At 43.9% G+C, this 57,671-nt stretch carries 50 protein-coding genes and 1 pseudogene (1 of these 51 running past the window's edge); 23 read left to right on the top strand and 28 right to left on the bottom strand.

What is annotated here, in order from left to right; genetic code table 11:
- The 3 genes from ushA to HGO26_RS19990 all read right to left on the bottom strand — a co-directional run.
- Positions 1-1,694 carry the 5' portion of a bifunctional UDP-sugar hydrolase/5'-nucleotidase UshA gene (ushA, locus tag HGO26_RS20000; protein WP_131525008.1) on the bottom strand. The gene continues 25 nt to the left of window position 1, outside the view, so only the first 1,694 of its 1,719 coding nucleotides appear in the window; its start codon is at positions 1,692-1,694; its stop codon lies beyond the left edge, outside the window.
- Positions 1,695-2,057: 363 nt separating this feature from the next.
- Positions 2,058-2,729: an alpha/beta hydrolase gene (locus HGO26_RS19995; RefSeq protein ID WP_168827439.1), complete on the bottom strand. Its 672-nt coding sequence runs from the start codon at positions 2,727-2,729 to the stop codon at positions 2,058-2,060.
- Positions 2,730-2,821: 92 nt separating this feature from the next.
- Positions 2,822-3,049 (bottom strand): DUF3389 family protein, encoded by a 228-nt coding sequence (locus HGO26_RS19990; protein ID WP_006082094.1) that lies wholly within the window; start codon positions 3,047-3,049, stop codon positions 2,822-2,824.
- 253 nt (positions 3,050-3,302) lie between these two features.
- Between HGO26_RS19990 and HGO26_RS19985 the strand changes: the two genes are divergently transcribed.
- Positions 3,303-5,246 carry a M1 family metallopeptidase gene (locus HGO26_RS19985; RefSeq protein WP_168827437.1) on the top strand — a complete coding sequence of 648 codons (1,944 nt, stop codon included), beginning with the start codon at positions 3,303-3,305 and terminating at the stop codon, positions 5,244-5,246.
- Positions 5,247-5,440: 194 nt separating this feature from the next.
- On the opposite strand, the gene HGO26_RS19980 is transcribed toward HGO26_RS19985, so the two are convergent.
- Both HGO26_RS19980 and HGO26_RS19975 read right to left on the bottom strand, forming a co-directional pair.
- On the bottom strand, positions 5,441-5,929 hold the full coding sequence (locus tag HGO26_RS19980) for an FKBP-type peptidyl-prolyl cis-trans isomerase (RefSeq protein WP_105252202.1): 489 nt from the start codon (positions 5,927-5,929) through the stop codon (positions 5,441-5,443).
- Between the two features lie 135 nt (positions 5,930-6,064).
- Positions 6,065-7,363, bottom strand: coding sequence for a lytic murein transglycosylase (locus HGO26_RS19975; protein WP_168827435.1), 1,299 nt, complete (start codon positions 7,361-7,363; stop codon positions 6,065-6,067).
- Positions 7,364-7,793: 430 nt separating this feature from the next.
- On the opposite strand from HGO26_RS19975, the gene HGO26_RS19970 reads away from it, so the two are divergent.
- Positions 7,794-8,153: a DUF2750 domain-containing protein gene (locus tag HGO26_RS19970; protein ID WP_028759614.1), complete on the top strand. Its 360-nt coding sequence runs from the start codon at positions 7,794-7,796 to the stop codon at positions 8,151-8,153.
- 51 nt (positions 8,154-8,204) lie between these two features.
- The gene (locus HGO26_RS19965) at positions 8,205-8,846 is read left to right on the top strand and encodes a hypothetical protein (protein ID WP_168827433.1); all 642 of its coding nucleotides are present in this window, start codon (positions 8,205-8,207) and stop codon (positions 8,844-8,846) included.
- A gap of 184 nt (positions 8,847-9,030) precedes the next feature.
- On the opposite strand, the gene HGO26_RS19960 is transcribed toward HGO26_RS19965, so the two are convergent.
- Positions 9,031-9,975, bottom strand: a complete 945-nt coding sequence (locus tag HGO26_RS19960; RefSeq protein ID WP_168827430.1) for a chemotaxis protein CheV — start codon at positions 9,973-9,975, stop codon at positions 9,031-9,033.
- Between the two features lie 289 nt (positions 9,976-10,264).
- A complete protein-coding gene (locus HGO26_RS19955; protein WP_168827428.1) occupies positions 10,265-10,879 on the bottom strand; it encodes a class I SAM-dependent methyltransferase in 615 nt (204 codons plus the stop codon).
- 101 nt (positions 10,880-10,980) lie between these two features.
- Here HGO26_RS19955 and HGO26_RS19950 point away from each other — a divergent pair, with 101 nt between their 5' ends.
- From HGO26_RS19950 to HGO26_RS19930, 5 genes are all read left to right on the top strand, one after another.
- Complete coding sequence (locus tag HGO26_RS19950) at positions 10,981-11,532, top strand: LON peptidase substrate-binding domain-containing protein (protein ID WP_028759610.1); 552 nt, start codon at positions 10,981-10,983, stop codon at positions 11,530-11,532.
- Between the two features lie 145 nt (positions 11,533-11,677).
- Positions 11,678-12,340 (top strand): sigma-70 family RNA polymerase sigma factor, encoded by a 663-nt coding sequence (locus HGO26_RS19945; protein WP_168827427.1) that lies wholly within the window; start codon positions 11,678-11,680, stop codon positions 12,338-12,340.
- Positions 12,333-13,055: a ChrR family anti-sigma-E factor gene (locus tag HGO26_RS19940; RefSeq protein WP_168827424.1), complete on the top strand. Its 723-nt coding sequence runs from the start codon at positions 12,333-12,335 to the stop codon at positions 13,053-13,055. The genes HGO26_RS19945 and HGO26_RS19940 overlap by 8 nt, the downstream gene beginning before the upstream one ends.
- A 728-nt stretch (positions 13,056-13,783) precedes the next feature.
- On the top strand, positions 13,784-13,957 hold the full coding sequence (locus tag HGO26_RS19935; protein WP_006082106.1) for a hypothetical protein: 174 nt from the start codon (positions 13,784-13,786) through the stop codon (positions 13,955-13,957).
- Positions 13,958-14,257: 300 nt separating this feature from the next.
- Positions 14,258-14,518 (top strand): hypothetical protein, encoded by a 261-nt coding sequence (locus HGO26_RS19930; RefSeq protein WP_168827422.1) that lies wholly within the window; start codon positions 14,258-14,260, stop codon positions 14,516-14,518.
- 157 nt (positions 14,519-14,675) lie between these two features.
- Here the strand turns inward: HGO26_RS19930 and HGO26_RS19925 are convergent, their stop codons facing one another.
- The 4 genes from HGO26_RS19925 to HGO26_RS19910 all read right to left on the bottom strand — a co-directional run bounded on the left by HGO26_RS19925 (position 14,676) and on the right by HGO26_RS19910 (position 19,227).
- Positions 14,676-16,148 carry a nicotinate phosphoribosyltransferase gene (locus tag HGO26_RS19925; RefSeq protein WP_168827420.1) on the bottom strand — a complete coding sequence of 491 codons (1,473 nt, stop codon included), beginning with the start codon at positions 16,146-16,148 and terminating at the stop codon, positions 14,676-14,678.
- Between the two features lie 10 nt (positions 16,149-16,158).
- The gene (gene prs / locus HGO26_RS19920; RefSeq protein WP_168827418.1) at positions 16,159-17,046 is read right to left on the bottom strand and encodes a ribose-phosphate diphosphokinase; all 888 of its coding nucleotides are present in this window, start codon (positions 17,044-17,046) and stop codon (positions 16,159-16,161) included.
- A 357-nt stretch (positions 17,047-17,403) separates the two neighbouring features.
- On the bottom strand, positions 17,404-18,117 hold the full coding sequence (locus HGO26_RS19915; RefSeq protein ID WP_168827417.1) for an NrtR DNA-binding winged helix domain-containing protein: 714 nt from the start codon (positions 18,115-18,117) through the stop codon (positions 17,404-17,406).
- Positions 18,118-18,198: 81 nt separating this feature from the next.
- Positions 18,199-19,227, bottom strand: coding sequence for a pyridoxal-phosphate dependent enzyme (locus HGO26_RS19910; protein WP_168827416.1), 1,029 nt, complete (start codon positions 19,225-19,227; stop codon positions 18,199-18,201).
- Positions 19,228-19,494: 267 nt separating this feature from the next.
- On the opposite strand from HGO26_RS19910, the gene HGO26_RS19905 reads away from it, so the two are divergent.
- A complete protein-coding gene (locus HGO26_RS19905) occupies positions 19,495-19,902 on the top strand; it encodes a YccF domain-containing protein (RefSeq protein ID WP_028759602.1) in 408 nt (135 codons plus the stop codon).
- A gap of 35 nt (positions 19,903-19,937) precedes the next feature.
- Here the strand turns inward: HGO26_RS19905 and HGO26_RS19900 are convergent, their stop codons facing one another.
- The 5 genes from HGO26_RS19900 to HGO26_RS19880 all read right to left on the bottom strand — a co-directional run bounded on the left by HGO26_RS19900 (position 19,938) and on the right by HGO26_RS19880 (position 25,363).
- Positions 19,938-20,828, bottom strand: a complete 891-nt coding sequence (locus tag HGO26_RS19900; RefSeq protein ID WP_168827415.1) for an alpha/beta fold hydrolase — start codon at positions 20,826-20,828, stop codon at positions 19,938-19,940.
- Complete coding sequence (locus HGO26_RS19895) at positions 20,825-21,865, bottom strand: M14 family metallopeptidase (RefSeq protein WP_168827414.1); 1,041 nt, start codon at positions 21,863-21,865, stop codon at positions 20,825-20,827. The genes HGO26_RS19900 and HGO26_RS19895 overlap by 4 nt, the downstream gene beginning before the upstream one ends.
- A 165-nt stretch (positions 21,866-22,030) precedes the next feature.
- Positions 22,031-22,777 (bottom strand): substrate-binding periplasmic protein, encoded by a 747-nt coding sequence (locus HGO26_RS19890; RefSeq protein WP_168827413.1) that lies wholly within the window; start codon positions 22,775-22,777, stop codon positions 22,031-22,033.
- 353 nt (positions 22,778-23,130) lie between these two features.
- Positions 23,131-24,843 carry an AMP-binding protein gene (locus tag HGO26_RS19885; RefSeq protein WP_168827412.1) on the bottom strand — a complete coding sequence of 571 codons (1,713 nt, stop codon included), beginning with the start codon at positions 24,841-24,843 and terminating at the stop codon, positions 23,131-23,133.
- A gap of 139 nt (positions 24,844-24,982) precedes the next feature.
- On the bottom strand, positions 24,983-25,363 hold the full coding sequence (locus tag HGO26_RS19880; protein WP_168827411.1) for a DUF6508 domain-containing protein: 381 nt from the start codon (positions 25,361-25,363) through the stop codon (positions 24,983-24,985).
- Between the two features lie 277 nt (positions 25,364-25,640).
- On the opposite strand from HGO26_RS19880, the gene HGO26_RS19875 reads away from it, so the two are divergent.
- From HGO26_RS19875 to HGO26_RS19860, 4 genes are all read left to right on the top strand, one after another.
- Positions 25,641-26,102, top strand: a complete 462-nt coding sequence (locus HGO26_RS19875) for an EVE domain-containing protein (protein WP_028759596.1) — start codon at positions 25,641-25,643, stop codon at positions 26,100-26,102.
- Positions 26,103-26,211: 109 nt separating this feature from the next.
- Entirely contained in the window at positions 26,212-26,550 is a 339-nt protein-coding gene (locus tag HGO26_RS19870; protein ID WP_168827409.1) for a hypothetical protein, read from the top strand.
- A gap of 369 nt (positions 26,551-26,919) precedes the next feature.
- Complete coding sequence (locus tag HGO26_RS19865) at positions 26,920-28,167, top strand: MATE family efflux transporter (protein ID WP_168827407.1); 1,248 nt, start codon at positions 26,920-26,922, stop codon at positions 28,165-28,167.
- 512 nt (positions 28,168-28,679) lie between these two features.
- The gene (locus HGO26_RS19860; RefSeq protein WP_168827405.1) at positions 28,680-31,517 is read left to right on the top strand and encodes a TonB-dependent receptor plug domain-containing protein; all 2,838 of its coding nucleotides are present in this window, start codon (positions 28,680-28,682) and stop codon (positions 31,515-31,517) included.
- 111 nt (positions 31,518-31,628) lie between these two features.
- Here the strand turns inward: HGO26_RS19860 and HGO26_RS19855 are convergent, their stop codons facing one another.
- Together HGO26_RS19855 and HGO26_RS19850 are read right to left on the bottom strand one after the other, a co-directional pair.
- Positions 31,629-32,423 (bottom strand): TIGR00266 family protein, encoded by a 795-nt coding sequence (locus tag HGO26_RS19855; protein WP_113940919.1) that lies wholly within the window; start codon positions 32,421-32,423, stop codon positions 31,629-31,631.
- Between the two features lie 256 nt (positions 32,424-32,679).
- Positions 32,680-33,594, bottom strand: coding sequence for a LysR family transcriptional regulator (locus HGO26_RS19850; RefSeq protein ID WP_115334369.1), 915 nt, complete (start codon positions 33,592-33,594; stop codon positions 32,680-32,682).
- A gap of 207 nt (positions 33,595-33,801) precedes the next feature.
- On the opposite strand from HGO26_RS19850, the gene HGO26_RS19845 reads away from it, so the two are divergent.
- On the top strand, positions 33,802-34,962 hold the full coding sequence (locus HGO26_RS19845; RefSeq protein WP_168827403.1) for a homogentisate 1,2-dioxygenase: 1,161 nt from the start codon (positions 33,802-33,804) through the stop codon (positions 34,960-34,962).
- A gap of 76 nt (positions 34,963-35,038) precedes the next feature.
- Complete coding sequence (gene hppD / locus HGO26_RS19840) at positions 35,039-36,079, top strand: 4-hydroxyphenylpyruvate dioxygenase (protein ID WP_028759590.1); 1,041 nt, start codon at positions 35,039-35,041, stop codon at positions 36,077-36,079.
- A gap of 124 nt (positions 36,080-36,203) precedes the next feature.
- Here the strand turns inward: hppD and HGO26_RS19835 are convergent, their stop codons facing one another.
- From HGO26_RS19835 to HGO26_RS19810, 6 genes are all read right to left on the bottom strand, one after another.
- Entirely contained in the window at positions 36,204-36,758 is a 555-nt protein-coding gene (locus tag HGO26_RS19835) for a sugar O-acetyltransferase (protein WP_131525027.1), read from the bottom strand.
- 169 nt (positions 36,759-36,927) lie between these two features.
- Positions 36,928-37,413 carry an Atu1372/SO_1960 family protein gene (locus HGO26_RS19830; protein ID WP_168827401.1) on the bottom strand — a complete coding sequence of 162 codons (486 nt, stop codon included), beginning with the start codon at positions 37,411-37,413 and terminating at the stop codon, positions 36,928-36,930.
- A complete protein-coding gene (locus HGO26_RS19825) occupies positions 37,410-38,399 on the bottom strand; it encodes a glycine betaine ABC transporter substrate-binding protein (RefSeq protein WP_247651597.1) in 990 nt (329 codons plus the stop codon). Before HGO26_RS19825 ends, HGO26_RS19830 begins: the two co-directional genes overlap by 4 nt.
- A complete protein-coding gene (locus HGO26_RS19820) occupies positions 38,386-38,862 on the bottom strand; it encodes a VOC family protein (protein ID WP_168827399.1) in 477 nt (158 codons plus the stop codon). Before HGO26_RS19820 ends, HGO26_RS19825 begins: the two co-directional genes overlap by 14 nt.
- A gap of 133 nt (positions 38,863-38,995) precedes the next feature.
- Positions 38,996-40,162, bottom strand: coding sequence for an L-dopachrome tautomerase-related protein (locus HGO26_RS19815; RefSeq protein WP_247651596.1), 1,167 nt, complete (start codon positions 40,160-40,162; stop codon positions 38,996-38,998).
- 11 nt (positions 40,163-40,173) lie between these two features.
- Positions 40,174-40,749, bottom strand: a complete 576-nt coding sequence (locus tag HGO26_RS19810; RefSeq protein WP_168827397.1) for a YbhB/YbcL family Raf kinase inhibitor-like protein — start codon at positions 40,747-40,749, stop codon at positions 40,174-40,176.
- A 255-nt stretch (positions 40,750-41,004) separates the two neighbouring features.
- Here HGO26_RS19810 and HGO26_RS19805 point away from each other — a divergent pair, with 255 nt between their 5' ends.
- Together HGO26_RS19805 and HGO26_RS19800 are read left to right on the top strand one after the other, a co-directional pair.
- Positions 41,005-41,487: a hypothetical protein gene (locus tag HGO26_RS19805; RefSeq protein WP_168827395.1), complete on the top strand. Its 483-nt coding sequence runs from the start codon at positions 41,005-41,007 to the stop codon at positions 41,485-41,487.
- 225 nt (positions 41,488-41,712) lie between these two features.
- Positions 41,713-42,336, top strand: coding sequence for a LysE family translocator (locus HGO26_RS19800; protein ID WP_168827393.1), 624 nt, complete (start codon positions 41,713-41,715; stop codon positions 42,334-42,336).
- 37 nt (positions 42,337-42,373) lie between these two features.
- Here the strand turns inward: HGO26_RS19800 and HGO26_RS19795 are convergent, their stop codons facing one another.
- Complete coding sequence (locus HGO26_RS19795) at positions 42,374-43,750, bottom strand: GNAT family N-acetyltransferase (RefSeq protein WP_168827391.1); 1,377 nt, start codon at positions 43,748-43,750, stop codon at positions 42,374-42,376.
- Between the two features lie 108 nt (positions 43,751-43,858).
- On the opposite strand from HGO26_RS19795, the gene ggt reads away from it, so the two are divergent.
- Positions 43,859-45,598, top strand: a complete 1,740-nt coding sequence (gene ggt, locus HGO26_RS19790; RefSeq protein WP_168827389.1) for a gamma-glutamyltransferase — start codon at positions 43,859-43,861, stop codon at positions 45,596-45,598.
- Between the two features lie 620 nt (positions 45,599-46,218).
- On the opposite strand, the gene HGO26_RS19785 is transcribed toward ggt, so the two are convergent.
- Together HGO26_RS19785 and HGO26_RS19780 are read right to left on the bottom strand one after the other, a co-directional pair.
- Positions 46,219-47,094, bottom strand: coding sequence for a DUF5677 domain-containing protein (locus tag HGO26_RS19785; RefSeq protein ID WP_168827387.1), 876 nt, complete (start codon positions 47,092-47,094; stop codon positions 46,219-46,221).
- Positions 47,095-47,491: 397 nt separating this feature from the next.
- Positions 47,492-47,704: pseudogene (locus HGO26_RS19780) on the bottom strand (dipeptidase); the annotation flags it as partial.
- 241 nt (positions 47,705-47,945) lie between these two features.
- On the opposite strand from HGO26_RS19780, the gene HGO26_RS19775 reads away from it, so the two are divergent.
- From HGO26_RS19775 to HGO26_RS19765, 3 genes are all read left to right on the top strand, one after another.
- On the top strand, positions 47,946-50,159 hold the full coding sequence (locus HGO26_RS19775) for a M3 family metallopeptidase (protein ID WP_168827385.1): 2,214 nt from the start codon (positions 47,946-47,948) through the stop codon (positions 50,157-50,159).
- Positions 50,160-50,435: 276 nt separating this feature from the next.
- On the top strand, positions 50,436-50,831 hold the full coding sequence (locus HGO26_RS19770) for a GNAT family N-acetyltransferase (RefSeq protein WP_168827474.1): 396 nt from the start codon (positions 50,436-50,438) through the stop codon (positions 50,829-50,831).
- 54 nt (positions 50,832-50,885) lie between these two features.
- On the top strand, positions 50,886-51,269 hold the full coding sequence (locus HGO26_RS19765) for a GCN5 family acetyltransferase (RefSeq protein WP_168827383.1): 384 nt from the start codon (positions 50,886-50,888) through the stop codon (positions 51,267-51,269).
- A gap of 214 nt (positions 51,270-51,483) precedes the next feature.
- Here the strand turns inward: HGO26_RS19765 and HGO26_RS19760 are convergent, their stop codons facing one another.
- Positions 51,484-53,628, bottom strand: coding sequence for a M3 family metallopeptidase (locus HGO26_RS19760; RefSeq protein WP_168827381.1), 2,145 nt, complete (start codon positions 53,626-53,628; stop codon positions 51,484-51,486).
- 707 nt (positions 53,629-54,335) lie between these two features.
- Here HGO26_RS19760 and HGO26_RS19755 point away from each other — a divergent pair.
- On the top strand, positions 54,336-56,381 hold the full coding sequence (locus tag HGO26_RS19755; protein WP_168827378.1) for a bifunctional 2',3'-cyclic-nucleotide 2'-phosphodiesterase/3'-nucleotidase: 2,046 nt from the start codon (positions 54,336-54,338) through the stop codon (positions 56,379-56,381).
- 207 nt (positions 56,382-56,588) lie between these two features.
- Positions 56,589-57,293 carry a DUF2057 domain-containing protein gene (locus HGO26_RS19750; RefSeq protein WP_168827377.1) on the top strand — a complete coding sequence of 235 codons (705 nt, stop codon included), beginning with the start codon at positions 56,589-56,591 and terminating at the stop codon, positions 57,291-57,293.
- Positions 57,294-57,671 lie beyond the last annotated feature (378 nt).

Here is a 57,671-nt window from a genome sequence, read left to right as displayed (position 1 = left end):
TTTGAGTTCTCATAAACAATATCGCCTACAGGATTGTAGTCAGCAGCTTTAATCACTTGTTTCTCTTTCAAGAAAGAATAGAGTAAATCAGCATCAACAAAACCCGTTTGAATTGGGCTGGTTAGTTTAGGATAACCGTCACCACCCGCAGCATTAAAGCTAGGTACAGTGAACTTATAAGTGGCTGTTGGGCTAAAATCCTTGCCACCGATGTCGCTGATGTTGGCTGTTTTAGCCACACAGTCAATGGTCATTTTAACACCAGTGATTTGTGCATAACCACCAGAACCAACTTGAAGACTGCCGACTGCGCCTAAATAAGCAGCAACTTCAGTACCCGTCATTTCGTTAAGGGTAACCATATTACCAAATGGCTGAACAGTCAGCACGTCACGGTAACTAATGTTGCCTGGTTGGATAGATGCACGTACACCGCCTGAGTTCATTACACCAAAATCAGCAGTCACTTTAGCACTTTGTGCCATCGCTAACATACGGCCTAAGTTAGTTTGCTTATTACGCACGTTTGCACGCTCACCATCTAACAGGGCATCCGTTGTCGCAATGACTTCGTCTAACTTAGCTTGACCTTTCTCTTGATAGTAAGAAAGCAGCTCTTTTAACTCTGAATCCGGTTCAATTTTAGTGCCAGCTAAGTCAGCAGTTTTCTTACCAGCATCATCCAGTTTGCGCATATTCACAGGGACAAGCTTGTAGCTCGCTAGATGGAGTTCACCGTTAAAGTATTCAAAATCTGCACGGCCAACATATTTACCCCATTCATGGGCTTGCATGATCCAAGTGCCATTTTGTTTATCAGGTGCACATGCATCACCAGGCTTAAAGGCTGCATAAGCTTTGTTGTCAGTTCCCGGTTCCATACACACTGGATTCTGTGAATGACCACCGATAACAACTTGTAAATCCCCTTCTTTCAATGCGCGAGCCATAGCCACATCGCCAGGGGCATTACTACCATTTTTACCATCTGCGTAATGACCCATGTGCGTGGTAGCGAAAATGATATCTGCTGCTTTGGCATCTTTAATTTCTTTAATCACTTTAGCAACTTCCACCTTGGGATCGGTGAATGTTAGATCGCTAATGTATTCTGGATTACCAATCTTAGCAGTGTCTTCTGTCGTTAAACCAATAACAGCAACTTTAAGACCATTAATGTCAAATACTTTATAGGCATCAAAATAACGTTCGCCAGGTTTGCCTTCGGCATTTTTACGGTAAATGTTCGCCGCTAACATAGGGAATTCAGCAAGGCGACGCTGCATATCAAGTACTGATAACGGATTGTCAAACTCATGGTTACCAACAGCCATGGCGTCATAACCAATTTTATTCATGCCCGTAAAGTCTGGTATGGCATCTTGAAGATCAGATTCTGGTACACCCGTATTAATATCACCACCAGATAATAATAAGGTTTGACTGCCATTCTTACTCACTTCTGCACGAATTTGATCAACCAGAGTTTTCTGAGCGGCTAAACCGTATTCACCATCACTGTTTTCCCAGAAACGGCCATGGTTGTCATTGGTATGTAAAACGGTAAACGTTTTACAAGCACTTCCCGCTTCAGCACACGTTGTTGGAACTTTATCGTCATCACTATTATTACAACCCGCAAGTGCAGCGAGAACAGCAGTTGCAACTAATCCTTTAATAAGCATATGTCTCATTACATCAACCCCTTGATTTTAATTATTTTATCATAGAAAGATTGCCGTGAACTCCATCAAGTTCAGCGTCACGGATAATAGCAAATAATAAAGATAAATTGTGTCATTTTTATTAAAAACTTGACATTTATATGAAATTTAGCGGGCATTTTAAGAAGGATTTGTTTCATATAAAAAATAAGCTGAATAACTGATTTTTATATATTTAGAGAATACAAAATAAAAATGGAATAAATGGATTTTAATCGTTTGTTATAAATAACTTAGGAAATATGAAAAAACATCGCGATTGTTCCTTTAAAAAAACAAGCATGGGTAAATTTCAACTTACCGCATGCTGTTTTTATCAGCAATTAGACTTGTCTACATTTCAAATCGCTGTAATAACCATTTAGAAATCGCTTTCAATTGTTCAGGAATGACAGAATGTGGCATAGGATAAGTCTGCCACGTAACATGATAGCCGCCCGCCGTTAAGGCTTCTTTTGCTAACATTCCAGCGGATAATGGTACAACATCATCCTGTAGACCGTGTTGCTGTAATATGGGTGTATTGCGATTCGCCGCACTTACTTCAGCGGGTAACACATCGCCCGTCGGCAAATAGCAAGACAACGCCATAATCCCTGCAAGTGGCTCAGGGAAACGCAGTCCAGAGAATAAACTCATTACTCCCCCCTGACTGAATCCCGCTAATACGATACGTTGGTTCGCAATACCCGCCGCAATTTGTTCATTAATTAATGCGGCAACCATTTTTTCCGACTCAAGCACGCCTTGCATATCGGCTCTGTCATGCAAATCCATGCTTTTAATATCGTACCAAGCGCGCATAACGTAGCCACCATTAATGGTCACGGCTTGCTCTGGTGCATGGGGAAAAATAAATCGAATAGCATGATCTACAGGTAAGCCTAATGCAGGCACTACGGGAGCAAATCCGGCCCCCGAATCCCCTAATCCATGTAACCAAATAACCACAGCCGTAGCAGGAGTCTTAGGTTCGACAACAATACGCTCAAGAAAAACTGACATACTAAAAATTCCCAATTCGATATTAAACACTCATCAACTAAAAAATGATGATAAATCTATACGTTAAACACTCATCACCACTCGGGCACAGGTTATTCAGCATCCATGCCCAGCACATCTTGAATCGCACGTAACTGAGCATTTGAGTCCAATACTAAGCTCCAACGTACACCGCCACCATCGGCGATCAGCATAGGAGGCTGACGTCTCAAGCCGATATCCTCAGCACTCGCTTGCAGTACGATACTGGCAACGTTGAGGCGCACTTGAACCTCGAACTCAGTAACGATTAACTTACCCTGCGAAAAATCTAACACCATTATGATAACCGCCCTATGTGAAAACGCCGTCATCATAGCAAACTTGTGCTCTTTTACCGATGGCATTTCCTGACCAGCATTCAAGCCATTAAAGTTTGATTACATTTGAGCTAACAGTGAGATAACAAATCCAGTGAATTATCAGGTAAACTTTTGCGCTAATAGAGTGGGTTAACAGAAAACCAAGCTGAATTGATGGTCTTATCGCCCCAAACTCGAACTAACATACTTCATCATTAGGCTACTATAAATAATGCTTTCACTTCGTCGAACCGTCCTTTACAGCACCCTAGTCTTTGCCCTGCAACTAATTCCCTGCGCTTATGCCAATAGCACTCCAAATACCTTAACCACTGAGCCTACTGCCACTGTTGTACAAGCTGATACGCAGCAGAACCAAGATGCACTGACCTACGCCAATTACACTGAAGTCAGCGTGAGTCATTTGGAACTAGCCCTTGTAGTTGATTTTAAGCAAAACCGCTTATCCGGTGAAGCCACCCTCGATTTAGCTTGGCATAAGGCGGGGAAAGAACTCATCTTAGATACTCGAGATCTGACGATTAACAGCGTAAGTGCTTTAAATACAGCGGGGAAATGGCAAAGCATGCCATTCACGTTAGCCAAAGCGGACGCTGTAAAAGGCGCGGCGCTGACCATCAAACTTGCTGATGAAAATAGTCAAAAGGTCAAAATCAATTACCACACATCGAATAATCCGTCTGGTATTCAATGGTTAACCCCTGAGCAAACCCAAGGTAAACAGTTGCCTTTTATGTTCAGTCAGAGTCAGGCGATTCACGCCCGCAGTTGGATCCCACTGCAAGATACGCCAGCCGTTCGCCAAACCTATAGCGCAACAATTACTGCCGATAAAGCCATAACTGTGGTCATGAGTGCCGATCGCAAGACCCTGTCGAGCACTCAGACCCAATTCACTATGCCGCAGGCTATTCCAGCTTATTTGATTGCTATTGCGGCCGGACATCTAAAGTTTGCTTCCTTAGATAACATCTCGGGCATTTGGGCTGAGCCAGAGATCCTCGACAAAGCGAGCAAAGAATTTGCCGACACGCCAGAAATGATCAAAATCGCGGCTAAACGTTATGGCGATTACCCTTGGGGACGTTATGACTTACTTATCTTGCCACCAAGTTTCCCCTTTGGCGGCATGGAAAACCCGCGTTTGTCTTTTATTACACCCACAGTGATCGCGGGTGATAAAAGCTTAGTGAGCCTCATCGCCCACGAACTTGCGCACTCGTGGTCGGGTAATTTAGTGACCAACGCCACTTGGCGCGATCTCTGGCTTAATGAAGGTTTTACGACCTATGTTGAGAACCGCATCATGGAAGATCTCTATGGTCGTGACCGAGCGCTGATGGAGCAAACCATCGGCTACTCTGAATTGCTTGCCGAGCTTGCAGAACTTACTCCTGCCGATTCAGTGCTACATCTCAATCTCGGTAAACGTTCGCCCGACGAAGCCTTCAGCGGTGTCCCTTATGTAAAAGGCCAGTTGTTCTTAATATTTTTAGAGCAAAAATTTGGCCGTGAACGCTTCGACACTTTTGTAAAAAGCTACTTCGATCATTTTGCATTTCAGAGTATTACTACGGCGCAATTCCGTGAATATTTATCTTTGAATCTATTAAACAAATATCCCCATCTTGTCAGTGAAGGCGAAGTGGATACTTGGATTGAAGGTCAAGGTTTACCGTCATTTCTTGTGCCGCCTAATTCCCATGCCTTCGATGATATTGATGCTCAAAGACAAACTTGGCTCGAGGGTAAACTCAGTGCAAGCGAGTTGAAAACCAGCACTTGGACAGTCCACCAGTGGTTAAGATTCATCAATGAAATGCCAAGGATCAATCTAGATCAAACCAAACTTGCCGAGCTAGATAAGGCGTTCCATTTTACGGGCACTGGCAACAGTGAAATTGCTTTCGCATGGTATTCACTCGCCCTAGACAACGGCTATTACGCAGTACTACCCGCATTAAAACAACACTTAACCCATATTGGCCGCATGCGCTTAATCGTGCCTTTATATCAAAAGCTAGCAAGCTCTGATAAATACGACTGGGCCAAGAGTGTCTATCTCAAGGCTCACAGCGGCTACCATCCCCAAACCCAAGCAAGCCTAGATATGATGTTTGCCGACAAACCACTCGAGCATGAACATAGCCATTAGCGAGATAAAGAGCCATTAGCGGTTGCGACAATCATTAAGCCATTAGCACCATAAAAACAAAAAGCCCAAACCTAGGTTTGGGCTTTTGCTATTTAATCTTTAGCCTCGATTCATTCAACTCATACTGAACTTATACTCCACTCACATTGAGTCAGATAAAAGCCAAGTTCGAAGCCGAGCCCGAAGCCTAAAGATTAGTGGTGATGACCACCTGCACCATGGGCATGACCGTGGGCGATTTCTTCATCACTCGCATCACGGGCACCTACGACTTCAATATCAAATGTCAGTTCGCGGCCGGCTAATGGATGGTTTACATCCACAGTCGCCATAAACTTACCCATTTTAACGATAGTCACTTGGCGCTGACCTTGGTCGGTATTAACCACAGCTGTCATGCCTGGTTTCCACACAGTCGCACCCAGTAAATGCTTAACTGACACACGTTGGTGTGCGTCAGCATCAGCTACACGCTCACCGTAGGTTTCAGCGGCAGGCAAGGTTACAGTGAACTTTTCACCTATGGCTTTACCGTTTATCGCGTTTTCTACACCAGGCATCATGTTGTCATGACCGTGTAAATAGGCAATAGGATCGCGACCTTCGTTCGTCTCGATCACTTCACCTTTCTCGTCGCGCAGTGTGTAGTTAAACTGCACAACCATATCGTCTTTAATGCTCATCGAATATCCTTTGATTTTCTTCGATTTCAATTGTGGGCCGAGCTTAACAAAACTGCGCTTTTCACTCCACTTTTTTATCCGGCCTCAAAGCACTCAAAACCCGTAGCGAGCGCTCTTTGGCTACAGTGACAGTAACTACAGTGATAGTCCTAAAGCGGTAAACACCTCTGGGCTTGGGAAGCCATCGGCAATCATCTGTTTGCTACGTTGAAAGGCTTGCAACCCTGCCATAGAGTTACGTCCCAACACGCCATCAGGCTTACCAACATCAAATCCAGCCTCGTTCAGTTTTGTTTGCAGTTGCTTTACTTGCTCGCGGCTTAGGCGTGGTTGCTCAGGCGGACTGACTGTCAAGGGTTGTCCACCATTAATACGATCGGCCAAGTGCCCTACCGTAATGGCATAAAATTCGGAGCGATTCCAACGCATGATCACATTAAAATTCTCATAACCTAAAAATGCTGGGCCTGTGTGTCCCGCAGGCAAATACAGCGCAGCTTGAATATCGACGGCAGGCAAAGGTTGCCCATTCGACTGCGTTACATTGAGCGCAGCCCATTCAGATAACGACAAGGGCTGTTTCGCACCTAAATGACTGTAACTAAAATCCTTTGGCAACAAGACTTCACGCCCCCAACGCTGATTACGCTGCCAACCTAAGTGCTGTAAAAAATTCGCGGCAGAAGTGAGCGCATCTGTAGTGCTATTCCATAAATCGGCCTTACCATCGCCATCGCCATCGACCGCATATTTGGCATACGCAGAAGGCATAAATTGCGTATGTCCCATAGCACCTGCCCATGATCCCACCATAGTGTCATCATCGAACTGATACTTTTCTTTCAGTTTTAAGGCTTGCATCAGCTCTATGGTGAAATAATTGCTACGGCGTGGCTCACAGGCCAAAGTCGCCAGCGAATTCAATACCGACATTTTGCCTTTATAGGAACCGTAGTTCGTTTCCAGCCCCCAAAAAGACAAGATATATTGCGGCGGAACGCCGTATTTTTGCGCTAATTGATTGAGTAGAACACTGTGCTTTTGCAATAAGCGGCGGCCTTCATTGACCCGCCATTCGGTCGCGCGCTTACTGAAATAATTATCAAATGTCTGGCTGAATTCGGGTTGCTGTTGGTCCAGCTCAATCACTCGAGGGACAAATTTCAAGTTCGCAATGGTAGAGTTTATCGTCGCCTCTGACAGGCCTTCTGCACGTGCCCGCGCTTGCAGTCCAGTCAAGCACATTGGAAACGCCTCAGCATTAGATTGTACACTAACACTGATATCGGGCATTTGATTGACTTCAGCAGCTATGCCACTTGCTTTAGAGCTGGTTGCATTAGCACTCGCCGTTGGCGCACTTGAACAGGCACTCAGACTGACACAGGCGGCAATACTCGCAAACAGATAAGTTAACCCTTTAATTTTAATCAAATCAACAACTCCAATATTTGATCTCACAACAATGACACAGTAATCACACTGCTGTGGCTAAACACGACAATATTCCGTCTTCAAGAGGGAATTGCCCTAGAGAGATATTCGCCTTGGCATAACGAGTTAAAGGTTAGAATCCAAAACACCTTTAACGGCCAAAAGCATAGAAGACACGTTTCTCCACCACGTAAAGCCCCTATCTGAGCCACATTTAGTCAGTAAAATAGCCAGTACCAAGGCGACTCATTACCAATAATCCTGACCCATAGTGACACGTAACACAATCCTTATCGCCATAAATACCTTGCGGCATAGGCTTATTGCTCAGTTATCCAACACAAAAAAAATCTTAACAAAGAATCCCTTGGTATCGCAGCACGTTACCGTATAATGGATAAGTTAACAGCACACATCAAAGAGACCTATCATGACTGAAATCAATGCGGCTTTGGCTGGCTTTATCAAAAATGTAAAACAACATCAGACGCTTTGGGGTCTAATGGATGAAACTGGCGAAGGCTGGGTCGTTTGTGATTCTTCAGAATTTGAAGACACAGATGTGATGCCATTATGGTCAAATGAAGCTACTGCAAAATCCCATTGCAGCGACGAATGGCACGACTATCAACCCGTTTCTATTTCATTAGAAGAATTTCTAGAATATTGGGTCTCAGATCTAAACGACGATGGTGTATTGATCGGTGTTGATTGGCAAACCGATGAAGATTGTCTTGAACTTGATCCAATTGTTTTAGCAAAAGATTTGGTTGATGTTGAAGAAGTTTAATCGCTTCAGTATGCCATTGATGATATCAAGGACTGAGGTGCTCATTCCTTGATGTCTGCTATTCCGCTTATCGATATTCCCTTCGACAAACGCCATACCTGCTGGTTTTGTGGCGAACCGAGCCATCAACACTTCGAATATATTGCACACACACATACACCACATTCTTCATTAGCTGTGCCCGCCTGCAGCGAATGTTTGCGATTAGCCAAACAACATACTCTTAGCTCCATTTGGGATTGTCGTATGGCCGTCAAAGATGCACTGATGCGTATTTATGCGAAACACCTCGCCATTGGGATTAATTGGACCGAAGAAGAGCTTGCTGAGTCCGAATTCTCCTGCAAAGTGTTTGAAGGTTTTAAAAAAAGTGCTTGGATGATGTACCAAATTGCCCGCGACCGTATCAATGCGCCCGGTTGGCCACTGGTATTAGAGGGCGAAGAAATTGACGACCAAGGTTATAGCGCAGGTTTTGAATTCGATGGCGTGACTTTTAATTCAGTCAATGCCGCTATCCAATACTATTCGACGCAATTCACCTTAGATCCACAGTTTTTTGCCGAACTTGTGCGCCTCGTCGGCCGAGCAAGATTCAACTATGCCTTAAGGCTCGCCCGTATCCATATCGCCGCCGCCAAAGAAATGAAGCGCCAAGTATTACACGATGTAGCAGCCGAATTAGCGTTATAATCTAGCGAGTTATAGGTAGTGGGTTGGCAGATGTTTGCAGAAAAGCAGTTGAAAAAGTAGCAGTTAAAAGAATGTGATTCAAAGACCGTATTAAAAACTGTTATTAAAGCGTTCATTCAAAGCGCCGAACCTATCGATGATCGACTCAAGGTCAATCACCGATAGTTCGAATCTCAAAATGCGATCAGTGATTGATCACTTGTCTTAATCTTTCTTGCACCACTTCCACCAGCAAATCCGGTTGGAACTTAGAAATAAACTTATCACAGCCCACTTTTTCAACCATGGCATGGTTAAAACTGCCACTCAACGAAGTATTTAAGGTGATGAATAAATCCGACATAGCTTTATCGCTACGCACTTCAGAAGTGAGCTTGTAACCGTCCATTTCGGGCATTTCGGCATCGGTAATCATCATCAATAATTCTTTGGCAACTTGTTTACCTTCATCGCGCCATTTCTGCAATAACGTCAGTGCTTGTAAGCCATCAGATGCCTCAATAATTTCGATACCCAGTTGGCCTAACGTTTCACGCACTTGACGTCTGGCGGTCGATGAATCATCCACAATCAGGATTTTTCTGCCAGGCATTTCATGGACTAAGGTTTCGTCGAGTACACCTTCAGATAAACGGATATCGTAGTGAATGATCTCCGCCAAGACTTTTTCTACGTCGATAATAGACACTAACTGCGACTGACCTTGATGCTCTATGCGAGTAATTGCCGTTAGATAATTATTACGCCCAGCCGTTTTCGGCGGCGGCATAATATCGCTCCAAGTCATGTTGATAATGTGTTCAACCTTACCAACTAAGAACCCCTGCACACTACGGTTATATTCTGTGATGATCATATTGGCATCTTCGTTAGGCGGCACGGGCTTAAACCCTATGGCCGAACGTAAATCAATCACGGGGATAGAAATCCCACGAATATTAGCAATACCAGAAATATGCGGATGACTACCCGGCATTGCATTCAAGGGAGGAAGCTTGACGACTTCTTTGACTTTAAAGACGTTAATGGCAAATAACTGCGTGGAATTAATGCTAAAGAGCAACAACTCAAGTCGGTTCTCACCAACGAGTTTGGTACGCTGATCTACGGTTGCAAGTACGTTTGCCATAATGCTGCTTCTCTACTCTTGAGGAAAATCCTTTCCCCACATGCGACGGATTAGCTCAAATTATAGCGGTAAACTCCCATGAAGAACCATGCCGAGAGTCTATTTTATCTAAAAATTACAACCACTCTCGCAAAGTTCGGCCATAAACTTCGTTTAGCGCATCTCAGATATCTGCATCCCTAAGCTGATATCTTCAGATAATACGCGGCATTGCTAATATTTGGTCTTAGTGTTAACGCTATCATTTAATCCTAACGATTCAATTTAGGTTAAGCATCAACTCTAACGCCTAACGCAATATTTTCTGGGCGAGCACCATACCCGCAAGATTAAAGGCATTTCTATCGCGGACAATCTCAAATCCCAGCTGGCGCAATACCGTTAACAAATCACTATGATCAAAGCGATTCTGCTGTGGATGCTCAAATAAGCGCCGGCTCAATGGGTTACAAATTGCGGCACGATATAAATCCTCTATCACAAAGTATCCGTTCGGTTTCAGCACCCTTACAACTTCCTTAATGGCCGCTTGCCACTCTGGAATATGGTGAAATACGGCAAAATCAAACACCATATCAAACTCGCTATCGGCAAAGGGTAAACATGTTGCATCAGCAACCGAGAAACTCAGCCCTTTTAATCCTTGCGGCCGAGATTGCCAGCGGGATTGTGCGGAGGCAACCATGTCAGGGTCGATATCCACGGCCGTGATATGTCCCGCGCCAAAATGTTCGCGGATCAACTGAATGCCGTTACCAAACCCACAACCTATTTCTAACGCGCGTTCGCACAAAGCCATAGGTTTTGGCATCATAGAGGTCAATAAGGGCGCTTCGAGATGATTTTGTAGCCAAAAACGTAATGGATGCTGAACGATCTTTTTCTCAAATGGATTTAATTTCATGCCATCCTCTCACTATGGGTAAACTACTGTTGAATAATTTTACTGATCGAACTGCCATTATGGTACGTAATGATAGGAACATAAGTTCACCAGAGGCCACGATGAAATTACCTCTTTTTCCATTACCCATTTGTTTATTGCCCGAAGGTTACACGCAACTGCGGGTATTTGAACCTAGATATAAGCGCTTGGTCGCCGAATCATTAAAGTCAGGCCAAGGCTTTGGCTTATGTATGCTTGAAGAGGATGGTAAAACCATTCAGCCCATAGGCACCTTAGTGCATATTATTGATTTTGAAACCTTACCAGACGGACTATTAGGGATCAGTATTCAAGGTTCAAAACGCTTTAAACTTGATAAAATCAGTGTCGAAGCTGATGGTTTAAAGCGCGGAGACGTCAGTTTAATCGACAATTGGCCTGCTGTACGTATTGCGACCGATGAACGTTACTTGAGTCAAATGTTACAAAACATTCTTAAGGAATATCCGCAACATCTCAAGCACTACCAAACAGAACAGTTCGATGATATCGCTTGGGTCTGCCAGCGCTGGCTAGAAATATTACCCGTACAAGCATCCGAAAAGTACACCTGCATTAATGCCTTAGATCATATTATGACCCGAGATCTATTGCGCGCCGTCATTAAATAATACTGTGAATGATCCTTTATTTAAGCCACTTCGTATTGATTGAAAGTTTGACAGCAAAAATGGGCTCAGAAGTGCAACACACTTCTCAATTTTGTCGTTACTGATATCACACTCAGCACTCACGACTGCGATAAGAGCGAAAATAATGGAAAATATTCAATCACAAAGCAGGCAAACTCGGTATCATGTCCCAATCACGTCTCTGACTAATTCGGCTATGGATAACGAAATTCCAGCTTCCCAAACCTGCGAGCCTCAAGCGGATGCTTTAATCACGTTTATGCTACAAGTAGCAGACAACCGAGACAGAGCCGCCTTTGGTCACTTATTCCAGCATTTCATGCCCAAGATCCGAGCCTTTGGTTTACAAAGACTGAATCAACAAGGGTTGGCGATGGATTTAGTACAAGAAACCATGACCAGCGTTTGGACTAAGGCTCATCTATATAATGCAGAAAAAGGGTCAGTGACAACTTGGGTGTTTACCATCATGCGTAATCAATGTTTCGATATGCTTAGACGGGTACAACACAATAGAGAAGATACTTTCGGTGATGATATTTGGCCGCTGTGTGATGCGACCATGGCTCAGGACACACTCGCTGATCACAAGTTGACGGCTAAATTACTCCAACATCTTGATGCCCTTCCCATAGCACAAAGACAAGTTGTGCAAGGCATTTACATGCAAGAACTCACTCAACAAGAGCTAGCCGATGCCCTAAAGGTACCAATTGGGACCATAAAGTCCCGTTTAAGATTAGGGCTAGAAAAGTTGAAAAGCTTCTTGGAGACACACAATGATTAAGCATCATCCCCAACAAGAATTACTCGTGAGCCATGCCAATGGGAACTTACCTTTATCAATGGCGATAGCAATATCCGCACACTGCCACCTATGTGAGACTTGTCGAGAGCAGCTTGCCCTATTCACAGAACAAGCTGCAAATTTAGCATTAAATCCTGATGGCGGTCATGCTGCAAATGATACGGGCGAAGAGTTGATGCACAGAGAGTATGTTGAGGTGCAACACTCAGGCGACAATCAAGAATCGGCATTGGACATTGACGCTATGATGGCGCAAATCATGGCTCAACCGGCAGCGACAAATGTGCCTAATAACGCCCCTATCGATGTCGACATAAAGCAACAGCATTACACTGTGCCCTCGGTGTTTCGTCAGCATTTGGCCCGTCCATGGCAAATATTAGGCAAAGTCAGTCGCATGCGTTTTGATGTCGACGAAACGAACACCCGCGCTAGCCTATTGCATATAGATGCCCAAGGTGAAATCCCCCAACATACCCATAAAGGTTATGAACTAACACTATTACTAGCCGGAGAGTTTTCCGATCTAAATGGTGACTATGTGCCAGGTGATTTTATCGTGCTTGACGGCCAACATCATCACTCACCGAAAACCATTAACGGTTGCTTATGCTACACAGTATTAGATGCACCGCTGCATTTTACCAAAGGTCTGAGTAAGCTACTCAATCCCATAGGTGAACTAATTTATTAAACCTTTTGACTGAGTTTTTTAAACAAGAGCAAACGCATAGATTCATTTATAAATTCAGTTTAATGAGTCCATTACATAACTGACTACGATTAATCCCATTAAAATGACCTGTTTTAGTGGGATTTTTTTATAACATTTGCCTATAAAACGGCAATATTAATCTTAGTCAATTACCACAAAAATAAAAAACAACGCACAAACCGACCTGACCTTTCCCCTTTAAATCAAGTGAATAGCCACGAAAAATACACTTTAATTCAACATTAGCAAATAAATAATGACATCGAATAAAAATTAAACTTGCATAAGCCATTTTTATTGATATACTGCACGTCGTTTTGAGATACACCTTGTTGTTTACCTTTTTAACCCAGCCTGATATTTAGCAATCAGAGTTCGGTCCTCATAAAGAAAGCCTACTACAAGCAAAACCCCATAAGCTCAATCATTCGATATCACTAAAATCATGTGGTTATGTCTGTGAACTTACCGTTCCCCTTGTTGTCATAGTATTGTCATTAAGCTATGGTCAACTGGTTGAATCGAGTTATTCCATTGACTTAATCGACAACATGAAATATTTATCGATTAAGCATCTCTTGATTAATGAATCAAAGATGGGGTAACCTCGATACTCAATAGAACGAATCTTTCGCACAATTGCTAAGGATATTTTATAGTTACAACTATCTCACCTATGGGTGAATTAACAAAAAGGAGTGTGGCATATGTCATACAAAATTAATGGACATGAAATTACAGTGAACTTCCCTGTAGATTCAATCTCAGTAAATAAAACCTCAATTGCTTTTACCGATCGTCAAGGTAAAAACAGACAGACTTTTTCTAAACGTACAGAAGCCATCAGCTTTATGAAATGGTTATTGTCCGCGAACAAATAAGTCAAAAAGTAAGTAAAACGATAAGTTAAAAATTAATACCGTAGTACCCGTTTACTCAAGTGTATTTAATCGGTTTCCATTATCTTCGCAGTACCGAGCACTTAAGTAGACTGATAGCCGAATGTCACGAACACGCTATCCTTTTTTACGTCATTATGACGAGCACATTTGGTTCAGGCTGTATCTCTCTCACACAGATACCTGCCGAACCAAATGAGTCAAATCCAGCGTTAGATCACCTCTTTCCATTGCAGCATCCGCTAATATTCATACACATGAATACTGTTCAGCACATCATCTATGCCAAAACCCAATACTCAAATTGCCATGCAAACCTTGATACACCAGATCAAAGAGACTATTCCACTCAATTTAGAAGAAGCACAACTGTGCCAGGGACAATGTTTAGGTTGTTCGAAGAAAATGCTGGAAATGTTAGATGCCGAAATCAGTTATTGGCAATTTAGTGAGGTGACGCCTAGCCTAAAAGATTTAAAAAACCTCGAAAACATTGGCCGTCGTACCTATAAAATTCTTAAACGGAACCAGTTACTGTCTTAATCGCTTGTATTTGCATTTGACTATTTATGGGGCGCTTTACTTACACGACGTAAAATAAATTCAAAACTTAACTGACAATATGACCCTAATAGAAATCACATTGCCAGTTTTATCTTCGCTATTGTCGATAGCCGTTAAAAATCACAAATCGATAAGCTCAACTTCTAGACTCTGCCAACCTTGCGCGAATATCTGCCAAAGAATATTCAGTTAATAGTTCACCATCGGCAAATACGGGAACAAACTCGCAATTGTTGACATCTTGCCAGCTGGCTTGATCTTTAAGATAAAATTGACCCTGCTCATCTTTAAATACCGCTACTAAACCCTTAGCGGATTTTTTAGTGCCATCATCAGTTTTAGGATCTTTAAATATTTCTCTATCTTTACCATCAACTTTCGCAAAGGTCGCTTTCACGGCATAACCGTCAGTATCTCGGGTCACGTGTTGATAGGTAAAACTGCCTATCCCAAACACAATATTGGTTGACGCAAAACCTTTGGCCTTTAAGCCGGCACAAATGGCTTCAGCACGTTCAATGGTAATTGAGTCGCCATAAATCAGTCCAACATGGCTATTCAGCGCTTTATACCCTTTGGCAGTTGTACTGCCCCCAAAGACATCCCACAGACACTCAATAGCGCCTTTATATTCGGGACTCCCGATTGGTGCTTGTGGATCGCCACAAATGATCTTCACAGGACAACCGGTATCAGGCCTAAAGACCACTTTACCATCGCGGGCAAGAATGCGGTCTTTTAACGCTAAGGTGAACTCTGTCATCACCTGCCAAAAATCCCAAGAATCTGAAACAATGCTGACAATGCCTGTAGGGTAAATATCTTCAATCAAACGGCGGAACGTCTCTAATTCATTCTCCATGCCACCCGCGCACATGACACTGTGCTCCGTTGCGGGCACACTGCCACCGACAAGTTCTTTATCACTATCGGCAAGGTAATATTGCTCAAGAAAATCAATGGCGGGTATGGTATCAGTCCCAGTAAAACTGAGTAAATGTGCGGCGCCGCTCATGATCGCGGCCTCTGCACCATACATGCCACGGAAACTAAAATCGTGACCCTGCCAATCAACAAAAGCGATGTCACCATCGGTTTCTAGCGCGTAAGTCTCAAATATTTTGCGGTATTGCAGCGCGGTAGTGGCACTGGTACACATACCCCACACATTAGCGGAAAGGATGGTTTCGAGATAATTGGTCAACCAAAAGAACCGCTCATCGGTATTGTACAAAATCAAGCAAGGCACTTTTAATGGATACACTGAGCCTTCAGGTAATGCCATAATTTTAATTGGTAAATAGCCTAAATCATGCAACTCCTCAATATGCTGAGTGCCAACATTATTCGGCCCGAGATAGTTATTGATACGGCGGGAGAATTGACGAATGACCTGATCTTTAGGTTGTTGAAAGAAATCACGGTTCCAACTGTCAATCAAGAAATGCTTGATAAAATATTGCAAGCCAAAAAACACCATTTGGTCAGTGTAACCACGACGGGATTTACGGGCGGTCAGGTTACTAAAAATCACCTGAGTATTATCGGGATATTGACGACGGTGGTCGACTTTGTAGCCATCAATAGCAGTAACGGGATTCAAGTACATAATATTTTCCTTAATGATTCATATAACTCAAAACAGCATGGCAATGACAGAACTCACTCGAAATATGTGTGGGGACACCTAAACTATCGGTACAAAATAATCTGTCTATGCCCGCCTCGCGCAGTACCAACTCGCTGGCCTTATCTTCATAATGTGACACGATCAAAATAACGCTTTGAGCCCCCTTTTGCTTTAATTTGATGGCAAGTTCAATAAAGGTTCTGCCACCCGCGCAAATGTCGTCAACGATTAAACAAGTTTTACCCGACAAGTCATCACAGAACACTTCAGTAGCGATAATATGGCCATTGACCACATCACGATGTTTATCGGCCCTGATCACCGGCATTCCCTGTAACGCTTTAGCTAAGCCGAATACTTTTTTATTCGCCCCCGCATCGGGCGAGACTAACACTAGCTCCCCCGTTAATTGGGCTGCGATCGCTGCGACAAAACTGTGGTTATCTATTACCTGAACTCGGTCTAACAATGCTGCGGTGACATCGCTGTGAGGGTCAAATACAGTGACCGAAGCATATTGCTGCTGATTAATCAGGCTAGCATAGACTTTTACCGACAAGGCCTCACCGGCATTACACACCCTATCTTGGCGAGCGCCCGGCATATAAGGCAGTAGCAAATTAATTTGCTCGGCACCACTGCGACGCAATGCATCAGTTAACAACAAGAGCTGCATGATGGAATGATCGCCCCGATAACTGAAAAAGATCGTTACTCGTTTAGCAGGAGGAACAAGTATTTGAACATGATTCTCCCCCGCACCAAATTGAAATAAACGGTAGTGAGTCTCATCGCTAGCTGCGGGTAACCGATAAAAATCGGCTTGCGAACATTGAGCGTGAGAAGCATCTTGAGACGTTTGAATATGTTGGGACATAGTAACCTCCTGTCTGTGGCAAGATTGCCGAAATTGACGACGCCCTTGTTGTCTACATGAACAATAGTGTCTTAAAGACATTATTGTGTAAAGTTGATTTTTAGACTATTTCAAACGGAGCAACCTGAAATGTTATGCTTAAATGGCATATAGTGTCTTTTAGACACTATTAGTGGGAAAGACAACTAAGAAGCTACAATATGGGTATCGAGTAATACAAGAACCGGAGACATTAAGGCAAAATCAGTAATTAAACAGCCTTTACTGATTCAAAGTCACCATGAATAAGGCATAAGCAGTCGCCGTTACTCATATTGAGCAAGGCGAATATCTTGCTAAAATCCATATTCACTGTGATCAACATTCTAAATTTCTTAAGAAGCGATACGATGCGGTATTGGGTTTCAAGCGGTATAAATTAGCAGGACGACCACGTTCGGTGCGCTTTAATCCCGTATCGATCAATAAATCAGCCTGTTCAACCCGCCGACGAAAAGATTTACCTTGGATAGGCTTGCCCAGTAAAACCTCATGTACATGCTGCAATTCTGGCAAGGTAAAAGGTTCAGACAGTGCAAATCCTGGCACTAAAGAATATAAGGCTTTTTGTGTTAAGCGTTCCCTCGCTTGCTCGATTAACTGCAAATGATCAAACGCCAAGGGCATCTGCAACACATCCGCTAATGGCCACCACTTAACATCACTCACTGAATCAATCTGGATCTGACACGCTTGATAACTCATCAAGGCGGTATAGCACACAGTCACGGACCAGCCTCTTATATCACGACTACGATTGCCCACAGTGCATAGCTGCTCAATATAAGGTGGCACTACTGCGGTTTTCTCATGCAGTTTACGTAATACAGTTTGCTCAAGGGATTGATCGCAATTTTCATCGATAAACCCTCCAGGTAATCCCCATAAACCTAAAAATGGATGATTTGAGCGTTGTACTAAGAGTACTTTAAGTTGCTGATCGTGATAGGTAAACAATACGGCATCCACTGTCAGTAGCTGAGCCTTAAAAACCTTAGGATTGTAATTGGCGAGATATTCCGCTTCAGTCATTGATATTCCCCATCGTTCCAAATCATCAGCTTAACTTAGCATTACATAGCTTCAAACATATTATGTCTTAGCGTCACTAAGTCAATGCTCAGAGGCACAGGATGAGCCACTTTGCCCAAATTTACGCTGATAACGTGGCAACATGGTCTCGTTCCCGAGTAAACCACCTTGGTGGATATACATCACAGGACGAGAGCCACCGCCTTGTAAATATTCCTCAAGCACAATAAAACCTAAGGGATCGTAAAGTAATTCAAACTGCACGCCTGAGGCGCAGACCCGCTGCCACATGGCATAAAATTCGGGATAAAGTTTACCAAAATGATATTTCTTGCCGACATTAACAATATGTGGATGCTCACTGGTATTGGTATTAAGCAACGAAAATTGCAAGCGCAAATAATCATCGCCACCGACAACGGCACAAGTCACGACACGAATATCCGTTTGCTGACGGATAAAATACTGATTTAAAAATAACGCAGTCGTTCCCGTCCCCGAAGGTAAAAACACCGTTAAATCAACCAATCCATTCGCCTTCGCAAACTGTACTATCTCTTGTGCCAATCTATTTATCCCGTATTCGGCGTAAGCACAGCGCCCCCCCTCTGGAATAAAAAGCGCCGTCGGCTCATTCACGAGTACTTGAGCCTCGATATAATCAGGGCAACTCAGTCGCACATCGCCCACTTGCGCAGTAGGGTCAGGCCTAGCCTTAAGATTTGATAAAACGTGAGGTTCAGATTGCGACTGAGTGCACGCCTGCTTTTGTGCTATTAACACACTTAAATCGATAATATTAGCGCCATGCGCTAAAGCGGCAGCGTAATTGCCCGTGGGATGTTTAACCACTTGACTGGCAATATGATCTACATAAAAATCACACTGCCAGCCTTTCATCTTCGCTAATGTTGACAATGAATACAGTGAGTTAGCTAATGGCGAGCCGTGACCTATCACCTTGCTGATGCCTGCAAACTCATGATCTAAAAAATAGCCGAATTTGCGTGCTTTATTGCCACTAAACGCCGGATGCAGTAAATCATCACGTTTTAGGAATATGTCTCTGCCAGCAAAGGCAAATGTATCGACAGGGGAATTTGCAAACATCAAGCTACTCAAACGATTAAATTCTCTGGTTTTTAAACCAGTTAAGGGAAGGCTAGTGTAACTCCGCCCTTCCTGTTACGCCCTTAAGAAATTATCAATTTGGCGAAAAACTAGTGAAAATGACACATGAATCTCGAATACATATAATTAACCCATTGATTATGAATAATTTAAATAGTTGGCATAGTTATCGCTTAGACATTGACATATATTCAATTTATCGAAGCTAACGATAAAGGCTAACAGGGTAAACATAAGGAGCTTTCAATGGCTGTATTACGCTTAATATTCAACATAGCTTGGTTTGTACTCGGCGGATTTGTAATGGGACTCGCTTGGTGGCTCGCAGGTATCCTGTGTTTTATCAGTATCATTGGTATTCCCTTCGGCCGCGCCTGTTTTGTTATCGGCGAAATGACCTTTTGGCCCTTCGGCCAAGAACAAATGAACCGTCGCCACTTAACTGGACGTGAAGACTTGGGCACAGGTGCATTAGGCATGGTAGGAAATATCATTTGGTTCTTACTGTTTGGGATCTGGTTAGCCATAGGGCATTTGGTCCACGCCTTAGCTTGTTTTGTGACGATTATCGGTATTCCCTTTGGGATACAGCATCTTAAGTTAGCTTTACTCAGCCTCACACCGATAGGCCAAACCGTAGTGGCTAAAGCTTAATAAGACAATGTGTTAACTGCGCTATTCACTCTCGATTATTTAGTTTCAAGAGTGGATAGCGCTTTGTCATCCCACACAGCAAATATCGCTTCGTTTAAGGCTATTTCTTCCTCCAATAAATCGTTGCAATCATATTGAGTATTGGCAGGCTCACTATCCACAGAAAACTGCACTTGCGGCTTAGTCGCCCCCACAATTTCCAACAGATAATGCGCCAGTTTTGCGGGTGTATCTATAGCGGCATCGTGACCACAATACGCGAGTACAATCAAATCGGTGTAAAAATGCCGTGCTAACGCCTTACTCGATGCCATACTCACCAGCGCATCACGGTCACCGCAGAGCACAGTTATCGGTACTTCCACTGTCAATGGACATTGGTATTGAAAAGCCGCCCAAAGTTGTCGCCATACATTGCGTCTACTTGGTGTGGTATCGCGGCGAAACTCACTCCACTTGACAATTAAATCTCGGTCTCGCCGATGACGAAAACTGGTTAAACGCACTATAGTCGACTCGATTGGATGTAAAGCGTTACCCCGAGCACGCATGAAAAAAGCCTTCAATGCATTCAGCGGATTAAATCTTTGATACCAATACGATAAATTCGCCGCACTGCTGTTTAATACAAAGGCATGCCTTATCTGCCAAGGTCGCTGGCATGCCATTTCCAACGCCAACATACCGCCCATAGACAAGCCGAGGAGATAAATAGTCTCCCCTTCCTGTACCTGCTCATCTAATTGCTGCCACACGGCATGGGCATAATCAGCAATCTTAAGCGGACTTAATTCGTGGGATAGCGTCCCATTGCCCGGAAGATCCGGTGTCAGCACTCGCAATCCCTTTTGTCGCAGACGCTGATCGAAACCATTCCAATGCCGCTGATCACGCATTAATCCCCTTAATAACACCCAAGTTGTCATGACTGAGACTCCCGATACCAATAATGCCGCGCACGCTCTGTCAGCTCAGTCAAACGTTCAGGTGTTAACTGCTCTAACGATTGGGCATAGGCCGCTTCCATCATAAATTGCATGAGTACTGTATGCCTGCGTAAAATCCTATGGTGACGATGTGTTTTTTGTGGATTAAAAAAGCCAGCAAAATTAAATATTTGTCTAGGATTCTTCTTTATCCATGCCCAAGATCCCATCTCTAATGTCAAAGGTAAAAATGGCACCTGAGCAGAAGGATCAGCCACTTGGTGCTGGCGATAGAGATAATCCCAAATATCACCATGAGTGCGATAAAACTGGCTCTGCGGCGCCAACCGATAATGGCCGTGATGGGGATAACTCTGTTCAAACAATTGTTTTAGATGAAAAATATAATTGGCATTTTCGAAGGCGGTACGGGTATGGGCGTAGGGGAACCAGATATGATCACTCAAGCCAAATCCCGAGTGGGCATCGAGCGAAATCAAACTTGTGCTGCGACTCAACAGTTGTTGTACATAGGCAACTAAACCCGCAGTTTCCAGCTCCATTCCCCCAATACCGCGATACCAGGGCAGCCGTGACGATATACGCTGTCCTCCCACCATAAAGGACACTTTTTCACGGGATTCTATCGGAGCGTTACGCATCAAATCCACTTGATTACCATTGCCCCGCGTTCCCATGAATAACCCAACAGGATTCACTACAGGTACAAAAGCTAACCGCAGGCCCGTTAACATCTGTTGTAGGTGTTTATCCCAAACAAGCCGCTGCAATAAACTGTTTAACAATGCCAAAATAACTTGAGATCCAATACGCTCAACCCCATGCACGCCCCCCACAAAGAGTACTGTCGGACAAGGCGTATCTGTACCACCTAACTCAACACTGTAAAGGGGGAAATGCTCTTGGCGGAATGGAATGTCGGCAAGGATCTGATAATCTAACTTAAGATGATGAGTATCAATGAGTTGCTGCAGCGTATCTAACTCAAATGGAAGCTCAAAAGGAAGTTTCTTCATGTCACCTTAATCAATAAAATGAGAGAACAACTCATGCCGTTAAAGTGATACTAATAGTGAACAAAGACAAAATGATGACAAACTGCATATCAGAAGTGACTGTACGGGGAAATAAGCGGAAAAATAACGAGTAAAACAAAGAATAAACTATCCTAAAACCCTACATTAGTCTTCACTATAAAGTAGCTCTCCAATGATGGTTTCTACGTCAACCTGCGCTAAACCTTGGTCAACAATATCTCGCCAACGCCGTCCCTCTTCTGTATTACGAAACGCGATATAGAGCTGCTTATTCGCCAGAATTTGCCGATTGATTTGCAACTTTGTCGCCAGCGGCTGTAAGGGCTTTTGCTTGAGTAAATAGTGCAGAACGTTGACATCAATCACCGCGGCATCAATCCGACCCGCGGCAACTTTTTTAACATTATGCTCATCCGAAGTCACAGCTTCAGTCTGCTGAACACCGGAAACGATCATGCGATCTAAGGCCTGAGTATTCACATAATCTTTCACCACACCTAAGGTATAGCGATTAAGATCTTCAATATAATTCCAACTTACTGGATGGGACTTTTGCTCCACCAGCCCCAATGGACTTTCGCCAATCGGTTTTGAAAAGATAAACTTTTCAGTTTCTACATAGTATTCAGGAAAATAACCTATGTAGTCAGAGTTCGGCATAGTCGTAAGTTTGACAGCACGGCTCCACGGATAGAAATCCACGTCTAATTGATGTCCCATAACGTTCAGCGCCGCCCGTACCACGGCAATACTGGCACCCTGCTCCGTTAATTGCTCTCCTGAATAAGGCGGCCAAAGTAAAGAAGTGAGCATTAAGGTATCCGCTTTAGCTACGCTCAATCCCATAAAGGAAAGACAATACACAAGGAGCATTGAACGCCATCGAACCATTTAGTACTCCTTTGCCTGCATGGATTTACGACTACATCATCGACAACTTAACGCTTTCGTTTTTATCTGCCGAGATTTTATGACTGGTTAGATTTTATGACTAGTTTTAGTATAGCCATCAAGCCACAGCGGGGAAGTGAAGTTTTATTACAATTAGAATAATGATATTAGCAGCGAAAGCTAACTCAAAGTGCAGCTTGGCTTGATGGTATGACTCGCCGACTTTTTCGTGAGCCAATTAGCTTGTTCGTTTATCTGCTAACCGAAATAGCTAGATAGAATAAAATTCAAGCCGCATTACGCGGCTTGGAAGTCAAATATCAATAGTATTAATCAACTCAAAGCCAAATGACTTAAGCATTAATATCTTCATATAACTCTTGATACATCAGCTCGCGCATTTTGAATTTCTGAATTTTTCCCGTCACTGTCATTGGATACTGATCCACAAACTTGATGTAGCGCGGCACTTTAAAGTAGGCGAATTTCTCGGTGAGAAAATGACGAATATCAGCCTCTGTAATCGCGGCTCCTGAGCGGACTTTGATCCAAGCACACACTTCCTCGCCGTATTTATCGCTTTGAACGCCAAAGACCGCCGCATCCTGCACATCTTTATGGGTGTAAAGTTTCTCTTCAATCTCACGGGGATAAATATTCTCGCCGCCGCGAATAATCATATCTTTAATGCGCCCCACAATTTGCACATAACCTTGCTCATCCATTTGGCCAATATCGCCCGAATGTAGCCAGCCTTGACTGTCTATGGTTGCCGCCGTTTTCTCAGGATCATTCCAATAACACTGCATAATGCAGTAACCGCGACTACAAACTTCACCGGGTTGATTAATTGGCAGCACTTCGCCAAATTCATCGACAATTTTCACTTCGGTATGGGGCAAAGCACGGCCAACGGTGAGCACACGTTTCTCTACGGGTGAGTCGATTTCAGTAATGTGATTGAGCGGACTGCATTCGGTCTGTCCATAACCAATCAGCACTTCCTTCATATACATCAGGTTTTGTACACGTCGCATCACTTCTTCAGGACAAGTTGCCCCCGCCATCACGCCGGTACGTAAGGAACTCAAATCAAAACGAGCAAACTCTGGGTGTTCCAACTCGGCAATAAACATGGTCGGTACACCATGCAAAGCGGTGCAACGCTCTTGCTCAATCACTTGCAATGTCGTCAGTGGATCGAAGGATTCTCCGGGGAACACAGCAGTTGCGCCTTTGGCTAAGCAAACTAAACTGCCGAGTACCATGCCAAAACAATGGTATAAAGGCACTGGAATACAGAGTTTATCGTGACAGGTAAACTTCATCGCCTCTGCGACTAAATAGCCATTATTCAATATGTTATGATGTGATAAGGTCGCACCTTTCGGACTGCCCGTCGTGCCAGAGGTAAACTGGATATTAATCGCATCGTATGGGCTTAATTCCTTAGCAATACTCTTAAGCATTATCCTATCAGCGGCGGTCACATCAACGATCAAGTCATCAAAATTCAACATACCGACGGATTTCTCCGCGCCCATACGGATCACAAATTCAAGCTCAGGTACGGCTTTAGCTTGTAATTTACCCGAGGGGCAAGAAGTTAGCTCAGGCGCCAATTCATATAGCATCTCAAGATAATTGCTGGATTTAAACTTATCAGCACAAATTACCGCGCGACAACCCACGTTACTCAGCGCGTATTGCAACTCTTCAGGACGATACGCAGGATTAATACATACCATGATGGCGCCAATTTTAGCGGTCGCATATTGGGTTAAACACCACTCGATATTGTTAGGCGACCAAATCCCTACCCTATCACCAGACTTAATACCGAGTTTTAATAGTCCTGTGGCGAGCGCATCGATTTGGGCAAGATATTGGCGGTAATTCCAGCGGATATGTTGATGGTGTACGACGACAGCTAATTGGTCGGGATACGTTGCCGCAATCTCATCAAGATATTGACCTATGGTCTTCTCAACGAGTTTCGGTGATGACTCGCCTCTAAACTCGCTAACGTTGAGCGGGCTTATAACTTGGCTTGTAGGAACTGACATTAAGGCCTCCGTGCATTTATTATTATGGTTAGCGAGGTCCAAACTAACCAATCCACGGATCATGTCACAAGTAAAAAAGCACTTTATTAGACTAAAGAGTAAGACAAACTATTAGATAACAATCCATTAAAGCCCAGTGCTAACGGCTGATAAACTCAAAATGAGCACTCGACTTAGGCACATTTAAGCTTTGTAACCGCTCAACAATGGCCAGTAACACCCCTTGGCGACGCATATTTTCTAACACGCCGGGGCTAAAAACCTCGAGTCGCGTCATGGCGGTTAGCAGCAACTTACATTGTGCGATGCTCGCATCACGAATATAGGCAGGTTTATCGACTAAGTAACTGTTGTTATACCAATAGTCCCAAGTGAAATTAGCCAATAACCAACCTTGCGTTGTCAGGTCATTAATAAATTCCAGCATTCGCTCATGACTTAAGATCACATCACCCGCCGTAAAATCCTTAAGATATTTAGTGTATAAGCCACAATCGGATGTCATTGTTGAAGTCCCCATAACACACCTCACAGGTTTTGGTTGCCTCTGCTGCCACAACTTATACGACACCAGTCACAAACCGAGATCGAATTTGACGCTTTGCCTTAGAAACGAGAATTTGCATAAGGCATACCAAATAAGATTACTGTCAACAGGCTAAGCCACGTTATCTGAACGGAAACTTAATCAAACTCACAATATTTGATATGGGTGACGAACTGGGGTATTCGACAAAATTCAGATAAACTCAGCGGTATTGAAGCGCTTAACGGCAACTATGAGTAAAGGAAACAAGATGAACTACTGGCTTATGAAATCGGAACCCGACGAATTTAGCATAGATGATCTTAAGGCTTGCCCTAACCAAACTGAAGCTTGGCATGGGATCCGTAATTATCAGGCGCGTAACTTTATGCGCGATGAGATGCAGATTGGCGACAAGGTATTTTTTTACCATTCAAGCTGCAAAGTGCCCGGTATTGTCGGTATCGCTGAAGTTGTGACCAATGCGTATCCCGACAGCACGGCCTTCGATCCAGAATCGAAGTATTTTGACCCTAAGTCAGATCCAACCAAACCAAGATGGCTACGAGTAGATATCCGCTTTGTCAAAAAATTTAACGAGATTATTCCCTTAAGTTTGATAAAAAGTTTACCCCAACTGGCGGACATGTATTTAGTCTCTAAGGGGTCAAGACTCAGTATCCAACCTGTGACCGCCGAACAATGGCAAGCCGTACTCATGTTAACCCGCTAGAAAGCAATCTTGAACCAGAACGTTCAGCTATAGTTCATTTCGCATCGCCTATTGTTGGCCACATCCAGCATTGGACACAACATCAACTCAATGCCCCTTAGGAGTACAGATGAATAAATTGACCTCAGTGGTAATCACAGGACTTGTCCTCAGCTTAACGATGTCCATCTCAACCTTTGCTAAAGATGACCATGAGCACCACAAAAAGGATAAAAGTCTACCGCCGGGATTACAGAAAAAAGTTGACCAAGGTCAGCCACTGCCACCCGGTTGGCAGAAAAAACTCCACCGTGGTGATGTGCTTGAGCATGATATTTATGATCGCGGCCGCATCGTAGTGCCCTTAGACAGAGATGGCATCATTAGCATTCAAGTCGAAGGTGCACTAATCAAACTCGATAATAACAGCCGTAAAATCCTCGATATCGTCAATATCATTACCGATTAACTTCCCATGGCAAAATGGCATTTATAACTGACACTTTTACAACTACGCCCAGCGCTTATCTGGGCGTTGAGTACTTCTTAATACTGCTTTCATCTATCAAAAAACGTTGTCTGTAAGACAATTTATCATCCCAGTCCTCACTAAATAACGTTCTAACTTACAATAAAGCAACATATTGATATTTATCATATCTTTACTATCTGGCTATTGGTCGTAAATTGGCAAAAATGCTAGACTCATGCAGGGTGAAAAGATATCGAACAGAACAAGATAAGTGTCACCTAAAAATACTCATGCGGCTAAGGCAAAATCTTAATTGAATTCATAGCATCCCGATAATGACCGTAGACTAACGCTGGATTTTTGATAATGGAAAACACCTCACTTCAACGGGTTAAGCAGGCAATTATTGCGGGGTTCTGGGCATCACTCGCCAGTATTTCTGTGGGGTTTCTATTTAAACTCTGGCTAGCACAATGGGTTGCCAAAGCCGATCTAGCGCTCTATCACACAGTGATCGACATTATCTCACTGTCGCTAATCCTAATGACGGGATTTCGCTCCTCTATGGTGGTGACCTACTCCCAGACCAAGCAAGATGTGGATATCACCAATATATTCCGCTACAGCTTGATCGCTATGGTATTACTGACATGGGGCTTAGTTTTACCCTATATCAAGCACAAATTGCATCTTAATGTAGAATATTTTCAATTGGTTGGGATTATTCTGAGTATGGGGCTCAAGGTCTATTTTACCAATCAAATTGCCATGTACCGGCTATATGCCATCTCCAATAGAGTCACTTGGTTAGAGCCGCTCGCACAAGTGACTAGCTTTTTATTATGTTTCTATGGCTTAAAACAAACCGCCATTGCATCACTCTTTTACAGCATGACACTGTCATCGCTCATCGTTGCCTTATATATGTACTTAAAACGGCGCAAAGATATTGCCACTCCGCCCTTAAGTGCAGTGCATTTTGATACGGGTTTACGCAGTTTTATGAAGAAAAGCCTGACGGCGTCCATGGAAGCGGGGGCCAGTATCTTGATGATTTACATCACCGTACTGCTGACTATTGCCTATTTCAGCATAGATGAACTGGGTGATTTCCAAGTGGTGGTGCGGCCGATGATCACTTACCTCACCCTGCTTTTTGTCTTTCCCATCTACCGTTTTGTGCTGCCCGAAGTCGCAGTGTGCGTACGAGAAAAACGCTTTGACGAAGTGCAACAAATTAAGTTGTGGCTGATAAAAGTTTCTTTGTGGATCAGCAGTATTTTTTTTGTCGTTATGGTTTTTGCGAGCAAGCCGTTAGTCGCTTGGTTATTCCCCGAGCAATACATTAAAGCGGCCCCAGTATTAATGCATTTCTCCATGTTTTTTATATTTATGATGCTCAATGGCTACCAGCTAGCTTATATCAAAGCTCATGGCTACTTTACTCAAAGCCTACTTATTCGCCTTGCTGGTATCGCAGTACTGGTCGGTACTTTCTACGCTTACCGCCTGTATACGGAGAATGTCGTCGCGGTGATTTTAGCCTTAGGCACGGGCTATTTGATGATGTATTTTATTTCAAAAATCATAGAGAGAAATATTAAAAATAAATAGAAAATATAAAATAATTTAAAAAACCTTTCATTAAACCCACAACAACATTAATCATTCATTGCCAATAATACTTTATAATGAATTAACCTGGTAAACCTGCAAATAATACTTTCTAACGATTGATATATGATAATTATAAAATAAACAAAAAAAGTAAGCAAAATAACCAAATAAGAAACACTCAGTTACAATTAATATCTCACGAAAAAACAAATAAAATCACAAAAAAAATAATAACCTTTATAATCAACAAATTAAATACCTTCCACCTAAAAACAGCCTATCAAAAAACAATTACATGTTACGAATAACGAATCTCATTGTTTAATTAATGCAAAATAATTAACAAAATTGTTCATCTCACCTTAAATGATTGCCACCAAAATTAACCTAAAAACGCCTACCGTTTGACAATCTCGCAACTTGGAAATAAATATGTGGTTGGAGTTGTTAAGTGCAGCTTCAATTTACAACCATAAATTTAACCAATAAAAAATATAAAGGAGAAATGTATGAACTCTTTGTCACTAACGGCAAAAGCGGTTCGCTACGGTATATTTGCCGCAGCAAGTCTAACAGCTTCCACTTTTGTTCATGCCCAAACTGAAGAACCAACTGAAACATTTGAACGTATTGAAGTTACAGGCTCAAAAATTAAGCGTATTGGTGAACTCACGCCTACACCTGTGACAGTTATATCAGGTGATGGGTTAATTGACGCAGGTGTCGTTAACGTTGCTGATTTGCTGCATAAGATGCCCAACACACTAGTAGGACTATCACCTGAAACAACCAATAATACTGTATTTGCTAGCGGATTAAATAATACAGACTTAAGAGGACTAGGCTCTGACCGTACACTCGTTCTTGTTAATGGTCGTCGATTTGTTGCAGGAGCACCTGGTTCAGGTTCTGTAGATCTTAACAATATACCAACAGCTATGGTTGAACGAATTGAAATCACAACTGGTGGTGCATCAGCAGTATATGGCTCAGATGCTATCGCGGGAGTTGTGAACATTATTACGAAAAAAAGCTTTGATGGCATTTCGGTTGACGTTTCGACTACACAGCCAACAGAAGATGGTGGTGAAGAAAAATATGCTTCAATAACATTTGGTTCAGAAGTAGGTAAAGCTAATTTTGTTACTAACCTTAGTTGGGCTCGTCAGGGGCAATTATCCTTTATGGATAGAGAGTTCCTACGTGAAGCTCCAATTGTTGTACGTAATCAAAATGCAACAGGTCCAGATGACCCACAGTCTGTTGTATGGGGTTATGGTCAACAAGTATTAGCTTCCTATAGTAAAACAGGGACATTTGTTTCAAATGGTACTCGATACTCATTTGATGAAAATGGCAATGTTAGACCAATGCAATTAGGACAAGCTTTACCTCCGCTGACTTCTGGTCGTGTCGATTATCTCGGCGGAGAAGGTTATAACTTCGCAGAAAACTCTTTCATCAAAACGCCATTAGATCGCATTAACTTTTTCTCAGTAATGAGTTATGACATCAATGAAAACCATAAAATGACAATGGAAGCAAGCTTAAGTAAATCAGATGCTTATGGAGAAAGCTCTCCTGCATTTTTAAACTTCAAGTTACATGAAGATAATGGCTTCCTATCACCAGAAGCAGCTGCTTTAGTTGCGGCAGGTGAGCCAAAACCAGGAGCAGGAGTTACTCTTGGTTATCTTGCATCAGACTTTGGTAATCGCAAATACAGTCAAGAAAGAACGACAGCTCGTGTTGCTCTGGGGTTCGAAGGCGAGCTTTCTGAAAAATGGGGCTATGATGCCTATGCGACAGTAGGGCATGTTCAAGCCGACACTGAATGGTACGGTGAAATGTTTGAACAACGCTTCTACGATGCCGTTGATACGATCAAAGATGCCAATGGAGATGTCGTCTGCCGTAGTGAAAGCGCGCGCGATAATGGGTGCCTTCCACTTAATGTATTTGGTCACGGTATTTTCGATAAAGAAGCCTATGATTGGGTTAGCACCGATGCTATTCGCCGTTCATCTATAACTCAATCCGCAGTGGGAGCATCCGTAAGTGGCGATTTATTCGAATTACCTGCAGGTTTTGTATCGAGTGCATTCTCTCTCGAGTATAGAAAAGAGCAGGCAGACACTTTACCAGATCCAGCTATGCGAGAGGGCTTACTGTTCAACAACCAATCTCAGCCACTTAAAGGTGAGTTTGATGTAACGGAAGCTTCTGCAGAATTGTCAATTCCATTACTAAGTGACATTACATTAGTACAAGATTTAACACTGGAAACAGCTTTCCGTTATATGGATTACTCGACATCTGGTTCTGATACTGCTTGGAAAGTAGGCTTAAACTGGGCTGTCTTCGACGATTTGAGAGTTAGATTAAACCGTTCGAAATCTGTTAGAGCTCCCAATATAGGTGACTTGTATAGCCCACCAGGACAAACATTCAGATCTATAAAGGATTATTGCGCTTCTAGCTACCGCAACCAAATAAATCCTGAATATCTAGACAATGTCTTGGCAAACTGTGCGGCACAAGGCATTCCTACCGATTTCGAACCATCTCAAGAGTGGTATGGTTCGACTCGTCCTGGATTTATAGTAGGGAACGAGGACTTACAAAACGAAGTTGCCGATGACATAACTATCGGTTTTGTCTATACCCCAAATTATATTGAAAACCTAAGTTTCACTGTTGATTACTGGAAATTTGACATGGAAAATGTCATTAACAGTTTTGATGGCCCAGATGTTGTAAAGTATTGCTACCAATCAAGCACTCTAGACAACCCATTCTGTCCATTGCTTGAACGTGATCCTGATACGCATGAGATCACCAATTACTATGAAAAACCAGTTAACTCTGCGACCAGCATTACTTCTGGTGTAGATATTGAAGCTAACTATAAGTTTGAAAGTAGCTTTGGTGACTGGGGGATCCGCCTCTTCAGTACTTATCTAGAAGAACGTTCATTTAATTCAACAGGTTTTGCTGAAGATGAAATAAAAGAAACAGGTGAACAAGAGCGGCCACGTTGGCGCCATCGTTTTACGACGGATTACACCTACGGAGATTTCTCTGCAGTACTAACTGCGAACTATCGTAGTAATACAGTTTTAAGTAACGATTGGTCACCAAATCAAAACAACTATAATGATATTCCATCATATATTACATTTGATTTAACCAGTCGCTATAACATCACTGATGCATTACAAGTTCGTGCGGGCATACTCAACATGTTTGATGAAACCCCACCTCGTCAACCGAGTGTATATAACCAAGGTGCTTACTATGACATTCTGGGACAACGTATCACTGTAGGCGTTAACTATAAGTTCTAACCAACGTTACATAAGCTAATTTAAAATCTCCCATTTGAAGTGACATATCATCAATCTCGATATGTCACTTTTTTTACTTTTACATAAAGGCGCCCCATTAAAAATGTTGTGTTAGCGCCCATCGAGCATGCGACCAAGACCTCCGAGTACAGAGCCTTCACCGCGATCACTGCCACCCGCTGATGGGGCATGGGCGATAATGCGATCCGCCATACGTGAGAATGGCAAGCTTTGTAGCCAAACCGTCCCGTGGCCTTTGAGTGTGGCTAAAAACAAACCTTCACCACCAAAGACCATAGACTTTAATGAGCCTGCACGCTCTATGTCGTAATCAATCCCTGAGGTAAATGCAACAAGACAACCTGTGTCAACTCTTAAGGTTTCACCTTTTAGTTCTTTTTTCACTAAGGTGCCCCCCGCATGGATAAACGCCATACCATCGCCCTGTAGACTTTGCAGAATAAACCCTTCACCACCGAAAAATCCGGTACCTAAGCGGCGATTAAATTTCATCGTCACGCGTGTACCTAAAGCCGCAGCCAAAAAACTGTCTTTCTGACAGATAAGCTCACCACCATGTTCGGCCAAGTCGATCGCTAGGATAGTGCCAGGATAAGGGGCGGCAAAAGCGACTTTACGTTTTTGATTGCCTTGGTTGGTAAAGTGAGTCATAAAAATGCTCTCACCCGTCAATGCCCGTTTACCCGCGCCCACCAACTTGCCAAAAAAGCCTGACTCAGGCTCAGAGCCATCGCCCATTTTGGCCTCAAAGCTAATATCTTGCTCTAGGTAATTCATCGCGCCCGCTTCAGCGACCACTGTTTCGTTAGGATCGAGTTCCACTTCAACCAACTGCATACTGTGGCCGATAATTTCATAATCCACTTCATGACAACGTCTAGACATACTGTTCCCCTTAACTGTCAGTTCCTTGTTACTATCCTTTAGATTGACCCCGATGGACGACTCTTTACCTATCGCGGCTCAATTTCACTCTTCATCTCGACCTTAATCTAGATCTTAGCTCAGTCTGAATTTAGGCCTTATTTTAACTCTCAATCTAAGCCTTAATCTGACCTAGGCATTAATCTATGACATAAAATGTCAAAATGCGATTATTTTATGCGGTAACTTGTATCAAAAGATGACAAGCGAAGACTTATCAACCCAAACCCACACCATTAAACTGCTCAGCCTTAGCAAACTCCTCTAATATCAACTCGGTAAAAAGTTGTCCCGCACGCCCTAACGGACGCTCTAAGGTCGAGACGAGCTGTGGAATAAACGTAAAACGACTGCCACCGACGAAGTCGATTTCAACTAATTCACCCTTAGCCAACTCTTCTTGCACTAAAAAGTCCGGCAACCAGCCAAAACCTAAGCCTTTTAACAAGGCGTTCTTTTTCATGATAAAGCCAGAAAGATAAAACACTTTATCACCGCCAAATTGCATTTCATCGCGGTAACTTTTATTGGGTGAAGAGTCTTCGATAGTTAATTCCACATGTTGCTGCAGCTCAGACAAACTAATTTCGCGAATAAAAGACAAAGGATGCGAAGCACTGGCCACCAGTACGCTAGTAATTGCAGGCAAAGGCTGCGGATGATAGTAGGGGCCTGTGCGATAATCTTTCACTAACATCAAGTCGGCATTATCCCGCTCAAATCTGTGTTGTACACCGCCTAAAAATTCCATATTGAGCTGAATTTTAGTGGGGATTTGATGCTCAGCCATACGCTTTAAAGCCGTCATAATTGGCTCCATTGGCAAGGCTCCATCTATCACTAGCTCTAACTTTGGCTCCCAGCCTTCACTGAAACGACTGGCAAGATGTTCAATGTTTGCAAGGTGTTGCAGTAACCTTTGCCCCTCGGCCAAAATCACCCGCCCCTCTTGCGTCAGTTCCGCACGATATTGCTCACGACTAAAAAGTTGCACACCTAAGTGCTCTTCTAACTTTTTAACTTGATAACTCACCGCCGATTGCGCCTTGTGTAATCGCTCCGCCGCCTTGGCAAAACTGCCCTCTTCCACCAGCACTTGCAGCACATTAAAAGCATCAATATCGATGCGCATGGTCACTCCTTGGCTCTAATGAACATGTCACGGAAACACTACGATTCGTAAAGATTAGAATACCATCTAATTTTTAGATTGAGATAACGGATTTATTATTCTTTTTTTTGTTCATTCAAGCAACTAAATTGATAACAAGATCACATAACCATAACGACAAGCGAAGTAGAGCTAATCTCACGCCGCTGTAAAAACCAAGGATCCTCCATGCCATTTTATGTGAAACAAGGCCAGATTCCCCATAAGCGCCATATCGCATTTGAAAAGGAAAACGGCGAGCTTTACCGTGAAGAGTTGTTCTCAACCCATGGTTTTTCCAATATTTATTCCAATAAATATCACCACAACATGCCAACCAAAGCATTGGAAGTGACGCCCTACAGCCTAGGCCATGGTGCCAATTGGGAAGACTCGCTGGTCCAAAACTATAAACTCGATTCCCGCGATGCCGACCGTGAAGGTAATTTTTTCAGCGCCCGTAACAAGATTTTTTATAACAATGACTTAGCACTGTATACCGCCAAAGTCACCGCAGATACCGACGAGTTTTACCGTAACGCCTATGCCGATGAAGTGGTTTTTGTCCACGAAGGCGAAGGCACACTCTACAGCGAGTACGGCACGATTAAGGTCCAAAAGTGGGACTATCTCGTGATCCCACGTGGTACCACTTATCAGCTTAAATTCAACGATTACAGCAATGTGCGACTTTTCGTCATCGAGTCATTCTCTATGGTGGAAGTGCCTAAGCATTTCCGTAACGAGTATGGTCAACTATTAGAATCGGCACCTTACTGCGAGCGCGATTTGCGCGTGCCCACATTGCAAGATGCTGTGGTTAAGCGCGGCGCCTTCCCCTTAGTGTGTAAGTTTGGCGATAAGTACCAACTCACCACGCTCGAATGGCATCCCTTTGATTTAGTGGGTTGGGATGGCTGCGTTTATCCTTGGGCATTCAACATCACCGAATACGCACCAAAGGTAGGCAAAATCCATCTCCCCCCTTCTGATCACTTAGTCTTTACCGCCCATAACTTTGTGATTTGTAACTTCGTGCCGCGCCCCTACGATTTCCACCCTAAATCGATTCCGGCGCCTTATTACCACAACAACATAGATAGCGACGAAGTCTTGTATTACGTCGATGGCGACTTTATGAGCCGCACGGGCATTGAAGCGGGTTACATGACCTTACATCAAAAAGGTGTGGCCCACGGACCACAACCGGGCCGCACTGAAGCCTCGATTGGCAAAAAAGAAACCTATGAATATGCAGTGATGGTGGACACGTTCGCCCCACTGAAATTAACCGAACATGTACAAAATTGCATGAGCAAAGACTACAACCGCTCTTGGCTAGAAGACTAGCCCCAAGCCACCAGCACTCCCATGCGGGAGTCATTAGAGTGACGGCGTGTTGCACTAAAATAACGAGGAAAACAACATGGCAAGCGAACTAAATCCACTGGGCCTATTAGGTATCGAATTCACTGAATTCGCCAGCCCTGATACTGATTTTATGCACAAAGTCTTTATCGACTTTGGTTTTTCTCTGCTGAAAAAAGCCAAGAACAAAGACATCCTGTACTACAAACAGAATGACATTAATTTTCTGCTCAACACTGAGCGCGAAGGTTTCTCAGCTAAGTTTGCTAAATCCCACGGCCCAGCCATTTGTTCTATGGGCTGGCGTGTAGAAGATGCCGGCTTTGCCTATCGCGTTGCCGTTGAACGTGGTGCAAAACCCGCCGATGATGCCAACAAAGATCTGCCTTATCCTGCGATTTACGGCATTGGCGACAGCTTAATTTATTTCATCGACACCTTTGGCGCAGATAACAATATCTATGCCGCTGATTTTGAAGATTTAGACGAGCAAATTATCACCCAAGAGAAAGGCTTTATCGAGGTCGATCACTTAACCAACAACGTCTACAAAGGCACAATGGAACATTGGGCTAACTTCTATAAAAATATTTTTGGTTTTACTGAAGTGCGCTACTTTGACATCAGCGGCGTACAAACCGCGCTAGTGTCCTACGCCCTGCGTTCGCCCGATGGCAGCTTCTGTATCCCGATTAACGAAGGTAAAGGCAGCGATAAAAACCAAATTGATGAATATCTGAAGGAATACAATGGCCCAGGTGTGCAACATTTAGCCTTTAGAAGCCGCGATATCGTAAAATCTCTGGATGCGATGGAAGGCAGCTCAATCCAATGCTTAGACATCATCCCTGAATACTACGACACCATTTTCGACAAGTTGCCTCAAGTGACTGAGAATCGTGAGCGCATCAAACATCACCAAATTTTGGTGGATGGTGATGATACAGGCTATTTATTGCAAATATTTACTAAAAACCTGTTTGGACCGATTTTCATCGAAATCATCCAACGTAAGAATAACTTAGGTTTTGGTGAAGGCAACTTTACGGCCCTGTTTGAATCAATTGAACGGGACCAAATGCGCCGCGGCGTACTGTAAGTATTCATCCTGCTAATAAAAAACGGTACGCACTGCGTACCGTTTTTCTTTCTACGAATATCTACATCGCCATCTAAATCACCATCAGCTTTGACACCAATCACTCGGCTTTAACTTTCCTGCACTAGTCCACATCGATAGGTTTGATAACCTTACAAGGGTTCCCCGCCGCCACGCAGTTCGCCGGAATACTCTTATTCACGACACTACCAGCACCAATGACACAATTATCGCCAATGGTCACACCGGGCAGTACAGAGACGTTTCCACCTAGCCAGACATTATTGCCGATTTGAATTGGCGCGCCGTATTCCGTCGTTTGCCGCGCAATGGGATTAATAGGATGCGTTGCGGTAGAAATCATCACATGGGGACCAAACATCACATTATCGCCAATCGAGACTGAGCAAACATCTAATATGGTTAGATTATGATTGGCGTAAAATTGTTTGCCAATATGGATGTTATAGCCGTAATCGCAAAAGAAATTAGGCTCAATATGGGCGCAGTGTTGAATATCAAGCAGGCCACGAAGATGCTCCATTCGGGCATCAAGTAAAGTCGGTTCGGCCAGATTAAACTGATGACAAATGGATTTCGCCCGCATCCGCTCAGCCAATAACTCATCATCCCAAGCCTTATAGGGCTGGCCCGCCAACATTTTTTGTTTCTCAGTCATCGTATTGTCAACATTCCGTCCATGATGACCTAACCCTAACAATCGATTGATTAAAGTTCAAGAACTGCCTCATATGCTCTTGAATGAACTACCCGTCTTGCTGACAGAACATTTAGCTAACAGCCAATGTGAGTCACATTCAAACATTCAATCTCAATCGAGACAAAGGTCATTGACTTTGTTCGTCATCACAATAGAGTTCTGCAAATAAATACACTAGACACAAACTGTTCAGCGGCATGACCGGATTTGTCCAAATCATCCGGCTGTGGCGCCCTGCTTCACCGAAGATTTCAAGCAATAAATCCGAAGCCCCATCGAGTGCTTTAGGATGTTCAAAGCAAGATTGATGCACATTTAGCACCCCTTCCAAGCGGTAAATTTGTTTTATCCGCGAAAGCTCACCGCAAGCCTGTTTCAATTGGGCAATAGCATTTAGGGTCGCAAGACGACAGGCAGCGTAGCCTTCGCTCACAGTATGATCTGCGCCCAATTGTCCTTGATACTGAAGCTCGCCCTCTAAATAGGGAAACTGACCCGAGGTCATTAACTGACTGCCAACAATTGAATAGGGTTCATAATTTCCAAGAGCCGCAGCAACCTCAGGTAGTTCAAGCCCTGCCGCCACTAGCCGCGATTCAGGTGTGATCATCATAATGTCACCCCCTGAGATGAGGCATTCGCAGGATTAAGCAGCGGGGCTAACCAAGTAGTCAAATGTTGAGGATTGACTGTCAGCCAGTTCGCAGCGGCCTCATCTTCCGTCATTCCTTGTCGATTAACCGCATAATCGAGTTCTGCAACCATTTGATTCGATAATACTATGTTATCAAGCACCTGAATTTGTGCGGGCGAGAAATTAACCGCTAACTCGCGTTCACGGGCGAGCAATACCGCTTTATCTTTTCCCCCGAGTAAACCTTTAGGGTCCTGAAGATCGCGAATACCGTATTGATGGTGTAAAAATTGTGGATGCCACAAAGGAACGATCACCCAATCGTTTACCGCTACGGCAGACTCAAAAGCGGCGACACAGTCAGCCTGAGTGCCTGTTCTAAATTGATAACCCGCCGCCGTTAATCCATATTGCGTCATAATATTTTTAGAAAATCGCGTGATCCCCGCCCCCTCACCAATCCCTTGAATGATGGGCCGCATACGTTGCTGCACGTCAGGTTTGAGTAAATCCTCAATGCTCGACACTTGCTCAGCAGGCACATAATCGGGTACGCCCCAGAGCGCATAGGGCTCATAATGTAGCCCGAGTTGCCGCGTAGCAACTCGCTCTTCGACACCTTGTCGATAAATCCCATGGCTATGGGGCAGCCATGCTGAACACAGCATATCCACTTTGCCTTCACCTAGCTGCTCAAAATTAGCCTCGTGCAATGCATAGCTTCGTTGCACCTCTTTGCCCATAATCCCTATCACATGGGCCACCACAGCGGCGGTGACACGATGAAAACTTAAGTCCGTCACTCCCATGCGAATCATCGGCTTACCCTGTGAGCTCTCCATATTTGTACTCTTATTCAATGAATTCATACCTATCGCACCTCGAGGAAATAATGCCAATGATGCCAAACTGCCCAATCCCAGCGTTTGCAATAATTGCCGCCTGCTGTGATTAATCTCCGCCATGTTCAGTCTCCTTGGTGTCTAAAATAGTGAGCCTATCCATCACAATTCCTACGATGGCGTTGTCCTTTGCATAGGGGAATATCATCTCTACTTTGATGCCATTCGGATCTTCAAGAAACAACTGATGTTCACCAATCTCAGGCACAATTCGTTCCTGAAAAATCATCCTCTGCTGGCATAAATGCTGCTGCATCTGGTGTAAATCCGTGCCACGAAACGACAAATGGTCAACACGTCCCGAGCCATAAATATTTCTGCTTTCCCCTAAGTAGGCATCTAGCGCTTGATCGCCCGCTTCCACCAAATGCAAAATGGGCTTATTTGAGGCATAGAGCCAATGTCCAGGAAAACCAAACTGTGGCCGCCAACCTAATTTCAATCCAAGGATAACTTGATAAAACAACAGCGTTTCAACCAGTTTGGGCGTTCTGATGGTAAAGTGATCCAATCCGATTATGTTCATATTGTCATCCTCTGGCAGTACTGACTCGGTATAACCAAGTGCGAATCCAAACCGTTTTAATCCGCAAAAATCGTGTGAATAAATTCAGTTAAGATAAGCACTTGACGTAAGGTTATAAGATTAATGGTTAAGGTTAATTACCACGAACGCCCGCCGCTAAGGGCTTAAAACGGAAAATATAATAAGGTGGACTGTTTTCAGCTTTGCCATTGTTTAATGGTGCCGATAACGGTAATTGTGCAGCCCCAGAGTACAAATAACCTTGCTTGCCATAACTCACACCGTCGGGCCAAACCATACGTTCATCATGGACATATGTGCGATACTGGCGAGAATCAGCAGGGATCACACCAATGGCCCGCTCTCCCACTTCTGTTAGATACAAATTATTCGCTTCATCAATACTTAAGCCACCGTTGTCGGGCTTATCGGCATAAGCCTCCACTTTGGCAGAGAGTGCCGCAGGCGTTAACGAAGGATTGATGAGATCTGTCATCCGCACACGGTAAACTTTGTCTTTATTCATCGGGGCAAAGTAGAGCCATGTTTGGGTTTTATCTAAAGCAATGCCATCGGCACCCACATAGACTTCAATCTGCTTTCTATCTTTTGAGTTTTTATCGATAATCAGTGGCCGCTGTAAGTCTGGCATCACACTGTTATCACCCTGTAATAGGCGCCGACTTTTCCCTGTATTTAAGTCCACAACTACCAGCGCAGCCTTTTCACCAATGGGACCCGTGCCAATCCCCTCATCGGCAATCACAATCGCTTGATATCGAGATGAGATAACAAAGTCATTATGTTGTGACTCAGGAAGAGAGACTGGCGCGGGCAAATGAATAATGCGATCTAATTGGTTTTTCTTGGTATCCCACGCCACTAATTTAGGCTCAATACGTGGCGCCTGCTGGCCAGAATCTAATAGCCACACTCTGTCTTGATCGTCGGTTCGCAGCCCCAACACCCAATTAAGGCAAGTATCAGGTTCTTTCGCTTTACCCTGCGGATCATGGCATTGCTGCCAATCCGAATTAGGAAATGGCTTAGTACTACCATCCGCTAAAAGTTCAGCCACCTTAATATTAGGTTGATAGAAAGGGTGATAACTGAAAATCAATCGTTCATCTGATGTGAAAGTAATACCGCCCACAGCCCCATCAAGTTCGGCAAAGACTTCCATTTTTGCCAGCGGCTCAGTCTGTGTCGCCCATGAGTGAGAACACAACAAACTGGTTGCCAGTAGAGTAAAAGCCTTTGATAACATTGGGTATGTAATGCGCGTAGATAATATGGTCATCTTCATTCCTCCTAACGTGGGCCAGCTAAAAGCGTTAAACTTGCTTCGCCTAATCTATGCTGCCAAAGATAGAATCCCACCAAAGCGGGTGTTGATCCCTTGTCTATCGGCAACTGCGCCACATCCAAAGCATGCACTGTCCATACATAGCTGTGTTCACGTCCCTCTGGTGGACAAGGTCCAAAGAATCCAGGTTTACCTAAATCGGTATTAGCTTCAATGGCACCACTGGGTAGTGCTCCGCCATTCACACCACCTGCGAGAGTCGACACCTGTGCCGGAATGTCATACACAACACGGTGCCAAAAACCACTGCCAGTAGGCGCATCTTTATCATATAAAGTGACAGCAAAGCTCTTGGTACCGGCAGGTACATTTTGCCAAGTTAAACGCGGCGCAATATTTTCGCCCGAACAACCAAATTGATTCCAATAATACTCAGGAGGGAACCTTGAATTATCAGCTAAATTACTTTCGAGACTAAACGCAGAGGCACTGTCGTCAGCCATAACGTAATTAATACTGGCGGCCAAAGCGACAGTCACCAAGAGAGTATTTTTAAAAGAGGAGAAATAAGGCGATTTCATAATGTGCTGAACCCATTTTTGAACTGTCCTAGAACAGTCATTAACCATTGATTTGAGAATGTGGGTTAGCATATCAATCAAATTATGATTGATAAGGCGTATTTGGTTGATATGAGTTTCAAAAAATATTGGATAATCTCAACATGCTTCTCAGTTATTTTTAAGTTATGGTACTTTCAGCAAAAATAATGCAAAAAAGTAACAGCCACACGACTAAGATATGTTCTTAACACAATAATATAACGAGGATTCGCTATGATTAAAGCGGCTTATCAACCTTGGTTTCCCGTGAACAGAAACCTAAAGCCACACCCAAACCTGAGTTGCAGATTAGACCATTTATCTTTAACCATACTGTGGCAGGAACTTGATAACGATGCATTCACGATGGAATTGTATTTCCCAACGATTTCAGGAATACAAGTAATTGATGAGTCAAGTTATCAAACCTTCTTAGATAACATAAATGATAAATTTAGTGATATTCAACATGATGATAAAAGCAATACGCCATTCCCTATTGATTCAGATTTAAATATCACAAATCAATCCAATGCCGATTATTTTTCTTTACCTTGGCCAATATGGAAGTCGGTAAAAAATGCACGCCGTCCTTATTATGGTGAATTAGGCGAACATATTTACCAAGACCTATACAGTTATTATATGGTGGGCGCCGATAGTGTCTACTTGATCGATACTGATGTAGAACCTACAGTCAATGTCTTATCTTGTTAACTATGAAGTTAATCGCTGTTAACCGAACAACTGCAGAATTAATCACAATGGGGTTAGTGAGCATATTGTTAATAATAACTACAATATGCTTTTTGCGTGAAATATCGCCAGCCAACACAACCGATTACATTTAAAGAGAGCAAGTTCAAAATAAGCAGATTGGCTAAATCCGCCGTTTTCATTACACTATCGACCTTCTCATCTTCACCCAAGAATGACCAAACCATGCCTGATTTTGCCTTACTCGCTGTGTTTATCCCGACTTTTTTCTTTGTTTCTATCACGCCGGGCATGTGCATGACACTCGCCATGACACTGGGTATGAGCATAGGTGTGCGCCGCACCCTGTGGATGATGTTGGGTGAACTGGTTGGGGTGGCGTTAGTGGCCACGGCCGCCGTGATGGGCGTTGCCAGTATCATGCTCAACTATCCCGAAATCTTTCAAATCTTCAAATGGGTTGGCGGAATTTATTTAGGCTTTATCGGCGTACAGATGTGGCGCGCGCGCGGCAAGATGACCATATTAAGTGATGATGACACTAACCCCAGAGCCAGCAATTTCACCTTGATCTCTCAAGGCTTTATTACCGCCATTGCCAATCCTAAAGGTTGGGCATTTATGGTGTCGCTATTGCCCCCTTTTATCAATGCCGAGCGCGACGTCGCGCCGCAGCTCCTCGCCTTACTGAGCATTATCATGGTGACCGAATTTACCTCTATGCTCGCCTACGCCAGTGGTGGCAAAAGCCTGCGCATCTTCTTGAGCCGTGGTGATAATATTCGCTGGTTAAACCGCATTGCGGGCAGCCTAATGATAGGCGTAGGAGTTTGGTTAGCCATGAGCTAACGGTTTGAACTAACCGCTTAAATGTAACCCGATCTACCTAAAATGAGCCCAATAAAGTCCCGTTAACTCGGTCTTTATGAAGGCGCTTTTTGTAGGGCAACACATCCTGCATCTGCGCCATATATTGCTGCATTTGCAGTGTTTCTTGCTCAACAAAGTCAGCAATCGCCGCCTTAAATCCCAAATGGGCGATGTTATGGTAGGAATACATTGCTACGGGTTCAAAGCCACGCAGCACCTTATGTTCCCCCTGTGCGCCCGCATCAAACACTTGAAACTCATGTTCAATACAATATTGAATACCTTGATAATAACAGGCCTCAAAATGTAAACCGTCGAGCTCAACCGTCGTCCCCCAATAACGACCATATAAGCATTTCTGCCCTCGGGTATTCTCACCTTTTAAATACAAGGCGCCAGCGACCATCTCGCCCTTTGCATCTTCAACCACCAAGAGTAGGACTTGCGCAGCGAGTTGTGCCCCCAACTGCTGAAAAAAGGTTGGCGTTAAATAGCCGCGATGACCGGAGCGTTTAAGGTAAGTTAATTGATAACATTGGATAAACGTCTGCCATTGCGAAGCGGTGATCTGCTCCCCTTCGACAAACTGAAACTTAAGATTAAAAGGCTGTAACTGCGCCCGCTCCTTCAAGATATTTTTACGCTTACGGGAACTAAAGCCCGCCAGAAAATCATTAAAATCCCGATAACTGCGATTATGCCAGTGGAACTGAGTACCTAAGCGTTTTAACAGCGAATTTGGCAAACTTTCAAATAACGGCGTTTGTGTTGGGGTAACAAACAGGCTGTGCCATGAGGAAATCGGGCTGTCGCCCTGCTCTGGCCCATTAAGAATAGCTTCCTTAAGTACGAGATTATCCTGCGCTGATATTAGTCGGCGATTCAATGTCATCAGCAGTAATGCCGCCACGCGCAGTTGCTCGGCGCGCTCTACTGCGGGATGAATGCCCATCCGTTGACCTTGCACTGGGGTAAAAGGGATCGCATTCACCCATTTGGGATAGTAATCGAGCCCATGGCGCTCATAGGCTTCGGCCCACGCCCAATCGAACACATACTCACCGTAGGAATGGGATTTTTGGTACAAGGGCATGACGGCAATAAGTGGGAACTGATTGAAGTGCTTAGCCGTTTGCACACTGATAAACCCTCCTTCAGCCAAAGGCGACAAGTTTTTATCCTTGCTGGCAACATCATTTAATGTGTCACCCGCATCGAACACGCATAAATGTCGAGGCGTCCAACCAGTTGCAGTGCAGGCGGAACGGCTTTGCTCGAGTGCCAACAGAAACTCATGGCGGCAAAAGGGATTCGCCTCACCCATGGCAGCATTCCACGCACTGGCCGAAATATCCGACATTGAGCTCGCAAAAGCCAAAATAAGCTGTCTCATTGGGTAAATTATCGTCCTTTACTGGTGTGAACAAGTATACGAGGTTGCAATTAAGCCTAATTCTCGGCACATTGCATAGTCATAATTAAAATAAATTCAGGATTGAGTATGCGTCCAACAAGACCTTTTAGACCTCTTATTCTCGCCATTGCGATGGCGCTTCCCTTACTATCATCTCCCAGTCTGCTTGCCGATGAATCGCCAATTTTCAGCCAGATGGCCACCGCACAACCTGTGTGGGCTAAGCATGGCATGGTCGCAAGCCAAGAAGCTCTCGCCAGTCGCACCGGCGTTGAGATCCTAAAGCAAGGCGGTAATGCGGTTGACGCCGCCGTGGCTGTCGCCTTCAGTTTGGCAGTCACCTTACCCCGTGCAGGCAATATCGGCGGCGGTGGTTTTATGCTGGTGCATATTGCCAAAGAAAACAAAACCATCGCTATCGATTACCGTGAAATGGCCCCTTCTAAAGCCAAGAAAAACATTTTCCTCGACGAAAATGGCGACGCAGTTGAAAAACTGAGCCGTGAACACGGTCTTGCCGTGGGTGTGCCAGGGACAGTGATGGGCATGAGCTTAGCCCTTGAAAAATATGGCACTATGACTCTCGCCCAAGTCGCTGCGCCCGCGATTAAAATGGCGCAGGAAGGTATCAGCATAACGCCAGATCTTGCCCAATCCCTTGCAGGCCTAAAACGCCGCATGGCCCAATGGCCAACAACAGCAGCTATCTTCTACAAAGCCGACGGCAGTGACTATCAAGTTGATGATATTCTTAAACAACCTGAGCTTGCCCATTCGTTAAGTCTTATCGCTGAAAAAGGCACCAAAGGATTCTACGAAGGAGAAACCGCCACTAAGCTCATCAATGCGGTGAAAGACGCTGGCGGCATTATGACCTTAGACGACCTTAAAAATTATAAGGTAGTGGAACGTGAACCCGTGCGCGGCGAATACCGTGGCTATGAGGTTGTGTCTATGCCACCGCCATCATCGGGCGGTGTACACATCATAGAAATGCTCAACGTATTGCAGCAATTCCCAATAGATAAACTCGGCCACAATACCGCCCAGACGATTCATCTGATGGCAGAAACCATGAAGTACGCCTATAGCGATCGCAGCGAATACTTAGGCGATCCCGACTTTTATAAGGTGCCCGTCAGAGCCTTAACCAGTAAGGACTACGCCCAAAAAATCGCCAGCCAAATTGCGATGAATAAGGCTACACCGAGCGCTGAAATCAAGCCCGGCAAGCTCGCGCCCTATGAGAGCGATCAAACCACTCACTTCTCGGTAGTCGATAAATGGGGTAATGCAGTCTCTAATACTTACACCTTAAACTTCAGCTACGGCTCAGGTTTAGTGGCTAAGGGAACAGGGATTCTGCTCAATAACGAGATGGATGATTTCTCTGCCAAACCCGGCGTGCCAAACGGCTATGGTTTAGTAGGCGGTGATGCCAATGCGGTCGAAGGCAATAAGCGCCCACTCAGCTCAATGAGCCCAACAATAGTGATGAAGGATGGCAAACCCTTCCTTGTCACTGGCAGTCCAGGTGGTTCGCGCATTATCACCACCACACTGCAGATCATCATGAATGTGATCGATCATGGATTAAACATTGCCGAAGCCAGTAATGCGGCGCGGGTTCACCATCAATGGCAACCCGATGAATTGCGAGTCGAGTCCAGCTTTAATCGCGATACCATTTCCCTACTCGAAGCCAAAGGCCACAAAGTGAAAGTACAATCCGCTATGGGCAGCACACAATCAATCATGGTGACCGAACAAGGAATTTTTGGTGCGTCTGATCCACGCCACTCGGGTAGCGAAGCCATCGGCTACTAGCATCCCCATGATGCCGATTTTAGTGAAAGAGATGAGTGTAAAGAGATGAGTGAGAGAAATAGGTGGATGAGATAAAAGGATCTATGACCTAATTCGGTCTAGGTCATAAACCCTGAGTAAAGCTTGTACTTTCACTCAACGAATACAAACTTGCAATCAAAAAGCCCTGCTATACATCACTGTATAAGCAGGGCTTTTTATTATTTTTAATTACACCTTATCATGCTGATTTACATTAACTTTTAATTTGATGAAGCGACAGGTGAGTCATGAAGTATCTACTGAGACCTAAAGCACTTATGTACAAAATCCATTGCTAAACTGTAATGTCAGTTATTGGGATCTTAGCCTTGGCTGGTATCCATTCATATAGGCTTGCCATGGCATTCACTCACCGACACGCAGCGAGTCCGTCCTTGGATGCTCGACCGCCCCATCCATGGGGCGGACGGTCGTCTCGCCAATCACCATGGCACACCTTTCGAGCATTCGCGTAATCTGTAGATTTAAAAGCGTTACGCAGCACGCTTTTGGACATTTTTGTGCCACAAAGTACCAACTGTTCCAGTTGATAGAAACGCCATAAGCAGCCAGAGGGGTAGAACTCTTTAGCTTCGAAGCTAGCAATTTGGACCGTCATACTTCTGGTCAAATATCATAAATACTCTATTGTTAACTCTTTCAATCCAGTCGAGAATATTAGTCATATTCTCGTCTTCACAATCAATCCGTCTCAACCATAGCCTGTATGACTCATTGCAAAATTTGAGTGTGGGGCAGATATATCTTATGTCGGCTGGATGATAAAAAGGGTATACAGAGAATGTTTCATCCTCATTCTTTTGAAGACACCAGTCCATAGACTCGTTCCAAGAACCATGAATAGACTCAGACATCATCCCGTAAGTGTACTTGTATAGCTCCTCGTCTGAAATTTCCTTAAATATGTCGAAAAAGCTCTTCCCTTGAAGCTTCCATCGATTTTTCTTCTGTACCTTGAAGTCCTCTTCCGTGAAGCCTTCCAAGTCCATTTTTTCTTGAACTGACTTCAGAAGCCGTTTTCCCGCCTTGGTCTCAAAAAATCTAGAGCCTTCTTTTAACTCACGAAGTATTCTCAATCTGTCTTTGTATGAGCACTTTCTGTAATCCTCAACTACATCAGGTTCACTTAATAACAAATATTCGGCAGTTACTGCTGCTTCGATTAGCGGCCTTTCTAAAATACTTATAATTTCTGCATTATCCTGTTCGTAGTAGAATACAACTTCCTTGAGTAGCTTCCAGATCCTCGTTAGTAACCCCAAAATAGGAGCATCTTCTAAGTTGAAGCCAGTAGGATTACGCTCGATGTTTCGAACCCTTGTAATGCAATCATAAATCTCGGCCACATCCTTTACGAAAGTACCCGTAAATCTATTTATGTCTTCTAGCGTTCTTAAACTGTCGCCAACATATACTTCGTCGTATCGACTTATGATTTTTTCTATTTCGTCCAAGCGAATTCGGTCCTGTTTGGTAATGTTCTCTCAATGCAGTAGTCACATTACATGCATTAGTAAAAGTTGGTCAAATGGCGGGTTAGCTAAATGAAAGTCAACAATAGGGTAAGAAGGAATGGGGCATAGGCTTTTTAGCTAAACGAACAGCGAAAGGGTCAGTGAGGATTGGCATTGTTGCAACAGTGACCGTTGGCGGCATGGATGCCGCCGTCGAGCCTATATGGATATATTTACGGCGAGTCACTGGGGAAACAATGACAATTCATCCAGCACAACTGACGATATAACTCACTCTAAGATTTAACCGCCGTTTCCGTATGAACCTTTAATACTCAGAACAGTTTATTGCTCCCTACACTTTTGTGTCATCCCAAAATAACTTTAACAAAGAGCACTATTTCACCGCCGATAGCTCGATAAATGCTGCGGTGTACATTTTTAGGTTCAGCATAAATTGCTTATGGGCGATGAACTCTTTTTCGGTATGGCCTGTGTATTCCACGCCCAGCATCGCTTGGGCAAAACTTAAAGCAATGTGGAATAATTTACTGTTCGTTGAGCCGCCAATTGCAATGGGTTTAGGGCCGACTAAGCCAAAAAAACGTGCCTGAGACGCGATAATATCCTCGCCCAGTTTGCCATCATTTTTTGCTTAAAAGCCTGAAACAAAACATTTGTTACAAACTAAACACAAAATCGATGGAACCCCTAGTCCGATACATGTTAAACAGTCACATTAAGCTTAATTTAATGGTTTTAGCCGCACGTAGACTTCAATTTTTTCTTGAAATCCAAGGCCATCATCATGCAAACATCCATAACAATATCAACCTAACGGGGAACAAATAATGAAGGGACTAACCCTCAAACCGCAAGCCCTCACGCCACGCACTGCTAAGCTCACGCTAAGTGCTATCGCTTTAGCCTTAACTTTGGGCGCCTGTAGCACACAACAACCCGATGCCAGTGTTCAAGCAAGTGCGGCGCCAAATGCCGTGTCAGCGCAAATTATCAGCCAGAATGCGACGAATCCATTCTTTAAACCCTATGATACTTTTATGGAAATTCCGGCCTTCGATAAAATCAAGTCTGAGCATTTTCTCCCCGCATTTAAAGCGGGAATTGCTCAACAACACGAACAAATTCAAGCAATTGTTGATAATAAAGCCAAACCCACCTTCGCCAATACGATTGAAGCCATGGAGTTTTCTGGCGATCTAGTGACGCGCGTTTCTAACGTCTTCTTTAACCTGACGGGCGCGGATACGAATGAAGCATTGCAAGCACTCTCGAAAGAAGTGTCGCCTATGTTATCGTCCGCCGAAGACGATATTTTGCTTAATGACAAACTGTTTCAAAAAGTTAAAGCCGTCCACGACGCAAAAGACAACCTGAAGCTCAGCACAGCCCAAGCCAAATTACTGGAAGATACCTATAAATCTTTCACCCGTGGCGGCGCGAACTTAAGCGAGCCAGATAAAACCAAACTGCGCGCGCTGAACGAAGAGATCGGCAAACTCAATTTAACCTTTGGTGACAATCTATTAGCCGAAACCAATGCATTCGAATTAGTGGTTGATAGTAAAGCCGATCTCGCGGGTTTGCCCGCAGATGTGATTGCCACTGCCTTTGAAACCGCCAAAAAACGTGGCCACGAAGGCAAGTGGGTATTTACCACCTCTCGCCCTTCTATCACGCCTTTTTTAACCTATGCCGATAATCGCCAGTTACGTGAAAAACTCTACAAAGGCTATATCGAGCGCGGTAACAACAATAACGCCAACGATAACAAGATTATCCTCGCTAAGATTGCTGCCCTGCGTGCTGAACGTGCTCAACTGATGGGCTATAAAACCCATGCAGATTTCGTGTTAGAAGAACGCACAGCTAAAACACCAGAAAACGTCTACGGTTTACTCAATAAAGTATGGCCAGCGGCATTAGCCCAAGCCAAAAACGAAGTGGCTGATATGCAAGCTATGATTGACGCTCAAGGTGGCAATTTTAAGCTGCAAGCGTGGGACTGGGATTACTACGCCGACAAAATCCGTGTCGCTAAGTACAGCTTTAACGAGCAACAAACGCGCCCGTATTTCTCCCTCGACAGTACATTAAAAGGCGTGTTCTACACGGCTAACCGTTTGTACGGTTTAACCTTTAAAGAACGCACCGACTTGCCCAAATACAATGCAGAAGTTCGTACTTGGGAAGTTTACGATAAAGACGGCAAACTGATGGCCATCTTTATGGGTGACTATTTCACCCGTGACAGCAAACGTGGCGGCGCTTGGATGAACTCCTTCCGCAAGCAATACCATATGAATGGCGTTGATTCTAAACCTATTATTGTCAACGTATTAAACTACCCTCGCCCAGCGGGTAATGAGCCAGCGTTGCTGACCTTCGATGAAGCCAGTACCCTATTCCACGAATTTGGCCACGCACTACACGGCATGTTATCGAACGTCGAATATCGCTCACAAGGCGGCACCGCCGTACCTCGCGATTACGTTGAGTTCCCATCGCAAGTGAATGAAAACTGGATGACTCAGCCAGAAGTGTTAGCACAATTTGCCAAGCACTACAAAACCGGCGAAGTGATCCCGCAGGAGCTAGTGCAGAAAATCCAAGCGGCCAGTAAGTTCAACCAAGGTTTTTCTACCGTTGAATACATGGCGGCCACTAAACTCGATTTAGATTGGCACACACTGACCGACACAACGCCAAAGGATGCGGCCAAGTTTGAGGCGGACTCGTTAGCGGCAATGGGACTGATTGAGGAAATTAGCCCACGCTATCGCAGCACTTACTTCTCGCATATTTTCGCAGGCGGTTATTCAGCAGGCTACTACAGCTACCTCTGGTCGGATATTTTAGGTGCGGATGCTTTCGAAGCCTTTAAAGAAAACGGCATTTTCGACAAGGCCACTGCGGACTCCTTCCGTAACAATATCCTTTCGAAAGGCGGCAGCGATGATCCTATGCTGATGTATAAAAAATTCCGCGGTAAAGAAGCCGGTATCGAGCCGCTACTGCGTAGCCGCGGATTACTGGCCGAGTAACATAACATCATCCCTCTAAATTGAAGTTTTAAATATCATAAACAGGGAGCGAATACTCCCTGTTTTTATTTTACTGATACTAAATAGGGAAATAGCGAGAAAGGTCAAGATGACAGAGTACAGCTTGGCAGCTAACATCTTGGGAAAAAGATGTTACGGAACTTACGCCTAAACTTCTTAAATGCGGATTAGTAATAATGGTACGTTCCCGCTTCACATGTTAACCCACTATTATTCGCCACTTAGGCGGCATTAAATTTTCAATAGAGTTATATGATGAATATTGAGATGGTAGAAAAAGCAGATCATCTTAGTCTGCTCAATATTTGGGAAGCATCGGTGAGAGCAACCCATGACTTTTTAGCAGAAGAAGATCTACAGGAATTAAAGCCGTTGATCCTCGAACAATATTTTGACGCCGTTCACTTAAAGTGCGCTAAAAATGACAATGGAGAAATACTCGGATTCTGCGGGATACATGATGGCAATATTGAAATGCTGTTCATCTCACCTGACGCGCGCGGAAAAGGTATTGGTTCCATGCTAGCGACACATGCCATTAAAGAACTGGGAGCCACAAAGGTTGATGTTAATGAGCAGAATCAGCAAGCATTAGGTTTTTACCAGCATATTGGTTTTTCAGTAACGGGTCGCTCACCCGTTGATGGATAGGGTAAACCTTATCCGCTGTTGCATCTGGCGTTATATTCCATTGAGGGATTGTAGATGTATCCTGATTCAATCGATGAGAATAGGATTGGAGAGTATCCGGCGGAAACAAAATCAGGCGGCGGTTATTTCTATGATCAAGTCTTAGAATATCGTGTTTGGTGCCGCCCTTGGCAAGGTGCTCCAGATGAATTTGATGGTGAAATCTACTATTACGCATTTCATACTTATAATGAGGCTCTTGAATTTTCGAATGAAACTGACGGGTCTGAAGCGCCTTTAGTACTTGTTAAACAGCTTGAATGGATTGATGAACCAGAAGCAGGAAAATTCATTCATAAAACAGGTGAACGCCTAACAGAATGGAGGGTTGAGTGGCTATTAGAGAGTCAACGTAAGGAGGACACTATTGCTAACTTTATAAGCGACAATCAAACATAACAATTTAATCAATAAAAAATAGTTTAAGACTGTCTTTCGACAACATTTCAACAAACTATTTTGGAGCTGTGATTAGGAGCGTTACCTGTAGATTTTTCGTCCTCTAAACTTCCTGTCTTGAAACAAAAAATGGTTAATAAATCCGCCCCAACATCAATAAAAAAAGGCTTGTTAGGTTTCCCTAACAAGCCTTTATCTTTTTACCATTAATCAATTAATCGACTAAACCGCGGCGCTTTAACAGTGCCTCTGTTGTCGGTTTTTTACCAGTAAAATGAATATAATCTTGCATGAGATCTTCACTGTTACCTTTAGATAAGACTTCCTTACGGAATTTGTCACCATTATCGGCTTTTAAGCCACCTTGCTCACCCATATAGGCAAAGGCATCGGCGGCAAACACTTCGGTCCACAAATACGCGTAATAACCTGCGGAATAACCACCGGAGAAGGCATGGCTAAAGTAGCTCGACTTATAACGGGGTGGTATTGGCGCAAAATCGAGGCCGTGTTTAGCTAGCACTTGGTGCTCAAACTTCTCTACATCGCTAATTTGAGTGTCGGCGCTGATAGAGTGCCATTCCATATCTAACAAGGCCGCTGACAGGTACTCAACGGTATCAAAACCTTGGCCAAACTTATTTGCCGCTAAGATTTTATCAAGCAGCGCCTTAGGAATTGGCTCACCCGTTTTGTAGTGTTTGGCATAGTTAGCAATCACAGCAGGGTCGATATTCCAATCTTCGTTAACCTGTGATGGGAACTCAACAAAGTCACGTGCGGTTGATGTGCCAGCCACGCTTGGGTATTTCACCTGCGAGAATAAACCGTGTATTGCATGGCCAAATTCATGGAACAGAGTGGTCACTTCATCGAAGGTCATTAGCGTTGGGCCATCGGCTGGCTTAGGAATATTAAGCGCGTTATAGACTACGGGCTTAGTGCCGAGCAGACCGCTTTGGGTGACGAACTCATCCATCCACGCGCCGCCGCCTTTGCCTTCACGGGCATACGGGTCTAGGTAGAATAAGCCAATAGAACTGTTATCTTTATCAAAGACTTCAAAGGCTAAAACATCGGAATGCCACACAGGTAAATCGGTACGCGGTTTTAAGCTGATGCCATACAATTTATGCATAGCGAAAAACAGCCCGTCTTTCAGTACAGTATTAAACTCGAAATAAGGCTTGATACTGCTTTCGTCGAGATCGTATTTCTCTTTACGCACTTTGTCGGCGTAATAAGCCCAATCCCAAGGTTGCAGTTCGAAATCACCGCCCGCCTTTTTGATTTCAGCTTGAATATCAGCCGCTTCCACTTTGGCACGTGCTAAGGCTTTTGGTGCTAAATCGTCAAGGATTTCATACACAGCGGCTGGGGTTTTCGCCATTTGATCGGCAACCGCATAGGATGCCCAAGTATCGAACCCCAGTAAATTGGCTTTTTTAGCCCGAATTTGCGCCATTTTAACAATCAATGGGCCATTAGTTGCAACAGCTCTGTGCGCCGAGGTTTCCCACACTTTTTGGCGAAGTTCACGGTTGCTCAGACTAGAAAGCACAGGTTGGCGAGTCGTGTTCACTAAGGTAATCAAATAGCCCTCTTTTCCAGCAGCTTTGGCCGCTGCGGCTAAGGTGGCGATTTCGCTGTCAGATAAACCGGCTAACTGGGTTTTATCGGTCACAACAATCACATCATCTTTAAATGATTTTAAGCTGTTTTGTGAAAAGTCCGTCGCTAAGGTTGCAAGCTCGGCGTTAAAGTCGCGCATTTTAGCTTTATCTTCAGCCGACAATTTCGCGCCAGCGCGAACAAACTGCTCATAATAGTATTCAACTAAACGCTGATCTTCCGCATTTAAGCTGCTTTTTTGTTGATATACCGCTTCAACACGGGCAAATAACGTTGGATCGAGATAAATATTATCGCGATGGGCAGATAGCTTAGGTGCAAGATCCGCTTCGGTTTTCTGAAAATTATCATCAGAAATCAGACCTGCGAGATTAAAGAAGGTACGCGATACGCGCGTTAACAATTCACCTGAGGTTTCCATGGCGAGAATGGTATTGTCAAAACTAGCCGCCTGTTTGTTATTCACAATCGCAGCGATTTCTGCATCGTGAGCTTTAATGCCCTGCTCGAAGGCGGGAGCATAATCTGCGGACTGAATAAGATTAAATTGCGGCGCTTGATCTTGCAGTAGACTCTTGCTCAGCAGCACATTAGTTGTTTCGGCTTTGACGGCGGATTGAGTCGCAACGGCATTTTTGGCTTCATTGGTGCTTACATCAGGCTTGTCTGAACAAGCGCCAAGTAACAATGCCGCAGCTACGGCTGTGGTAATAACGGACTTACGCATATTAACTCCCTTGGATGTTGCTGCCCTTTCGATTGTATTTTTAAGGTGAAAGGTGCGCGCAAATGGATTTTGGCTTTCGGTTTACAACAGTCTGTTTTAACGAACTTCTGTAGCTTCGTACGTCAATTTCGATGAACTACCTTAACAAGTTACGCGCATTTCAGCCAAGTTTTACCCGCCCAGAGCGCAGCTTATTTGTATCACTTTATGTGTATTACCCGTCTAAATAAGCCTATGCCAACGCTACGCTAAACCTAACTCACCTCAATCAAGCCAAGAGACATGCGCGCATAAGTGATCAACATTGGCTAAAATTTGATGTAAAAGAATTATTTAAAACAATTCTACTGAAGTTTTACGTCAAATATCCCCGACATAGACAAGGGGCTGAGCAAATAAAATGCCATTCCAATAACAAATATTAATTCTTCTTAATAAACTGTTTACTGTAATTATTTAAACATTGATGTAACAAATAAACAGGCTAAACGGCTCACTATTTAGGCAAGCAAACCTTGAGTCACAATTTGAAACAGCTTTTCTCCGATTAATGTCACATTCAGATCATCAAATGTCTTTATAATTCCCGCTCGTTAACTTAGCAGCAAATTAACCTAACAGTTAAATTACGCCGAATTAACGGGATGATGGGCATGTTCTTTTACGGAACATGCATTGGGGTCAAATAAATATAAATAGAGATAACTATGTTAAATAAGAAAATACTCGCAGTGATGATCACTGCCGCCCTTGGTGCCAGCGCCTGTAATTCTGATGACGACAAAGTCGTTCAAGCCGATTTACGGGTACTCGAAACCACAGATCTGCACACAAATATCATGGATTTCAACTACTACAGTGGCAAAAATGACCCAACTATCGGTCTAGCCCGTACTGCAAGCTTAATCCACGCTGCACGCAACGAAGCCAAAAACAGCGTACTCGTCGACAACGGCGATCTACTACAAGGCAGCCCAATGGGCGATTACATGGCTAAAGTTGGCCTGCAAATGGGTGATATTCATCCAGCCTATAAAGCCATGAACCTATTAGATTATGAAGTCGGTAATATCGGTAACCATGAATTTAACTATGGTTTAGATTTCTTAAATAAATCCATTAGTGGTGCAGATTTCCCTTATATCAACTCAAACGTTTATTGCGCCGACGATAATGGTTGCTGGAATGAGGTTAAAAAAGGTGAGCATTTATTCACCCCTTATATCATCAAACAAAAAAATATTATCGACAATGAAGGTAATAATCAAACCATTAACATTGGTTATATTGGTTTTGTGCCACCGCAAATTCTATTGTGGGATAAACAAAATCTGACGGGTAAAGTGACGGTCGAAGATATTATTGAAACCGCGAAAAAATATGTCCCCGAAATGAAAGCAAAAGGGGCCGATATCATTATCGCCATTCCTCACTCTGGTATTGGTTCAACGGAAAATCCTGGCGATCCTATGGCTGAAAACGCCACTTACGCTTTGACTTATGTTGATGGTATCAATGCGATTCTATTCGGCCACAGCCACTCTATCTTCCCTGATGCTAAGTATGCCGACTTACCCAATACCGACGTCACTAAAGGCCTACTGAACGGCGTCCCCGCAGTGATGCCAGGTCGTTGGGGTGATAACTTAGGGGTTGTTGACTTTAAACTTGAACGTAGAGATGGCAAATGGCATGTCCTTAGTGCCAAAACGCAAGCTCGCCCCATATATAATGGTGCAACTAAGGAAGAGTTAGTTAGCCAAGATCCCGCAATTAAAGATGCAGTCGCAGCCGAGCACCAAGGCACCCTCGCCTTTGTGGATGAACCTATCGGCGTTGCCGCAGCCGACATGTACAGCTTCCTTACCTTAGTGCAGGACGACCCTACGGTACAAATCGTTTCCGATGCGCAAATCGCTAACGTGAAAGCGAAATTACCTGCAGCATTAAAAGGTCTGCCAGTGCTATCAGCCTCCGCACCCTTTAAAGCGGGCGGTCGCCACGGTACAACCAGTGATGCCGATCAATTTGTGCAAGTTGATAAAGGCCCACTGACCTTTAAAAACGCCGCCGATCTGTACCTGTATCCCAATACTATGGTGGCAGTCAAAGCGACGGGCGCCGAATTGAAAGATTGGCTCGAGTGCTCAGCGAACCAGTTCAATCAAATTGACCCTGCAAAAACCACTCCACAAGGTTTAATCAATTGGGATGGTCATCCAACCTACAACTTCGACGTACTGGATGGCTTAACCTATAAAATTGATGTGACCCAACCAAGCAAGTTTGACCGCGATTGCGCCGTCGTTAATGCCAACGCAAACCGTATCGTTGATTTAAGCTATAAAGACGAAAACGGCAAAGTCATCACAGGTGAAGAATTTGCCGCGAAAGAGTTTATCGTTACCTCAAATAACTACCGCGCCTTTGGGGGTAAGTTTGCTGGTACGGGTAGCGACCATGTGGTGCTTGAACTGCCCGATACTAACCGTGAAGCACTAGCTGCTTATATCACAGCGCAATCTCAGTACAACGAAACCACAGGCAAGTACGAAGCTATGGTCAATCCAAGTGCCGATTACAACTGGGATTTCAAAACCATCACTACCAACGTCACATTAGACATTCGCTTCGAAACCCAAGACAGTGACAAAGCCGCTGCCTTTATCGAAGCCAATAAACAACGTGAAATGAAGAAGATCGGTAAGGATGAACTGGGTTTCGCCGTTTATAGCATCAACCTAACCAAATAAGCGTTCAATCCCGAAATATCATGCTCAAAAAGGCTCCTCGTGAGCCTTTTTTATTCCCTACAGATTAAATTAACGCTAATCTGCGATCTATAAACGGCGTGTCGCCATTTAGTTCATCATGCTCCACACTAAAGGTTAAACCTGCTTTGTGTCGCCAAATATCTGCCTTATTATTTAGCGGCGTCCTCGCAACAACAGAGAAAGCTTATGAAATATCAATCAATCTTATGTGCCACGGCATTAGTGCTGGGGACTGTGCAGCCAGCAACGGCCAATGTTCATCTCAATCTGCCTAAAAATGCTGAAGTGTTAACGGTCAATGCCAAGCCAGCCGTAAAGAGTGGCGATCTCGTTTTAGCCGATGGGACCAATCAGATTGCCTTCCGTTATGCCGCGCAATATCGACAACAAGCTGACTCAGTGCATTATCTCTCCGACGTGCTCATCGTCCGTTTTGATGCGTCAGCACAAACACTCACGCTGACACTTCCCGCCATCAACTCAGCCAGAGATGCAAAGAAATTTGATGAGTCACCTAAGCTGACACTATTAAATGCTCAAGATGAAGCAGTGGGTTTTACCAGTGATAAATTGATTAAGAATGGCATTCAACTGGGACGGGATTTCGAACACGAGATACTGCAGTACAACCTTAGCAATCATCCGGCTTCATTAAATCTCACTATGAATACCGCAACAACGCAAGCAAGCGACGCCATTGCACCAGTATTGGCAAGCCAGCCGCAAATACACCAAACATCAGCAGCCACAGCGAACAATGATAAGGCTCAGCAAATCACTCCAGCGACGACACCTAGCCAAGCTGAAATCAGTCAAATGCTGGATTACTGGTACAAACAAGCTAACGACAATACCAAAGCCAGCTTCAAAGCTAAAATCAACAAAGAGTGACCCATAAAGCACGCAAGCGTTGAAGAGAGTATTTGTCCTCTAACCATCAACATTGCTTCAGCTATCTATTTCAGACCGCCAGCTTAGTGTCACTATGAACTGGCGGCTCTATTACAGTTCTTAGAATTAGAACTTAGTAAAACTTAAGCTCATTAAGAAAGCGTTCAGTAAACCCATTACCACTTCACAGCTTAATGTAATTTAAGCCTATCAATGTCCTAACCAATAAAGCCCTTTCAAAAATACTAAAACGTGCAAATTGCAGACGCAAAAAAGCCAGCTTATTCAGCTGGCTTCGTTGCATCTCAATGAGATAATTAGGCGCTTGGCGATGACCTACTCTCACATGGGGGTGAAATCATCGCGCTATAAATACGG

Origin of the sequence: Shewanella oncorhynchi (assembly GCF_012584455.1) — a bacterium.
Classification (GTDB): Bacteria; Pseudomonadota; Gammaproteobacteria; order Enterobacterales; family Shewanellaceae; genus Shewanella; species Shewanella oncorhynchi.
Note: the sequence above shows the minus strand (reverse complement) of the source record. Positions and strands in the feature narration are given on the sequence as shown.

Bases quoted from the DNA above. Each gene is read 5' to 3' on its own strand.
- HGO26_RS19955 (WP_168827428.1), bottom strand. From the start codon at position 10,879: ATGAAATTAAATCCATTTGAGAAAAAGATCGTTCAGCATCCATTACGT.
- HGO26_RS19835 (WP_131525027.1), bottom strand. From the start codon at position 36,758: ATGACTGAGAAACAAAAAATGTTGGCGGGCCAGCCCTATAAGGCTTGG.
- HGO26_RS19895 (WP_168827414.1), bottom strand. From the start codon at position 21,865: ATGAAGAAACTTCCTTTTGAGCTTCCATTTGAGTTAGATACGCTGCAG.
- HGO26_RS19960 (WP_168827430.1), bottom strand. From the start codon at position 9,975: ATGGCAAACGTACTTGCAACCGTAGATCAGCGTACCAAACTCGTTGGT.
- HGO26_RS19915 (WP_168827417.1), bottom strand. From the start codon at position 18,117: ATGACTGAAGCGGAATATCTCGCCAATTACAATCCTAAGGTTTTTAAG.
- HGO26_RS19900 (WP_168827415.1), bottom strand. From the start codon at position 20,828: ATGACAACTTGGGTGTTATTAAGGGGATTAATGCGTGATCAGCGGCAT.
- HGO26_RS19865 (WP_168827407.1), top strand. From the start codon at position 26,920: ATGGAAAACACCTCACTTCAACGGGTTAAGCAGGCAATTATTGCGGGG.
- HGO26_RS19810 (WP_168827397.1), bottom strand. From the start codon at position 40,749: ATGAAATCGCCTTATTTCTCCTCTTTTAAAAATACTCTCTTGGTGACT.
- prs (WP_168827418.1), bottom strand. From the start codon at position 17,046: ATGTCCCAACATATTCAAACGTCTCAAGATGCTTCTCACGCTCAATGT.
- HGO26_RS19870 (WP_168827409.1), top strand. From the start codon at position 26,212: ATGAATAAATTGACCTCAGTGGTAATCACAGGACTTGTCCTCAGCTTA.
- HGO26_RS19775 (WP_168827385.1), top strand. From the start codon at position 47,946: ATGAAGGGACTAACCCTCAAACCGCAAGCCCTCACGCCACGCACTGCT.
- HGO26_RS19875 (WP_028759596.1), top strand. From the start codon at position 25,641: ATGAACTACTGGCTTATGAAATCGGAACCCGACGAATTTAGCATAGAT.
- HGO26_RS19880 (WP_168827411.1), bottom strand. From the start codon at position 25,363: ATGGGGACTTCAACAATGACATCCGATTGTGGCTTATACACTAAATAT.
- HGO26_RS19765 (WP_168827383.1), top strand. From the start codon at position 50,886: ATGTATCCTGATTCAATCGATGAGAATAGGATTGGAGAGTATCCGGCG.
- HGO26_RS19980 (WP_105252202.1), bottom strand. From the start codon at position 5,929: ATGAGCATTAAAGACGATATGGTTGTGCAGTTTAACTACACACTGCGC.
- ggt (WP_168827389.1), top strand. From the start codon at position 43,859: ATGCGTCCAACAAGACCTTTTAGACCTCTTATTCTCGCCATTGCGATG.
- HGO26_RS19885 (WP_168827412.1), bottom strand. From the start codon at position 24,843: ATGTCAGTTCCTACAAGCCAAGTTATAAGCCCGCTCAACGTTAGCGAG.
- HGO26_RS19890 (WP_168827413.1), bottom strand. From the start codon at position 22,777: ATGGTTCGATGGCGTTCAATGCTCCTTGTGTATTGTCTTTCCTTTATG.
- HGO26_RS19820 (WP_168827399.1), bottom strand. From the start codon at position 38,862: ATGAACATAATCGGATTGGATCACTTTACCATCAGAACGCCCAAACTG.
- HGO26_RS19825 (WP_247651597.1), bottom strand. From the start codon at position 38,399: ATGGCGGAGATTAATCACAGCAGGCGGCAATTATTGCAAACGCTGGGA.
- HGO26_RS19990 (WP_006082094.1), bottom strand. From the start codon at position 3,049: ATGGTGTTAGATTTTTCGCAGGGTAAGTTAATCGTTACTGAGTTCGAG.
- HGO26_RS19940 (WP_168827424.1), top strand. From the start codon at position 12,333: ATGATTAAGCATCATCCCCAACAAGAATTACTCGTGAGCCATGCCAAT.
- HGO26_RS19815 (WP_247651596.1), bottom strand. From the start codon at position 40,162: ATGACCATATTATCTACGCGCATTACATACCCAATGTTATCAAAGGCT.
- HGO26_RS19800 (WP_168827393.1), top strand. From the start codon at position 41,713: ATGCCTGATTTTGCCTTACTCGCTGTGTTTATCCCGACTTTTTTCTTT.
- HGO26_RS19860 (WP_168827405.1), top strand. From the start codon at position 28,680: ATGAACTCTTTGTCACTAACGGCAAAAGCGGTTCGCTACGGTATATTT.
- HGO26_RS19805 (WP_168827395.1), top strand. From the start codon at position 41,005: ATGATTAAAGCGGCTTATCAACCTTGGTTTCCCGTGAACAGAAACCTA.
- HGO26_RS19845 (WP_168827403.1), top strand. From the start codon at position 33,802: ATGCCATTTTATGTGAAACAAGGCCAGATTCCCCATAAGCGCCATATC.
- HGO26_RS19760 (WP_168827381.1), bottom strand. From the start codon at position 53,628: ATGCGTAAGTCCGTTATTACCACAGCCGTAGCTGCGGCATTGTTACTT.
- HGO26_RS19985 (WP_168827437.1), top strand. From the start codon at position 3,303: ATGCTTTCACTTCGTCGAACCGTCCTTTACAGCACCCTAGTCTTTGCC.
- HGO26_RS19910 (WP_168827416.1), bottom strand. From the start codon at position 19,227: ATGTTTGCAAATTCCCCTGTCGATACATTTGCCTTTGCTGGCAGAGAC.
- HGO26_RS19930 (WP_168827422.1), top strand. From the start codon at position 14,258: ATGCCAAAACCCAATACTCAAATTGCCATGCAAACCTTGATACACCAG.
- HGO26_RS19965 (WP_168827433.1), top strand. From the start codon at position 8,205: ATGTCTGCTATTCCGCTTATCGATATTCCCTTCGACAAACGCCATACC.
- HGO26_RS19970 (WP_028759614.1), top strand. From the start codon at position 7,794: ATGACTGAAATCAATGCGGCTTTGGCTGGCTTTATCAAAAATGTAAAA.
- HGO26_RS19850 (WP_115334369.1), bottom strand. From the start codon at position 33,594: ATGCGCATCGATATTGATGCTTTTAATGTGCTGCAAGTGCTGGTGGAA.
- HGO26_RS19755 (WP_168827378.1), top strand. From the start codon at position 54,336: ATGTTAAATAAGAAAATACTCGCAGTGATGATCACTGCCGCCCTTGGT.
- HGO26_RS19935 (WP_006082106.1), top strand. From the start codon at position 13,784: ATGTCATACAAAATTAATGGACATGAAATTACAGTGAACTTCCCTGTA.
- HGO26_RS19905 (WP_028759602.1), top strand. From the start codon at position 19,495: ATGGCTGTATTACGCTTAATATTCAACATAGCTTGGTTTGTACTCGGC.
- HGO26_RS19945 (WP_168827427.1), top strand. From the start codon at position 11,678: ATGGAAAATATTCAATCACAAAGCAGGCAAACTCGGTATCATGTCCCA.
- HGO26_RS19795 (WP_168827391.1), bottom strand. From the start codon at position 43,750: ATGAGACAGCTTATTTTGGCTTTTGCGAGCTCAATGTCGGATATTTCG.
- HGO26_RS19995 (WP_168827439.1), bottom strand. From the start codon at position 2,729: ATGTCAGTTTTTCTTGAGCGTATTGTTGTCGAACCTAAGACTCCTGCT.
- HGO26_RS19750 (WP_168827377.1), top strand. From the start codon at position 56,589: ATGAAATATCAATCAATCTTATGTGCCACGGCATTAGTGCTGGGGACT.
- HGO26_RS19950 (WP_028759610.1), top strand. From the start codon at position 10,981: ATGAAATTACCTCTTTTTCCATTACCCATTTGTTTATTGCCCGAAGGT.
- HGO26_RS19855 (WP_113940919.1), bottom strand. From the start codon at position 32,423: ATGTCTAGACGTTGTCATGAAGTGGATTATGAAATTATCGGCCACAGT.
- HGO26_RS19830 (WP_168827401.1), bottom strand. From the start codon at position 37,413: ATGATGATCACACCTGAATCGCGGCTAGTGGCGGCAGGGCTTGAACTA.
- HGO26_RS19770 (WP_168827474.1), top strand. From the start codon at position 50,436: ATGAATATTGAGATGGTAGAAAAAGCAGATCATCTTAGTCTGCTCAAT.
- hppD (WP_028759590.1), top strand. From the start codon at position 35,039: ATGGCAAGCGAACTAAATCCACTGGGCCTATTAGGTATCGAATTCACT.
- HGO26_RS19925 (WP_168827420.1), bottom strand. From the start codon at position 16,148: ATGTACTTGAATCCCGTTACTGCTATTGATGGCTACAAAGTCGACCAC.